51 protein-coding genes (2 of these 51 running past the window's edge) are annotated in these 56,138 nt (G+C 64.9%); 23 read left to right on the top strand and 28 right to left on the bottom strand.

What is annotated here, in order from left to right:
• The 5 genes from AC1RMG_RS05585 to AC1RMG_RS05565 all read right to left on the bottom strand — a co-directional run.
• Positions 1–1,380 carry the 5' portion of a mannitol dehydrogenase family protein gene (locus AC1RMG_RS05585; RefSeq protein ID WP_019093973.1) on the bottom strand. Its footprint begins 102 nt before the window's first position, so 1,380 of the gene's 1,482 nt are visible here — the first part of the coding sequence; the start codon lies at positions 1,378–1,380; the stop codon falls past the left edge of the window.
• 16 nt (positions 1,381–1,396) lie between these two features.
• A complete protein-coding gene (locus tag AC1RMG_RS05580; protein ID WP_493168634.1) occupies positions 1,397–2,500 on the bottom strand; it encodes an ABC transporter ATP-binding protein in 1,104 nt (367 codons plus the stop codon).
• A 23-nt stretch (positions 2,501–2,523) separates the two neighbouring features.
• On the bottom strand, positions 2,524–3,354 hold the full coding sequence (locus tag AC1RMG_RS05575) for a carbohydrate ABC transporter permease (RefSeq protein ID WP_011061359.1): 831 nt from the start codon (positions 3,352–3,354) through the stop codon (positions 2,524–2,526).
• A gap of 10 nt (positions 3,355–3,364) precedes the next feature.
• Entirely contained in the window at positions 3,365–4,291 is a 927-nt protein-coding gene (locus AC1RMG_RS05570) for a carbohydrate ABC transporter permease (protein WP_011061358.1), read from the bottom strand.
• 157 nt (positions 4,292–4,448) lie between these two features.
• Entirely contained in the window at positions 4,449–5,720 is a 1,272-nt protein-coding gene (locus AC1RMG_RS05565; RefSeq protein WP_493168772.1) for an ABC transporter substrate-binding protein, read from the bottom strand.
• 93 nt (positions 5,721–5,813) lie between these two features.
• On the opposite strand from AC1RMG_RS05565, the gene AC1RMG_RS05560 reads away from it, so the two are divergent.
• The gene (locus AC1RMG_RS05560) at positions 5,814–6,101 is read left to right on the top strand and encodes a hypothetical protein (RefSeq protein WP_015635661.1); all 288 of its coding nucleotides are present in this window, start codon (positions 5,814–5,816) and stop codon (positions 6,099–6,101) included.
• Here AC1RMG_RS05560 and AC1RMG_RS05555 read toward each other — a convergent pair.
• Positions 6,089–8,299: a TonB-dependent receptor gene (locus AC1RMG_RS05555; protein WP_493168632.1), complete on the bottom strand. Its 2,211-nt coding sequence runs from the start codon at positions 8,297–8,299 to the stop codon at positions 6,089–6,091. The genes AC1RMG_RS05560 and AC1RMG_RS05555 overlap by 13 nt on opposite strands.
• Before the next feature lie 339 nt (positions 8,300–8,638).
• On the opposite strand from AC1RMG_RS05555, the gene AC1RMG_RS05550 reads away from it, so the two are divergent.
• The 6 genes from AC1RMG_RS05550 to AC1RMG_RS05525 all read left to right on the top strand — a co-directional run bounded on the left by AC1RMG_RS05550 (position 8,639) and on the right by AC1RMG_RS05525 (position 15,691).
• Complete coding sequence (locus AC1RMG_RS05550; RefSeq protein WP_041120647.1) at positions 8,639–9,661, top strand: AraC family transcriptional regulator; 1,023 nt, start codon at positions 8,639–8,641, stop codon at positions 9,659–9,661.
• 452 nt (positions 9,662–10,113) lie between these two features.
• Positions 10,114–11,778: an AMP-binding protein gene (locus AC1RMG_RS05545; protein WP_493168630.1), complete on the top strand. Its 1,665-nt coding sequence runs from the start codon at positions 10,114–10,116 to the stop codon at positions 11,776–11,778.
• A 14-nt stretch (positions 11,779–11,792) separates the two neighbouring features.
• The gene (locus tag AC1RMG_RS05540; protein ID WP_011061354.1) at positions 11,793–12,554 is read left to right on the top strand and encodes an SDR family NAD(P)-dependent oxidoreductase; all 762 of its coding nucleotides are present in this window, start codon (positions 11,793–11,795) and stop codon (positions 12,552–12,554) included.
• A gap of 12 nt (positions 12,555–12,566) precedes the next feature.
• Complete coding sequence (locus AC1RMG_RS05535) at positions 12,567–13,757, top strand: acetyl-CoA C-acyltransferase (protein WP_011061353.1); 1,191 nt, start codon at positions 12,567–12,569, stop codon at positions 13,755–13,757.
• 12 nt (positions 13,758–13,769) lie between these two features.
• A complete protein-coding gene (locus tag AC1RMG_RS05530) occupies positions 13,770–14,897 on the top strand; it encodes an acyl-CoA dehydrogenase (protein ID WP_011061352.1) in 1,128 nt (375 codons plus the stop codon).
• Positions 14,898–14,917: 20 nt separating this feature from the next.
• Complete coding sequence (locus tag AC1RMG_RS05525; protein WP_011061351.1) at positions 14,918–15,691, top strand: enoyl-CoA hydratase; 774 nt, start codon at positions 14,918–14,920, stop codon at positions 15,689–15,691.
• 162 nt (positions 15,692–15,853) lie between these two features.
• On the opposite strand, the gene AC1RMG_RS05520 is transcribed toward AC1RMG_RS05525, so the two are convergent.
• Complete coding sequence (locus AC1RMG_RS05520; RefSeq protein WP_011061350.1) at positions 15,854–17,005, bottom strand: acyl-CoA dehydrogenase family protein; 1,152 nt, start codon at positions 17,003–17,005, stop codon at positions 15,854–15,856.
• Between the two features lie 4 nt (positions 17,006–17,009).
• Positions 17,010–18,116 (bottom strand): enoyl-CoA hydratase/isomerase family protein, encoded by a 1,107-nt coding sequence (locus AC1RMG_RS05515; protein WP_015635654.1) that lies wholly within the window; start codon positions 18,114–18,116, stop codon positions 17,010–17,012.
• A gap of 460 nt (positions 18,117–18,576) precedes the next feature.
• On the opposite strand from AC1RMG_RS05515, the gene AC1RMG_RS05510 reads away from it, so the two are divergent.
• From AC1RMG_RS05510 to AC1RMG_RS05475, 8 genes are all read left to right on the top strand, one after another.
• Complete coding sequence (locus tag AC1RMG_RS05510; RefSeq protein WP_262214412.1) at positions 18,577–19,356, top strand: transporter substrate-binding domain-containing protein; 780 nt, start codon at positions 18,577–18,579, stop codon at positions 19,354–19,356.
• A gap of 72 nt (positions 19,357–19,428) precedes the next feature.
• Entirely contained in the window at positions 19,429–20,154 is a 726-nt protein-coding gene (locus tag AC1RMG_RS05505; RefSeq protein WP_011061347.1) for an ABC transporter permease, read from the top strand.
• Complete coding sequence (locus tag AC1RMG_RS05500) at positions 20,151–20,861, top strand: ABC transporter permease (RefSeq protein ID WP_011061346.1); 711 nt, start codon at positions 20,151–20,153, stop codon at positions 20,859–20,861. The genes AC1RMG_RS05505 and AC1RMG_RS05500 overlap by 4 nt, the downstream gene beginning before the upstream one ends.
• A gap of 64 nt (positions 20,862–20,925) precedes the next feature.
• On the top strand, positions 20,926–21,687 hold the full coding sequence (locus AC1RMG_RS05495) for an ABC transporter ATP-binding protein (protein ID WP_493168627.1): 762 nt from the start codon (positions 20,926–20,928) through the stop codon (positions 21,685–21,687).
• 12 nt (positions 21,688–21,699) lie between these two features.
• Positions 21,700–22,179, top strand: a complete 480-nt coding sequence (locus AC1RMG_RS05490; RefSeq protein ID WP_011061344.1) for an Lrp/AsnC family transcriptional regulator — start codon at positions 21,700–21,702, stop codon at positions 22,177–22,179.
• Between the two features lie 257 nt (positions 22,180–22,436).
• Positions 22,437–23,375: a citrulline utilization hydrolase CtlX gene (ctlX, locus tag AC1RMG_RS05485; protein WP_011061343.1), complete on the top strand. Its 939-nt coding sequence runs from the start codon at positions 22,437–22,439 to the stop codon at positions 23,373–23,375.
• Positions 23,372–24,406, top strand: coding sequence for an arginine N-succinyltransferase (gene astA, locus AC1RMG_RS05480; RefSeq protein WP_015635649.1), 1,035 nt, complete (start codon positions 23,372–23,374; stop codon positions 24,404–24,406). The genes ctlX and astA overlap by 4 nt, the downstream gene beginning before the upstream one ends.
• Positions 24,407–24,465: 59 nt before the next feature.
• A complete protein-coding gene (locus AC1RMG_RS05475) occupies positions 24,466–25,329 on the top strand; it encodes a LysR family transcriptional regulator (RefSeq protein WP_015635648.1) in 864 nt (287 codons plus the stop codon).
• 91 nt (positions 25,330–25,420) lie between these two features.
• Here the strand turns inward: AC1RMG_RS05475 and AC1RMG_RS05470 are convergent, their stop codons facing one another.
• The 11 genes from AC1RMG_RS05470 to arnB all read right to left on the bottom strand — a co-directional run bounded on the left by AC1RMG_RS05470 (position 25,421) and on the right by arnB (position 37,407).
• Positions 25,421–26,125 carry an HPP family protein gene (locus tag AC1RMG_RS05470; RefSeq protein WP_015635647.1) on the bottom strand — a complete coding sequence of 235 codons (705 nt, stop codon included), beginning with the start codon at positions 26,123–26,125 and terminating at the stop codon, positions 25,421–25,423.
• Positions 26,126–26,414: 289 nt separating this feature from the next.
• Entirely contained in the window at positions 26,415–26,930 is a 516-nt protein-coding gene (locus tag AC1RMG_RS05465) for a GNAT family N-acetyltransferase (RefSeq protein WP_401332678.1), read from the bottom strand.
• 41 nt (positions 26,931–26,971) lie between these two features.
• Positions 26,972–28,597: an ArnT family glycosyltransferase gene (locus AC1RMG_RS05460; RefSeq protein WP_493168625.1), complete on the bottom strand. Its 1,626-nt coding sequence runs from the start codon at positions 28,595–28,597 to the stop codon at positions 26,972–26,974.
• Entirely contained in the window at positions 28,598–29,962 is a 1,365-nt protein-coding gene (locus AC1RMG_RS05455) for a UDP-glucose dehydrogenase family protein (RefSeq protein ID WP_011061338.1), read from the bottom strand.
• The gene (gene arnF / locus AC1RMG_RS05450; RefSeq protein WP_015635644.1) at positions 29,959–30,372 is read right to left on the bottom strand and encodes a 4-amino-4-deoxy-L-arabinose-phosphoundecaprenol flippase subunit ArnF; all 414 of its coding nucleotides are present in this window, start codon (positions 30,370–30,372) and stop codon (positions 29,959–29,961) included. Before arnF ends, AC1RMG_RS05455 begins: the two co-directional genes overlap by 4 nt.
• On the bottom strand, positions 30,369–30,713 hold the full coding sequence (gene arnE, locus AC1RMG_RS05445) for a 4-amino-4-deoxy-L-arabinose-phosphoundecaprenol flippase subunit ArnE (protein WP_011061336.1): 345 nt from the start codon (positions 30,711–30,713) through the stop codon (positions 30,369–30,371). Before arnE ends, arnF begins: the two co-directional genes overlap by 4 nt.
• A complete protein-coding gene (arnT, locus tag AC1RMG_RS05440) occupies positions 30,710–32,359 on the bottom strand; it encodes a lipid IV(A) 4-amino-4-deoxy-L-arabinosyltransferase (RefSeq protein ID WP_019095579.1) in 1,650 nt (549 codons plus the stop codon). The genes arnE and arnT overlap by 4 nt, the downstream gene beginning before the upstream one ends.
• A complete protein-coding gene (gene arnD, locus AC1RMG_RS05435) occupies positions 32,356–33,240 on the bottom strand; it encodes a 4-deoxy-4-formamido-L-arabinose-phosphoundecaprenol deformylase (protein ID WP_123430762.1) in 885 nt (294 codons plus the stop codon). Before arnD ends, arnT begins: the two co-directional genes overlap by 4 nt.
• Positions 33,240–35,246, bottom strand: coding sequence for a bifunctional UDP-4-amino-4-deoxy-L-arabinose formyltransferase/UDP-glucuronic acid oxidase ArnA (gene arnA, locus AC1RMG_RS05430; RefSeq protein ID WP_011061333.1), 2,007 nt, complete (start codon positions 35,244–35,246; stop codon positions 33,240–33,242). Before arnA ends, arnD begins: the two co-directional genes overlap by 1 nt.
• Positions 35,243–36,262, bottom strand: coding sequence for an undecaprenyl-phosphate 4-deoxy-4-formamido-L-arabinose transferase (gene arnC / locus AC1RMG_RS05425; RefSeq protein ID WP_053158563.1), 1,020 nt, complete (start codon positions 36,260–36,262; stop codon positions 35,243–35,245). Before arnC ends, arnA begins: the two co-directional genes overlap by 4 nt.
• Before the next feature lie 5 nt (positions 36,263–36,267).
• Positions 36,268–37,407 carry a UDP-4-amino-4-deoxy-L-arabinose aminotransferase gene (gene arnB, locus AC1RMG_RS05420; protein WP_011061331.1) on the bottom strand — a complete coding sequence of 380 codons (1,140 nt, stop codon included), beginning with the start codon at positions 37,405–37,407 and terminating at the stop codon, positions 36,268–36,270.
• A 462-nt stretch (positions 37,408–37,869) separates the two neighbouring features.
• Between arnB and AC1RMG_RS05415 the strand changes: the two genes are divergently transcribed.
• Positions 37,870–38,811 (top strand): site-specific integrase, encoded by a 942-nt coding sequence (locus AC1RMG_RS05415; RefSeq protein ID WP_410037251.1) that lies wholly within the window; start codon positions 37,870–37,872, stop codon positions 38,809–38,811.
• Positions 38,812–38,823: 12 nt separating this feature from the next.
• On the opposite strand, the gene AC1RMG_RS05410 is transcribed toward AC1RMG_RS05415, so the two are convergent.
• Positions 38,824–39,036 carry a FecR/PupR family sigma factor regulator gene (locus AC1RMG_RS05410; RefSeq protein WP_065364077.1) on the bottom strand — a complete coding sequence of 71 codons (213 nt, stop codon included), beginning with the start codon at positions 39,034–39,036 and terminating at the stop codon, positions 38,824–38,826.
• On the opposite strand from AC1RMG_RS05410, the gene AC1RMG_RS05405 reads away from it, so the two are divergent.
• From AC1RMG_RS05405 to AC1RMG_RS05395, 3 genes are all read left to right on the top strand, one after another.
• On the top strand, positions 39,035–39,277 hold the full coding sequence (locus AC1RMG_RS05405; protein WP_368994946.1) for a hypothetical protein: 243 nt from the start codon (positions 39,035–39,037) through the stop codon (positions 39,275–39,277). The two genes, AC1RMG_RS05410 and AC1RMG_RS05405, sit on opposite strands and share 2 nt — an antisense overlap.
• 142 nt (positions 39,278–39,419) lie before the next feature.
• Positions 39,420–39,875: a glucosaminidase domain-containing protein gene (locus AC1RMG_RS05400; protein ID WP_015635634.1), complete on the top strand. Its 456-nt coding sequence runs from the start codon at positions 39,420–39,422 to the stop codon at positions 39,873–39,875.
• Complete coding sequence (locus AC1RMG_RS05395; protein ID WP_236203726.1) at positions 39,869–40,339, top strand: hypothetical protein; 471 nt, start codon at positions 39,869–39,871, stop codon at positions 40,337–40,339. Before AC1RMG_RS05400 ends, AC1RMG_RS05395 begins: the two co-directional genes overlap by 7 nt.
• Before the next feature lie 44 nt (positions 40,340–40,383).
• Here the strand turns inward: AC1RMG_RS05395 and AC1RMG_RS05390 are convergent, their stop codons facing one another.
• The 4 genes from AC1RMG_RS05390 to AC1RMG_RS05375 form a co-directional block, all read right to left on the bottom strand.
• Positions 40,384–41,874, bottom strand: coding sequence for an aldehyde dehydrogenase family protein (locus AC1RMG_RS05390; protein WP_493168620.1), 1,491 nt, complete (start codon positions 41,872–41,874; stop codon positions 40,384–40,386).
• Positions 41,875–42,011: 137 nt separating this feature from the next.
• Complete coding sequence (locus tag AC1RMG_RS05385; RefSeq protein ID WP_227454061.1) at positions 42,012–42,521, bottom strand: sn-glycerol-3-phosphate transporter; 510 nt, start codon at positions 42,519–42,521, stop codon at positions 42,012–42,014.
• 102 nt (positions 42,522–42,623) lie between these two features.
• Entirely contained in the window at positions 42,624–44,096 is a 1,473-nt protein-coding gene (locus tag AC1RMG_RS05380) for an alpha/beta hydrolase (protein ID WP_228102344.1), read from the bottom strand.
• A complete protein-coding gene (locus AC1RMG_RS05375; RefSeq protein WP_401154355.1) occupies positions 44,096–44,872 on the bottom strand; it encodes a helix-turn-helix transcriptional regulator in 777 nt (258 codons plus the stop codon). Before AC1RMG_RS05375 ends, AC1RMG_RS05380 begins: the two co-directional genes overlap by 1 nt.
• A gap of 108 nt (positions 44,873–44,980) precedes the next feature.
• Between AC1RMG_RS05375 and AC1RMG_RS05370 the strand changes: the two genes are divergently transcribed.
• Together AC1RMG_RS05370 and AC1RMG_RS05365 are read left to right on the top strand one after the other, a co-directional pair.
• Positions 44,981–46,396 carry an MFS transporter gene (locus tag AC1RMG_RS05370; protein WP_011061319.1) on the top strand — a complete coding sequence of 472 codons (1,416 nt, stop codon included), beginning with the start codon at positions 44,981–44,983 and terminating at the stop codon, positions 46,394–46,396.
• A 48-nt stretch (positions 46,397–46,444) separates the two neighbouring features.
• The gene (locus tag AC1RMG_RS05365) at positions 46,445–47,761 is read left to right on the top strand and encodes a DUF6687 family protein (protein ID WP_493168617.1); all 1,317 of its coding nucleotides are present in this window, start codon (positions 46,445–46,447) and stop codon (positions 47,759–47,761) included.
• 33 nt (positions 47,762–47,794) lie between these two features.
• Here the strand turns inward: AC1RMG_RS05365 and AC1RMG_RS05360 are convergent, their stop codons facing one another.
• Complete coding sequence (locus AC1RMG_RS05360) at positions 47,795–51,067, bottom strand: acetyl-CoA carboxylase family protein (RefSeq protein WP_493168615.1); 3,273 nt, start codon at positions 51,065–51,067, stop codon at positions 47,795–47,797.
• 31 nt (positions 51,068–51,098) lie between these two features.
• On the bottom strand, positions 51,099–52,790 hold the full coding sequence (locus tag AC1RMG_RS05355; protein ID WP_123430767.1) for an AMP-binding protein: 1,692 nt from the start codon (positions 52,788–52,790) through the stop codon (positions 51,099–51,101).
• A gap of 162 nt (positions 52,791–52,952) precedes the next feature.
• Between AC1RMG_RS05355 and AC1RMG_RS05350 the strand changes: the two genes are divergently transcribed.
• Together AC1RMG_RS05350 and AC1RMG_RS05345 are read left to right on the top strand one after the other, a co-directional pair.
• On the top strand, positions 52,953–53,870 hold the full coding sequence (locus tag AC1RMG_RS05350) for a LysR family transcriptional regulator (protein ID WP_011061315.1): 918 nt from the start codon (positions 52,953–52,955) through the stop codon (positions 53,868–53,870).
• Between the two features lie 37 nt (positions 53,871–53,907).
• Positions 53,908–54,468, top strand: a complete 561-nt coding sequence (locus AC1RMG_RS05345) for a class I SAM-dependent methyltransferase (protein ID WP_493168770.1) — start codon at positions 53,908–53,910, stop codon at positions 54,466–54,468.
• Positions 54,469–54,471: 3 nt separating this feature from the next.
• Here the strand turns inward: AC1RMG_RS05345 and AC1RMG_RS05340 are convergent, their stop codons facing one another.
• Together AC1RMG_RS05340 and AC1RMG_RS05335 are read right to left on the bottom strand one after the other, a co-directional pair.
• On the bottom strand, positions 54,472–55,416 hold the full coding sequence (locus AC1RMG_RS05340) for a hypothetical protein (protein WP_493168613.1): 945 nt from the start codon (positions 55,414–55,416) through the stop codon (positions 54,472–54,474).
• Positions 55,403–56,138: the 3' end of an OLD family protein gene (locus AC1RMG_RS05335; RefSeq protein WP_493168611.1), read on the bottom strand. Its footprint extends 890 nt past the window's final position; 736 of the gene's 1,626 nt are visible here — the last part of the coding sequence; its start codon lies off the right edge, out of view; it ends in the stop codon at positions 55,403–55,405. The genes AC1RMG_RS05340 and AC1RMG_RS05335 overlap by 14 nt, the downstream gene beginning before the upstream one ends.

Genomic DNA, 56,138 nt, shown 5'->3' with positions numbered 1-56,138 from the left:
GGGAATCGCCGAGCCGAAGATTTCTTCCACCGCCAGCAAACGCTGGGTCAGCAAGGTATCGTCGGCCACCAGGGCCTGGCAGAACTCGGCCCGCGGATCGGGAACCCGGTAGCTCAGGCCATTCTCGTCCACGCCCTTGAGGTACAGGGCCCAGGCCGCCACCACCAGGGCCGCACGCTCAGTATCACGGCCATCGGCGATCAGCCGGTTGATGGTAGGTACGGTGAACTTGGGAAACTTCGACGAACCGTCGCTGCACACCCGCTCCAGTTGATCGGCGATCGCCTGGTTGGAGAAGCGCTGGACCAGGGTGTCCTTGTAGGCCGCCAGGTCGATGCCCGGTACCGGCGCCAGTTGCGGGGTTACGTCCAGGTCCATGTAGGCGCGCATGTAGGCGACGAACAGCGGGTCGTTCATGGTTTCGTGGACGAAGCGGTAGCCCTTGAGAAAGCCCAGGTAGGTCAGGGCCAGGTGGCTGCCGTTGAGCAGCTTGATCTTCATCTCTTCATAGGGCGTGACGTCGTCGGTGAACTGCACGCCGACCTGTTCCCAGGCCGGCCGGCCATTGCAGAACTTGTCTTCCAGGACCCACTGCACAAAGGGCTCGCAGACGACCGGCCAGGCATCGTCGATGCCGTGCTCATCGTGCAGTTGCAGGCGGTGGGCGGTGCTGGTCATGGGAGTGATGCGGTCGACCATGGCGTTGGGAAAGCTCACGTGGCGCTCGATCCAGTCATGCAGGTCGGCGTCGCGGCGGGCGGCGAAGGCCAGCAGCGCCTTGCGGGTCACCGCGCCGTTGTGGGGCAGGTTGTCACAGGACATCAGGGTAAAGGCCGGGATCCCCGCGGCCCGGCGCAGGGCCAGGGCCGCGCAGAGAAAGCCGAATACCGTGCGCGGCTGTTGCGGATGGGCCAGGTCGTGCTGGATCTGCGGCAGGTGCAGCATGAACTCGCCCGTGCTGTCGTCGATGCAGTAGCCGCCCTCGGTGATGGTCAGGGAGACGATGCGGATCTCCGGGCTGGCCAGCTTGTCGATCAGCGCCTGGGCGTCGTCCTCGGCCAGCAGCATCTGGCTGATGGCGCCGATCACCCGCACCTCGTGGTCGTCGCCATCGCCCAGCTCGTACAGGGTGTAGAGGTAGTCCTGGCCGGCCAGATCGTCCCGCGCGCGGCGGTCTTCGGAGCGCAGGCCGACCCCGCAGATGCTCCAGTCCAGGCCCTGGCCCAGGTTCATCAGGGCATCGGTGTAATAGGCCTGGTGGGCCCGGTGAAAGCCGCCGACGCCAATGTGCGCGATGCCCTGGCGGGTGGCGGTGACGGTGTAGGCGGGTACCCGCACCTGGGGCGGCAGTTGGCTGAGGTTCAAGCGTTTGAGTTTCATGCAGGGCTCTCTGGGATCAGGCGGCGGCGCGCAGGGGGCGGGACACGGCGACCCCCAGGGCATCGAATAGATGGCAGTGCTGGGGGGCCAGGTGCAGGTGCAGCTGTTCGCCGTAGCGGCTCGCCAGGTCACCGCGGATACGCAGGGTCAGGGCTTCACCGCAACTGCTGCGGACATGGCAGAAGGTGTCGCTGCCCAGGCGCTCGGCCACGTCGCTGGTGACTGCCAGGCTGCCCGGGCCGGGCTCGCCCAGCTCCAGATGCTCGGGGCGGATGCCCAGGGTCACCTCGCTGCCCGGGCTCAGTTGCGCACCGCTCTGCTCCAGGCGCAGGCGTGCCCCGGCATCCAGCTGGACCTCGCAGCCCTGACCGTCGACGTGGCTGATACGGCCCTTGAGAAAGCCCATCTTCGGCGTGCCGAGAAAGCCTGCGACAAACAGGTTGGCCGGGCGATGGTAGAGCTCCAGGGGCGAGCCCACCTGTTCCACCCGGCCACCATTGAGCACCACCACCTTGTCTGCCAGGGTCATGGCTTCCACCTGGTCGTGGGTCACGTAGATCATGGTGGCCTGCAGTTCCTTGTGCAGGCGCGCCAGTTCCAGGCGCATCTGTACCCGCAGGGCGGCATCGAGGTTGGACAGCGGCTCGTCGAACAGGAAGATCTTCGGGTTGCGCACAATGGCCCGGCCAATGGCCACGCGCTGGCGCTGGCCGCCGGACAGTTGCTTGGGCTTGCGTTCGAGCATCGGCCCCAGTTCCAGGATGCGCGCCGCTTCGTCGACCTTTTGCTGCACCAGGGCCTTATCGACCCCCGCCAGGTCCAGGGCGAAGGACATGTTCTTGCGCACGCTCATGTGCGGGTACAGGGCGTAGGTCTGGAACACCATGGCCAGGTCGCGCTTGGCCGGGCTGACTTCGGTGATGTCGCGACCGTCCAGCTCGATGCTGCCGCCGCTGACTTCCTCCAGCCCGGCGATCAGCCGCAGCAGGGTGGACTTGCCGCAGCCCGAGGGGCCGACGAAGACCACGAACTCCTTGTCGTTCACCTCAAGGTCGATGCCCTTGATGATGTCGAAGCCTTCGAAGCCTTTTTGCAGGTTGTTGATTTTCAGGTGAGCCATGGGATGTCTCCGCAATTTCAGAGTTACTTCACCGCGCCAAAGGACAGGCCGCGCACCAACTGCTTCTGGCTGATCCAGCCGAAGATCAGGATCGGCGCGCAGGCCAGGGTCGAGACCGCCGAGAGCTTGGCCCAGAACAGCCCTTCGGGGCTGGAGTAGGAGGCGATCAGCGCGGTCAGCGGGGCGGCGTTGGAAGAGGTCAGGTTCAGCGACCAGAAGGCCTCGTTCCAGCACAGGATCAGCGATAGCAGTGCAGTGGAGGCCAGGCCACCCTTGGCGATGGGCATCAGCACCCGCAGCATTTCCTGGGCCAGTGTGGCGCCGTCCAGGCGGGCGGCCTCGAGGATGTCCCGGGGGATGTCCTTGAAGTAGGTGTAAACCATCCACACCACGATCGGCAGGTTGATCAGGGTGTAGATCACGATCAGCGCGATGCGCGTATCCAGCAGGCCGAAACTCTTGGCCAGCAGGTAGATGGGCATCAGCACGCCCACCGGCGGCAGCATCTTGGTGGAGAGCATCCACAGCAGGGTGCGCTTGGTGTTGCGGGTTTCAAAGAAGGCCATGGAGTAGGCCGCCGGCACCGCGATCAGCAGGCACAGGGCGGTCGCGCTGAAGGAAATCACCACCGAGTTCCAGGCGAAGGCCAGGTAGTTGCTGCGCTCGTTGATGTGCAGGTAGTTCTCGAGCGTTGGCGTGAAGATGAATTGCGGCGGCGTGGCAAAGGCGTCGATCTCGCTCTTGAAGCTGGTCAGCACCATCCAGAAGATCGGGAAGAAGATCAGGATCGCGATGGCCCAGGCCAGGGTGCCCAGTAGCAGGCTTTGCAGGCGTCGGGATTGTTGCAGGGTCATGGCGGCCACCTCAGCTCTGGTCAGTCAGGTTTTTGCCGATCATCCGCACCAGGATGATCGCGGCGATGTTGGCGATGACCACGGCGATCAGCCCGCCGGCCGAAGCCATGCCGACGTCGAATTGCACCAGGGCCTGGTTGTAGATCAGGTACGCCAGGTTGGTGGAGGCGTAGCCCGGGCCACCGTTGGTGGTGGTGAAGATCTCGGCGAACACTGACAGCAGGAAGATGGTCTCGATCATCACCACCACGGCAATCGGCCGGGCCAGGTGCGGCAGGGTCAGGTGCCAGAAGATGGCGATGGGCCCGGCACCATCGAGGCGCGCGGCTTCCTTTTGTTCCTGGTCCAGGGACTGCATGGCAGTCATCAGGATCAGGATGGCGAACGGCAGCCACTGCCAGGAAACGATGACGATGATCGACAGCAGCGGGTAGTGCGCCAGCCAGTCCACCGGCTGGGCGCCGAACAGTTTCCACAGCGCGGCGAGGATCCCCGACACCGGGTGGAAGATCAGGTTCTTCCAGATCAGCGCGCCCACCGTGGGCATGATGAAGAACGGCGAGATCAGCAGCACCCGGACGATGCCCCGGCCGAGGAACTCGCTGGCCTCCAGCAGGGCGCTGATCAGTACCCCGAACACCACGCTGATCAGCAGTACGCTGCCCACCAGCAACAGGGTATTGGTGGCCCCGGGCACAAAGCCCGAATCACTGAGGAAGTAGCTGAAGTTCTCCAGGCCGACGAACTGGTTCTCGCCGGGGTACAGCAGGTTGTAGCGGATCACTGAAAAGTACAGGGTCATGCCCAGGGGCACGATCATCCACAGCAGCAACAGCGCCACCGAGGGGCTGACCAGGAACCAGCCGGGGTTGGCCAGGCGGCTTTTGCGAGGCGCCGCCTGCGGTTGCACATGCAGCTTGGCAGTCGAGGTATTCATAAGGGTCACAACCAGTTGGGTACAAGGGGGCGCGACACGGCGCTGGCACGGCCGGGCTGCCCGTAGGTGCTGGCTTGCCAGCGAAGGCGCCCTTGAACACTGCGCAAGACTCAAGGGCCTCTTCGCCGGCAAGCCGGCTCCTACAGGGAGAGCCGGGTTATTTCGGGTAGCCGGCGCGTTTCATTTCCCGTTCGGTGCTCTGCTGCGCGGCCGCCAGGGCCTGGTCCACCGTGGTCTGGCCGATCAGGGCGGCGGAAAACAACTTGCCGACCTGGGTGCCAATGGCCTGGAACTCGGGGATGGTCACCAGTTGGATGCCGACGTAGGGCACCGGCTTGAGGGTGGGCTTGCTCGGGTCGGCGACCTTCAGCGATTCCAGGGTGACCCTGGCGAACGGCGCGGCCTGCATGTAGGCCTCGCTGTAGGTGGAGGCGCGGGTGCCCGGCGGCACATTGGCGATGCCATCCTTCTCGGCCACCAACGCGGCGTACTGCTTGGAAGTGGCCCAGGCACTGAAGGTCTTGGCGGCGTCCTTGGCCTTGGAACTGGCGGGGATCGCCAGGGACCATGAGTACAGCCAGGCGCTGCCCTTGTCAGTGACCTGGTGCGGCGCGTAGGTGAAGCCCACATGGTCGGCGACCTTGCTCTGGCTCTTGTCGGTGACGAAAGAGCCGGCCACGCTGGCGTCGACCCAGATCGCGCACTTGCCGCTGTTGAACAGCGCCAGGTTTTCGTTGAAACCGTTGCTCGAAGCCCCGGGCGGGCCGGACTTCTTCATGTTGTCGACATAGAAGGTCAGGGCGTTCTTCCATTCCGGCCCGGTGAACTCCGGCTGCCACTTCTCATCGAACCAGCGCGCCCCGTAGCTGTTGGCCAGGGTAGTGATCAGCGCCATGTTTTCGCCCCAGCCGGCCTTGCCCCGCAGGCACAGACCGTATTGCTCCTGGTCGGGCTTGTTGAGCTTGGCGGCGAATTCGCCGATCTGCTCCCAGGTCGGCCGCTCGGGCATGCTCAGGCCGGCCTCCTTGAACAGGTCGGTGCGGTAGTAGGTCATGGAGCTTTCGGCGTAGAACGGCAGGGCGTAGAGAGTGCCCTTGATCGACAGGCCCTCGCGCACCGAAGGGAAGACATCGTCCAGCTCATAGCTGGCCGGCAGGTCCTGCATCGGTTGCAACCAGCCCTTGGCGCCCCAGAGTGCGGCTTCGTACATGCCGATGGTGAGCACGTCGAATTGCCCGCCCTGGGTGGCGATGTCGGTGGTCAGGCGCTGGCGCAGCACGTTCTCTTCCAGCACCACCCAGTTCAGCTTGATGTCCGGGTGCTCGGCCTCGAAGGTCTTGGACAGGCGTTGCATGCGGATCATGTCGCTGTTGTTGACGGTGGCGATGGTCAGGGTCTGGGCGCCAAGGGTGACGCTGCTGAGGGTCATGCAGGTGGTGAGGAGCAGGGCTTTGCTGCAGGGTTTCATCGTTCACTCCTGTCCTGCGCCGGTGAGGGCTGCAGAAGGACGGTTATTGTTGTTATGTCTTCCTCTGCCGAGGAAGAAGGTGGGCTGATTACAGCCCTCAACGACCGCTCTGACAAATCATCCATAACACTGAAACCGATACTTTTTTGCACTGCACTGAAAACGTTCGGCCGGCGCCAGCCGCCATTGGGCAAGGATTTGTCCGGCCTTGCCGGAAAAAATCGAGAAAATTGCGTATTGGTTTGCTGCGTGGTCGGGCTTGCCGGGCGAAAAACCGCGCAGAACGGCGGCGAGGCCCTGGCCAAAAGGGCTTCGCCTGGAGGGGTGGGTCAGAACGAATAGCTGGCTGTCATGATCGCCGAGCGTGCATCGCCGTATTCGATGGCCGAGGAGCGGGCGGTTGAGCCACTCTGCTGGCGTACTCGTTCCACGTAGTCCTTGTCGAACAGGTTATTGACGTTCAGTTGCAGGTCGAGATTGCGGTTGACCTTGTAGCTGAGCATGGCGTTGTGTACCCAGTAGGCGTCCAGCTTGGCCTGGGTGCTGGAGGTGACGTTGCGTTCGCTGACATAACGAGTGCCGTAACCCAGGGTCCAGCCAGCCGGCCATTCGTAGGTGGTCCAGAGGTTGAACGAGCGCGGTGGGGTGTTGCCCAGGGCTTGGCCCTTGCGGGCGATCCCGGAAGCGGTGTCCGCGGCCTTCAGGGTCTCGCTGTTGAGGAAGGTGTAGTTGGCGAACAGGTTCCAATGCTCGGTCACACGCCCCGTGAGGCCCAGCTCGACGCCCTGTACCCGCTTCTTGCCGGCCAGTTGGGTGGAACCGTCGGACATGGTTTCCCGGGCATTGCTCTTCTCCACGCGAAACAGCGCGGCGTCCAGCTCCAGGCGCTTGTCCAGCAGTTCCCACTTGGTGCCCAGCTCCCAGGTTTCGTTCTTCTCCGGCGCCAGCTCCTCGGTATTGGCGTTGAGGCCGCTGCCGGTCGAGGCGAGGTTCTCGGCGGAGGGGTTGAAGGAGTTGCCCCAGGCGGCATAGATCCGCCCGTTCTCGGTTGGCTTGAACACCAGGCCCGTGCGGGCGCTGGCCTTGGCGTCATCGGAGGCGCGCTTCGAGGTTTTCACATGGGCCCCGGAGTAGCTGTCGGCCTTGCCGCGGATCTTGTCATAGCGCAGGCCCAGGTTGAGGTCCCATTGTTCATGCAGGGCGATGTTGTCGAACAGGTACAGCGCCTGGTCCGTCAGGCGAGTCTCGGTGTAGCCGCCGGTGGTCTTGCTGATCGGACCATTCCAGCGTCCGGGTGGATGGCCCAGGTCATAGCCGAGGGCCGGGTAGAGGGTGCTGCCCAGGCCGTGACTGTAGGTCTTCAGGTCCAGGGTTTCGTGAGACAGCTCCAGGCCCACCGTCAGATCATGGCGCATCCCGGCGAGCTCGAAATCGCCGATGAGGTTGCTCTGGTTGATCCACATCTCGGTGGTAGCGTCGCGCCCATAGGCCTGGGGGCCCGCCGGCAGGTAGCGACCCGGCGGGACACGGCTGGTGTTGGTATGGGACGCGGAGACAATGGTGTCGCGTGCGGTGTGGCTGTAGCGCGTCAAGTTCTGCAGGCGCAGGTAGTTGTTGAACTCATGCTCGAAGTTGGCGGTGAAGGCGCTCTGCTCGATCTGTTCCTTGTCGAGGTTCTTCCAGCCGAAGTAGGCATCGCGCTTGACGCCGGCCAGCCTCTTGCCGTCGCGCGCCGGCACGCCGTAGTCGGGAAGGTTGTCGTCGCTTTGGTGGAAAGCGCTGAGAGTCAGGCGGGTGGTGTCGTTGAAACCCAGCCGCAGTGACGGAGCAATGCCCCAGCGCTGGCGGTCGATCTTCTCGCGGTCGGGCACATCGTTCTGATGCCCCATGAGGTTGATGCGCAGCGCACTGTTGGTGCCGACGCCTTCCAGCGGCTGGTTGCCGTCCAGGGTCAACCGGTAGTAGTTGTCGCTGCCAATACTGCCGCCCAGACGGGTGAAAGCCTGGTCCTTGGGCTGCTTGCTGGCCACGTTGATGCTGCCGCCAGTGGTGCCGGCACCGCCGAATACCGAGTTGGGGCCCTTGATGACCTCGACCTGTTCGACGTTGAACGTGTCGGAACGGTTGCTTTGCGCGCTGTCGCGCAGGCCGTCGATCTGTAGGTTGCTGTTGGCCGAAAAGCCGCGGATGTTGATGCTGTCTCCCGAGCCGCCGCCACCTTCGCCGGCGTTGAAGGTGATGCCGGAGACGTTGGATAGCACTTGGCGCAGGTTCAGCGCCTGCTGCTCCTGGATCACCTGGGAGGGGATCGTGGTAATGGTTTGCGGGGTATCCAGAAGAGGCGCGACGTATTTGGCGGAGGACGAGCGCTCGACCTTGTAGCCGCGATGCTCTTCGGTCTCGATCTTGATGCTGTCCAGCTGCAGCGGTTTCTGCTGTTCTGCGGCGCCGCCAACGCCTGGTACAGAGGCGATCGCGAAGCCGATGGTGGAGGCCAGGAAGTGGCGTGGCGGCAAGGCAGGTGGGGATTTTTTATTCATTGGAATCACTCGTTTGCTTGATGAGATCAAATCGCAAACGAGACTAATTCCTAATAGCTGCGCATTCAATGATGCTTATGCAGACCTGGCTACATTCAGTCTTTTCCTAGCAACTCTTGGGATAAATCACTTCCTTATGGGTATTTATCTTGTCCTGGTGGCGACCATTTCAGCGTGGTCTCGGGTTTACTTCTGAACATCGGACGCAGTCCGCTGCTACCGGGCCCTGGCTGGCGGAGAGTGGCAAAGGGCATGCAGGGGGGGGACCAAAGCCCACTGGCTTTTTCCCGGTCACTGCCTAAGATGGCCATCCCAGGATTGAGTAAACCGTTGGCCGCGATGTCGGAAAAAGACACCATCTCCATGCAACTGGTGCGCGAGGCACTGCTGCAAAGCTGCGCCCCGGGCGCCGCCACCGATGAAGTGCTGCACAAGGTCGGCATCGACCCGGCGGGCCTGCAGCAGGGCACGGCGCGGGTACCGGCCAGTGCCTATGCACGGCTCTGGCGCCTGCTGGCGCGGCGCCTGGACGATGAGTTCTTCGGCATGGACCCGCGCCGCCTGAAGTCCGGCAGCCTGGCCTTTCTCTGCCGCTCGGCCATGGCCCAGCCGACCCTGGCCAGCGGGCTGGACTCGGTGCTGGGCTTTCTGACGCTGATGTTCGAGCGCATGCCGGCGCAGCTGGTGCACCAGCAGAGCCTGGCGGAAATCGTCCTGCTGGAGGATGAACACGAGCCGCGGCGGGCCTTTACCTACTTCACCTACTGGATGATTGTCCACGGCGTGGCCTGCTGGCTGGCGGGCCGGCGCATTCCGATCCTGGCCATCGAGCTGCGCGGCCCGCAGCCGGATTTCTGCGACGACTACCGGGTGATGTTCTCCGACAACCTGCGTTTCGAGCGGCCACGCACACGGATGATCATCGCCGCCGACTGCCTGGACCTGCCGATCAAGCGCAGCGAGGAAGAGCTCAAGCGCTTCCTGGCCCATGCCCCGGCCAACATCCTGGTCAAGTACCGCGACCCCGAGAGCCTGGCCAGCCGCATCAAGCAGCAGTTGCGGCAACTGCCAGGGGAGCAGTGGCCCGAGAGCGAAAGCCTGGCCCAGAGCCTGTGCATGTCCGCCTCGACCCTGCGCCGGCGCCTGGCCGAAGAAGGCCAGAGCTACCAGGCGCTCAAGGACAGCGTGCGCAAGGAACTGGCGATTGTCTGGCTGGCCGAGCCGCAGATCAGCTTTGCCGAGATTGCCGGGCGCCTGGGGTTTGCCGACACTAGCTCGTTCTACAAGGCCTTTCGCAAATGGTCCGGTTCCAACCCCGGGCATTACCGCAGCCTGATCCTCAACGACCCGCACCTCTCGTAGGAGCCGGCTTGCCGGCGAAGAGGCCCGCAAGCCTTGTACCGCCCGGGCCGACGCCTTCGCTGGCAAGCCAGCGCCTACACAGGCGGTAACCCCATCCCCCCGTAGGAGCCGGCTTGCCGGCGAAGAGGCTCGCAAGTCTTGCACCGCCCGGGCCGACGCCTTCGCTGGCAAGCCAGCTCCTACACAGACGGTAACCCTCATCCCCCGTAGGAGCCGGCTTGCCGGCGAAAGGGCCCGCAAGCCTTGCACCGCCCGGGCCGATGCCTTCGCTGGCAAGCCAGCTTCTACGGCAATTTCAGGTGCCGCCGCCAACCGTGGCGGGGCGTGCTCTTGGCCAAACCGGTCACGCAACTTGATAGCTTTGACCATTGTTCCGCGAGGGCTCTGGCGCCAGTATTTCCCTGATTTTCATGAGGTTCCCATCCTAATAAGAACAGTGAGGGATTCTGGCAATGCGCAACTACCTGTCTGCTATCAAGGAATTCGATTATCAGCACACCATGGAGTCGGCCCTGGCGGGCTCGCTCTCAGCCCTCAATGCCTGTGTCGAGTGCTGCGACCGGCATGCCTTGCCCGGGCGCATCGCGCTGTTCTGGGAAGGCCGGGACGGCAGCAGCGCCAGCTACACCTTCACTGAACTGCAGGACAAGGCCGGGCGCCTGGCCAACTTCTTCCTGGCCCAGGGGGTCGGCAAGGGCGACAAGGTCGCCGGGCTGCTGCCACGCAATGTCGAACTCTTGATCACGGTGCTGGCCACCTGGCGCATTGGCGCGGTGTACCAGCCGCTGTTCACCGCCTTCGGCCCCAAGGCCATCGAGCACCGCCTCAACAGCTCCAAGGCCAAGCTGGTGGTCAGCGACGCGGTGAACCGGCCCAAGCTGGCGGAAGTCGCCGAGTGCCCGACCATCGTCACGGTCGCAGGCGCCAAGGGCCAGGGCATCGTGCGCGGTGACTTCAGCTTCTGGGCCGAGTTGGAACAGTACCCGGCCCAGTGCGAGCCCGTGCTGCTGACCGGCGAAGACCCATTCCTGCTGATGTTCACCTCGGGCACCACCGGCCCCTCGAAAGCCCTGGAAGTGCCGCTCAAGGCCATAATCGCGTTCCAGGCCTACACCCGCGACGCCGTGGACCTGCGCCCGGAAGACGCCTTCTGGAACGTCGCCGACCCGGGCTGGGCCTACGGCATCTACTTCGGCGTCACCGGGCCCCTGGGCCTGGGCCACCCGATCACCTTCTACGATGGCCCCTTCACCCTGGAAAGCACCTGCCGGGTGATCAACAAGTACGGCATCACCAACCTCACCGGTTCGCCCACTGCCTACCGCCTGCTGATCGCTGGCGGCGACCAGTTCACCCGTTCGATCAAGGGCCGCCTGCGTATCGTCAGCAGCGCCGGCGAGCCGCTCAACCCTGAAGTCATCCGCTGGTTCGCCGAACAGCTGGGCGTGGTGATCCACGACCACTACGGCCAGACCGAGCTGGGCATGGTGCTGTGCAACCACCACGGCCTGGAGCACCCGGTGCATGTCGGCGCCGCCGGTTTCGCCTCGCCGGGCCACCGCATCGTGGTGCTCGATGAGCACTACCAGGAACTGGGCGTCGGCCAGCCGGGGATTCTGGCCATCGACCGCAGCCAGTCGCCCATGTGCTGGTTCGCCGGTTACGCCGGGGTGCCGACCAAGGCCTTTGTCGGCAACTACTACTTAAGCGGCGACACCGTGGAGTTGAACCAGGACGGCAGCATCAGCTTCGTGGGCCGCAGCGACGATGTGATCACCACCTCCGGCTACCGGGTCGGCCCGTTCGACGTGGAAAGCGCACTGATCGAACACCCGGCCGTGGTGGAAGCGGCGGTGGTGGGCAAGCCCGATCCGGAGCGCACCGAACTGGTCAAGGCCTTCGTGGTGCTCAGCGAGCAGTACCGCGCCACCGATGAGCTGGCAGAGGAGTTGCGCCAGCACGTGCGCAAGCGCCTGGCGGCTCATTCCTACCCCCGTGAAATCGAATTTGTCAGCGAATTGCCGAAGACCCCAAGCGGCAAATTGCAGCGCTTTATCTTGCGCAACCAGGAAATCGCCAAGGCTCAAGAGGCCGCGGCGTCAACAGCTACCGCATGAACAGGATTTGAATGATGGACATTGCAAACCAGGTGTTTCTCGTCAGTGGCGGCGCTTCCGGCCTGGGAGCCGCCAGCGCCGAAATGCTGGTCGCCGCCGGCGCCAGGGTGATGCTGGTGGACCTCAATGCCGAGGCCGTGGCGGCCAAGGCCCAGCAACTGGGCTGCCAGAGCGTGGTGGCCGACATCAGCCAGGAAGCCGCGGCCGAAGCGGCGGTGCAGGCCACGGTCAAGGCCTTTGGCGGGCTCAACGGCCTGGTCAACTGCGCCGGCATCGTGCGTGGCGAGAAAATCCTCGGCAAGAACGGCCCCCACGCCCTGGCCAGCTTCAGCCAGGTGATCAACGTCAACCTGATCGGCAGCTTCAACCTGCTGCGCCTGGCAGCAGCAGCCATTGCCGAAAGCCCGGCCAATGCCGACGGCGAGCGCGGGGTGATCATCAACACGGCGTCCATCGCCGCCTTCGACGGGCAGATCGGCCAGGCGGCCTACGCCGCCTCCAAGGGCGCCATCGCCAGCCTGACCCTGCCGGTGGCCCGGGAGCTGGCACGCTTCGGCATCCGGGTGATGACCATCGCCCCGGGTATTTTCGAAACCCCGATGATGGCCGGCATGAGCGACGAAGTGCGGGCCGGCCTGGCCGCCGGCGTGCCATTCCCGCCACGCCTGGGCAAGCCCGCCGAGTACGCCGCGCTGGTGCGGCACATCATTGAAAACAGCATGCTCAACGGCGAGGTGATCCGTCTCGACGGCGCCTTGCGCATGGCCGCCAAGTAAGGAGGATTCATCATGTCCATTGCCCAAGATCCGATTGTCATCGTCAGCGCCGTCCGTACCCCCATGGGCGGTTTCCAGGGGGACCTCAAAGGCCTCAGCGCGCCGCAACTGGGGAGCGAAGCCATTCGCGCCGCAGTCCAGCGCGCCGGCATTGCACCGCAGGCGGTCGAAGAAGTGCTGTTCGGCTGCGTGCTGTCCGCCGGCCTCGGCCAGGCCCCGGCCCGTCAGGCCGCCCTGGGCGCCGGCCTGGACAAGGGCACCCGCTGCACCACCCTGAACAAGATGTGCGGTTCCGGCATGGAGGCCACCATCCTGGCCCACGACATGCTGTTGGCCGGCAGTGCCGAGGTGGTGATCGCCGGTGGCATGGAAAGCATGTCCAACGCCCCGTACCTGCTGGACCGCGCTCGCAGCGGCTACCGCATGGGCCACGGCAAGGTGCTGGACCACATGTTCCTCGACGGCCTGGAAGACGCCTACGACAAGGGCCGCCTGATGGGCACCTTCGCCGAGGATTGCGCCGAGGCCAACGGCTTTACCCGCCAGGCCCAGGACGATTTCGCCGTGGCTTCCCTGACCCGTGCCCAGCAGGCGATCAAGGACGGCCTGTTCAAGGACGAGATCGTTCCCCTGCAGGTGATGGTCGGCAAGGAGTCGAAGCTGATCAGCGACGACGAGCAGCCGCCCAAGGCCAAGCTGGACAAGATCCCCACCTTGAAACCGGCGTTCCGCGACGGTGGCACCGTGACTGCGGCCAACTCCAGCTCGATCTCCGACGGCGCCGCGGCCCTGGTGCTGATGCGCCGCTCCGAAGCTGACAAGCGCGGCCTCAAGCCCCTGGCAGTGATCCACGGCCACGCGGCCTTCGCCGATACCCCCGGGCTGTTCCCGGTGGCCCCGGTGGGTGCCATCGAGCGGCTGATGAAGAAGACCGGCTGGTCGTTGAACGAGGTCGACCTGTTCGAGATCAACGAAGCCTTCGCCGTGGTCAGCCTGGTCACCATGAGCAAGCTGGAAATCCCCCACGCCAAGGTCAACGTGCACGGCGGCGCTTGCGCCCTGGGCCACCCGATCGGCGCTTCCGGTGCGCGGATCCTGGTGACCCTGCTGTCGGCCCTGCGCCAGAAAGGCCTCAAGCGTGGCGTGGCCGCGATCTGCATCGGCGGTGGTGAAGCCACGGCCATGGCCGTTGAATGCCTGTAACGAGGAATCCCGATGTTGCCCAATGACGAACAACTGCAGATCAGCGACGCGGCCCGGCAATTCGCCCAGGAGCGCCTCAAGCCTTTCGCCGCCGACTGGGACCGCGAGCACCGCTTTCCCAAGGAAGCCATTGCCGAGATGGCCGAGCTGGGTTTCTTCGGCATGCTGGTGCCCGAGCAGTGGGGCGGGTGCGACACCGGCTACCTGGCCTATGTCATGGCCCTGGAGGAAGTCGCCGCCGGTGATGGCGCCTGTTCCACCATCATGAGCGTGCACAACTCGGTGGGCTGCGTGCCGATCCTCAAGTTCGGCAACGATGACCAGAAGGAACGCTTCCTCAAGCCCCTGGCCAGTGGCGCCATGCTCGGCGCCTTCGCCCTGACCGAACCCCAGGCCGGCTCCGATGCCAGCAGCCTGAAGACCCGGGCCCGCCGCGACGGCGACCACTATGTGCTCAACGGCTGCAAGCAGTTCATCACCTCCGGACAGAACGCCGGGGTGGTGATCGTGTTCGCGGTCACCGACCCGGCGGCCGGCAAGCGCGGCATCAGTGCCTTTATCGTGCCCACCGACTCGCCGGGCTATAAGGTCGCGCGCATCGAGGACAAGCTCGGCCAGCACGCCTCCGACACCTGCCAGATCCTCTTCGAGGATGTGAAGGTGCCGCTGGCCAACCGCCTGGGCGAGGAGGGCGAGGGCTACAAGATCGCCCTGGCCAACCTTGAAGGCGGGCGCGTGGGCATTGCCTCGCAATCGGTGGGCATGGCCCGGGCCGCATTCGAAGCGGCACGGGATTACGCCCGCGAGCGCGAAACCTTCGGCAAGCCGATCATCGAGCACCAGGCCGTGGCCTTCCGCCTGGCGGACATGGCCACCCAGATCGCCGTGGCGCGGCAGATGGTGCACTACGCCGCGGCCCTGCGCGACAGCGGCAAGCCGGCGCTGGTGGAGGCCTCGATGGCCAAGCTGTTCGCTTCGGAAATGGCCGAGAAGGTCTGTTCCGCGGCCTTGCAAACCCTGGGTGGCTATGGCTATTTGAGCGACTTCCCGGTGGAGCGGATCTACCGCGATGTGCGCATCTGCCAGATCTACGAAGGCACCAGCGACATTCAGCGCATGGTCATTTCGCGCAATCTCTGACTTTTAGCAGGAGCTGATTCATGAGCTACGAAACCATTCTGTTGGACATCAAGGGCCGGGTCGGCCTGATCACTCTCAACCGCCCCCAGGCGCTGAACGCCCTCAATGCACAGATCGTCGGCGAGGTGAACCAGGCCCTGGATCGCCTGGAAGCCGACCCGCAGATCGGCTGCATCGTCATCACCGGTTCCAAGAAAGCCTTCGCCGCCGGTGCCGACATCAAGGAAATGGCCGAGCTGAGCTACCCGCAGATCTACCTCGACGACCTCTTCAGCGACAGCGACCGCGTGGCCAACCGGCGCAAGCCGATCATCGCCGCGGTCAACGGCTTCGCCCTGGGCGGCGGTTGCGAACTGGCGCTGATGTGCGACTTCATCCTGGCCGGCGACAACGCCAAGTTCGGCCAACCGGAAATCAACCTCGGCGTGTTGCCGGGCATGGGCGGCACCCAGCGCCTGACCCGCGCGGTAGGCAAGGCCAAGGCCATGGAAATGTGCCTGACCGGGCGTTTTATCGACGCCGTGGAAGCCGAGCGCTGCGGCATCGTCGCACGCATCGTGCCGGCCGATGAACTGGTGGAAGAAGCCCTGAAAGTGGCGGCGGTGATTGCCGGCAAATCGATCCCGGTGAGCATGATGATCAAGGAAAGCGTGAACCGCGCCTTTGAAGTCAGCCTGTCCGAGGGCGTACGCTTCGAGCGCCGGGTATTCCACGCCGCCTTCGCCACCCAGGACCAGAAAGAAGGCATGGCCGCCTTCATCGCCAAGCGTGACCCGCAGTTCAAGGACCAGTAACCGCAGCGTCCTAGCCACGTAGGAGCTGGCTTGCCAGCGAAGGCGTCCCCGAGGGCAGCGCATGACTCATGGGGCCTGTTCGCCGGCAAGCCGGCTCCTACGAGGGAACAGCCAAAAAAAATCGCAGCCCCGGCTGCGATTTTTTGTTTTCGGCGTCAATGCCTACAGCTGGTAATGCTTCAACTCGCGAGCGATCAGCAGGCGCTGGATCTCGCTGGAGCCTTCGTAGATCTGGGTAATTCGCGCGTCGCGGTAGTAGCGTTCCACCGGATAGTCTTCCAGGTAGCCGTAGCCGCCATGGATCTGCATGGCCGAGGAGCAGACCTTCTCGGCCATTTCCGAGGCGAACAGCTTGGCCTGGGAAGCCTCCGACAGGCACGGCTGGCCCGCGCTGCGCAGGCGCGCGGCGTGGAGGATCAGCAGGCGGGCGGCATTCAGGCGGGTGTGCATGTCGGCCAGCAGGTTGGCGATGCTCTGGTGTTCGATGATCGGCTTGTCGAACTGCACCCGCTCCCGGGCGTAGGCCAGGGCGGCTTCAAAGGCGGCGCGGGCGATGCCCAGGGCCTGGGCCGCGATGCCGATGCGCCCGCCTTCGAGGTTGGACAGGGCGATGGCCAGGCCCTTGCCCCGTTCACCCAGCAGGTTGGCCTCGGGGATGGTGCATTGGTTGAGGGTCACGGCGCAGGTGTCGGAGGCGCGGATGCCCATCTTGTGTTCGGTGCGGTCGACGATGAAGCCCGGGGTGTCGGTGGGCACCAGGAACGCCGACAGGCCTTTCTTGCCCAGTTCCGGGTCGGTCACTGCAAAAACGATGGCTAGCTGGGCGCGCTTGCCGTTGCTGACGAACTGCTTGGCGCCGTTGATTACCCACTGGCCGTCCCGCAGTTCGGCGCGGGTGCGCAGGTTGTGGGCTTCGGAGCCGGCCTGGGGTTCGGTCAGGCAGAAGCAGCCGATGGCTTCGCCAGCGGCCAGGCGCGGCAGCCATTGCTGCTTTTGTTCCTGGCTGCCGTAGTTGAGGATCGGCCCGCAGCCCACCGAGTTGTGGATGCTCATCAGGGCACCGGTGGCGCCGTCGCCGGCGGCGATTTCTTCCACTGCCAGGGCATAGGCCACGTAGTCCAGGTAGCTGCCGCCCCATTCCTCGGGAACCACCATGCCCAGCAGGCCCAGTTCGCCCATCTTGCGCACCAGGCCATCGTCGATCCAGCCGGCCTTTTCCCAGGCCTGGGCATGGGGGGCGATCTCACCTCGGGCGAAGTCCCGGGCCATGTCGCGGATCATCACTTGCTCTTCGGTCAGTTCAATGTCGTGCATGAGTTCAGCTCCCGCTGCCGTCAAAACCACTGAAGAAGCTCGCCACCCGATCGGCGTCGAGGGCCGCCAGGGTGGGCGGATTCCAGTGCGGAGTCTTGTCTTTGTCGATGATCAGGGCGCGTACGCCTTCCATCAGGTCGCCACGCTCGAACCACTGCCGGTCCAGGTGCAGTTCCAGGGCGAAGCATTGTTCCAGGCTCAACTGGCGGCCGTGGCGCAGCATTTCCAGGGTCACGGCCATGGCCAGGGGAGAGCGGGTTTCCAGCAGGTCGGCGGTGCTGCGCGCCCATTCATGGCTGTCGGCAATGGTGACGGTACGCAGTTGCTCGACGATGCTGGGTACGTCCGCCTGGGCGAAGAAGTGATCGATGACCGGGCGCAAGGCTTGCAGGGGCGCATCGGGCAGGGCCTGCACCGCGAGCCTGGCCAGCAGGCCTTGCAGGTCCTTGAGGGGCGAGTCGCTCCAGTGCAGGCGGTCCAGGCGCTGGTTCAGCAGGTCCAGCTTGCTGCTGTCCAGGTGCCAGTCGGCCAGGCCGCAGTACAGGGCATCGGCGGCGCGGATCTGCACGCCGCTGACTCCGAGATAGATCCCCAGCTCACCGGGTATGCGCGACAGGAAGTAACTGCCGCCAACATCCGGGAAGTAACCGATGGCCACCTCCGGCATCGCCAGGCGGCTGCGCTCGGTGACTACCCGCAGGTCGGCGCCTTGCACCAGGCCCATGCCGCCACCCAGGACAAAACCGTCCATCAGCGCCAGCACCGGCTTGCGGTAGTGGTGGATGGTCAGGTCAAGGGCATATTCCTCGACGAAGAAGTCTTGGTGCAGGCTGTCGCCGCTGTGGTAGCTGTCGTACAGCGAGCGGATATCGCCGCCGGCGCAGAAAGCCTTGTCCCCCGCGCCACGCAGGACGACGGCGTGGATCAACGGATCCTGGGCCCAGTGGTCCAGGTGCTGCTGCAAGGTGCGGACCATCGACAGGGTGATGGCGTTGAGGCCGGCGGGGCGGTTTAGGGTCAGGTAGCCGATGTGGTTGCGCACCTCGACCAACACTTCGTCCGGGGTGGCGTCGCAGGCCCGGCTCGCTTGGGATGAAACCTGAGCAGTCATCACTAACTCCCTGCTTTTATTGTTTTTTATATGAGGCTCGCGCGCGAGCATCGGCGGATCGTAGCAGTGCAAATTTGCCAATTACAACCCGGAAAGCTGCAGGTCGACTGTGCATTTTTGCATGACAAGAAAACACGCCCTGGCCTTGCGCAACCGCTCTGGACCAAGGTGTAGAGCCTTGACGACAGAATCGGCTGTGAAATAGCCGTGATCAGCCGATCCCGGCTGTTTCAGGCGCCCCTTACGACACCTGGGCCACTTCGGCAGTTGGCATTCTGGCGCTCCGTTGCAGCGTAGACCGCGGCAACCAGGAACGGGTTCGGCTCTGCGCGCCAAACCCGGCCAATAACAACAAGAACCCGACTGCGGCGACCCCGCATCCACTCTCTGCCCCTGTCACAAGTGGGGCCTGGCATTGCTGCCGGGCCGCTATAAATCCAAATAATCCGGGACTCTGAAGATGACTAAACACTGGCTGGCTGTGCCGTTACTGGCAATTGCGTGCGTTTCCATGGGCGCCAGCGCCAAGGAATGGAAAGAACTGCGCTTTGGCGTCAACCCGAGCTATCCGCCCTTTGAATCCACCACGGCAGGCGGCGGCGTGCAGGGCTTCGGTGTCGACCTGGGCAACGCCATCTGCGCCGAGCTCAAGCTCAAGTGCGTGTGGGTCAGCAACGACTTCGACGGCCTGATCCCGGCACTCAAGGCCGGCAAGTTCGACGCCATCGAGTCCTCCATGACCGTTACCGATGCGCGGCGCAAGCAGATCGACTTCAGCGACCGGCTGTACGCCGGCCCCACGGCCATCGTCACGCGCAAGGGCTCGGGCCTCGAACCCACCGGTGAATCGCTGAAGGGCAAGACCCTGGGCTACATGCAGGGCACCGTCCAGGAAACCTACGCCAGGGCCAAGCTGGGCCCGGCGGGGGTCAAGCTGCGGGCCTACCAGAACCAGGACCAGGTCTATGCCGACCTGGTCTACGGCCGGCTGGACGCCTCGATCCAGGACAAGCTGCAAGCGCAGATGAGCTTCCTCGCATCACCCCAGGGCGCCGACTTCGAGAACAGCGTCGGCATCAGCGACCCTCTGGTGCCGTCGGAGATCGCCATTGGCCTGCGCAAGGACCAGGACGAGCTCAAGGCCATGCTCAATGGCGCCATCCGGGCGCTGCATGAGAAGGGCATCTACGCCCAGATCCAGCGCAAGTACTTCGGCGACCTCGACCTCTACAACAACTGATCGCCCACGGCGGGCCCCGGGACTGATACCCAGTATCCCGGGCCCGGCCGTGGCCCGAGCAAGGTGATTGGCGTGAATACCTTTCTGACTCTGTTGGGCCTGGACCTCGAGGTCCTGCAAGGCTATGGGCCGCTGTTGCTGCACGGCGCCTGGATGACCCTGAAACTCTCCGCCCTGGCGCTGCTGGTGAGCATGCTCCTGGGGTTGCTGGGGGCGGCGGCCAAGCTTTCGCCGCTGCGCCTGCTGCAGATCCCGGCGACCTGCTACACCACCTTGATCCGCGGCGTACCGGACCTGGTGCTGATGCTGCTGATCTTCTACAGCCTGCAGGGCTGGCTCACGGCCCTGACCGAACTGCTGGACTGGCCCTATATGGAGATCGACCCCTTCGTGGCCGGGATCGTGACCCTGGGCTTCATCTACGGCGCCTATTTCACCGAGACCTTTCGCGGGGCAATCCTCAGCGTGCCCCGGGGCCAGCAGGAAGCCGCGGCGGCCTTCGGCCTGAGCCGCATGCAGCGCTTTCGCCACGTGGTGTTCCCGCAGATGATGCGCTTCGCCTTGCCGAGCCTGGGCAATAACTGGCTGGTGCTGCTCAAGGCTACGGCGCTGGTGTCGATCATCGGCCTCACCGACCTGGTCAAGGTGGCCCAGGAAGCTGGCAAGAGCACCTTCAACATGCTGGATTTCCTGCTCCTGGCGGCGGCCCTGTACCTGCTGATCACCAGCGCTTCGAACCAGCTGCTGCGGCGCCTGGAACGGCACTACAACCAGGGCGTGCGAGGGCTGTCGCGATGATCGAACTGATCCAGGAATACTGGCGGCCGTTTCTGTTCACTGACGGCGAGAGCCTTACCGGGCTGGCCATGACCCTGTGGCTGCTGGTGGCCAGCCTGGCCATGGGGTTTGTCCTGTCGCTGCCCCTGGCCATTCTGCGCACCTCGCACTGGGCGCTGCTGCGCTGGCCGGTGCAGTTGTTCACCTATGTGTTTCGCGGCACGCCTTTGTACATCCAGCTGCTGATCTGCTACAGCGGCCTGTACGGCATTGCCGCGATACGCCAGCAGCCGTTGCTCGAAGCCTTCTTCCGCGATGCCATGAACTGCACCTTGCTGGCCTTCACCCTGAACACCTGCGCCTACACCGTGGAGATCTTCGCCGGGGCCATCCGCAGCATTCCCTATGGCGAGATCGAGGCAGCCCACGCCTATGGCCTGAGCGGCTGGCGCCTGTACTGGCGGCTGATCCTGCCTTCGGCCCTGCGCCGGGCGCTGCCGTACTACAGCAACGAGGTGATCCTCATGCTGCACGCCACCTCGGTGGCCTTCACCGCCACCATCCCGGACATCCTCAAGGTGGCCCGGGACGCCAATGCCGCCACCTTCATGACCTTCCAGGCCTTCGGCATCGCCGGCCTGTTGTACCTGGGGCTGTCCTTCGGCCTGGTGGCGGCCTTCCGCCTGGCGGAGCGGCGCTGGCTGAGCTTCCTCGGCCCGGCTCACTGACGTTCCTTTCCTCTTTTTCCTATCCAGAACCTTGCTGCCAGCGGCGGGGTTCCAGGAGTCTGCGATGTACAAATTGACCGTTGAAAATCTCTACAAGCGTTTTGGTGACAACGAAGTGCTCAAGGGCGTCTCGTTGAAGGCCCGGGCCGGAGACGTGGTGAGCATGATCGGCGCCAGTGGCTCGGGCAAGAGCACCATGCTGCGCTGCATCAACTTCCTGGAGCGGGCCGATGCCGGGGCCATTGCCCTGGACGGCGAGGCGATTGTCACCCGCGAGGCCCCTGGCGGCATGCAGGTGGCCAGCCCGGCCCAGTTGCAGCGCCTGCGCACGCGCCTGGCCATGGTGTTCCAGCACTTCAACCTGTGGAGCCACCTCAGCGTGCTGGAGAACATCATGCTGGCGCCGTGCCGGGTGCTGTGCATTGGCCGCAAGGAGGCCGAAGCCAGTGCCCGGGCCTACCTGGACAAGGTGGGCTTGGCGCAACGGGTGGCCGAGCAGTACCCGGCGTTCCTGTCCGGTGGCCAGCAACAGCGGGTGGCGATCGCCCGGGCCCTGGCGGTGGAGCCGCAGATCCTGCTGTTCGACGAGCCGACCTCGGCGCTGGACCCGGAACTGGTGGGGGAGGTGCTGAAGGTGATCCAGGCCCTGGCCGAAGAGGGGCGGACCATGCTCATGGTCACCCATGAAATGAGCTTTGCCCGACAAGTGTCGAGCCAGGTGTTGTTCTTGCATCAAGGGCGGGTCGAGGAGCAGGGTAGCCCGGCGATTCTCGACCAGCCGCAGAGTGAACGTTTGCAGCAGTTTCTATCCGGCCGTTTGAAGTGAGGGAAGACATCCATGGCGGACATCCGCGACCTGTCGATCGTGCTTGATCGAATCGACCAGGCGATCATCGAGGTTCTGCGCCACGAAGGGCGCATCACCTACCAGAAACTCTCCGAGCGCGTGCACCTGACCCCCAGGCCGTGCCTGGAACGGGTGCGCAAGCTGGAGCAGCTCGGGGTCATCCGTGGCTACGGGGCCATCCTCGACGAAAAGAAACTCACCCCGGGGCTGTCGCTGCTGGTGCTGGTGGCCTTGTCCAACCAGAGCGGGCGGGCGGCGCAGAAAGCCTTCGAGGCCAAGGTCCGGGCCTGCCCCCAGGTGCTGGAATGCCGGCTGATCAGCGGCGCCTTCGACTACAGCCTGCGCATGCGCTGCCGGGACATGGAGCACTACCGGGTGCTGACTGAAGTCTGGTTCGACGACCCGGATCTGCACATCGACAAACTGGTCAGCCACCCTGAGCTGGCGATGGTCAAGACCGGCATGGAATAACCCCCTGTACGCCCCCCGCCGCAGGAGCCGGCTTGCCGGCGAACAGGCCCGCAAGCCTTGCACCGCTCGCAAGATCGCCTTCGCTGGCAAGCCTGCTCCTGCAGGTCGCATGTCGATGTTTTCAGGAGGTGCGAAATCGGCTGGGGCAACCCGTGCTTTCAGCCATTTCCTGCCGTGCAGGCCCGCCGTTCAGCCGGGTTTTGTCCCGACAAAAAAACACAATGGGCCCCTCTGATACCTCATTGATTGCGTGCCCCATGCAGACTACCCATAGCGTTTTGATGATTCGCCCCACGCGTTTTTCGTTCAACCAGGACACTGCCGGCAACAACCATTTCCAGCGCCCGCCCGGTGCCGCCGAAGACGTGCAGGCCAAGGCCCTGCAGGAGTTCGACGGCTACGTCGCGACGCTGCGCGAGCATGGGGTCCGGGTGCTGGTCCATGAAGACGGCGCCGCACCCCATACCCCGGATTCGATCTTTCCCAACAACTGCTGGAGCAGCCACCCCGACGGCACCCTGGTGCTGTACCCGATGCAGGGCCGCAACCGCCGCCTGGAGCGCTACAAGGGGGTACTGGCGCACCTGCACGAGCAGTACCAGGTGAACCGCACCCTGGATCTCACCTCCCTGGAGCAGGAGGAACTGTTTCTCGAAGGCACCGGCAGCATGGTCCTGGATCGCCAGCAGCGCATCTGCTACGCCGGCTACTCGACCCGCACCCACGCCCGGGCCCTGGATCAGCTGGTGGCGCACCTGGGTTACGAGCTGTGTGCCTTTCATGCCCGGGACCGCCAGGGTGAGCCGATCTATCACACCAACGTGATGATGAGCGTCGGCAGCCAGCTGGCGGTGGCCTGCCTGCTGGCCCTGGACGATGCACAGGAGCGGGCGGCCCTGCGCCAGCGCCTGGAAAGCAGCGGCAAACAGCTGCTGCCCTTGACCTGGGCCCAGCTGGAATCCTTCGCCGGCAATATGCTGGAAGTCCACAACAGTGCCGGCGAGCCGCTGCTGGTGATGTCCCGCAGTGCCTGGCGCTCCCTGGATGCCGAGCAGCGCCGGCTGATCGAGCGCCATGTGCAGCCGGTGCCGGTGAACATCGACACCATTGAACGCATCGGCGGCGGCAGCGCCCGCTGCATGCTGGCGGAAATCTACCTGCCCGAACGTCAACCTCAGCTGGAGCTCTCGCGATGATCGTCCGTCCCGCCACCCTGGCCGATTTGCCGGCGCTGCTGGCCCTGGCCCACAGTGCCGGTGCAGGCCTGACCACCTTGCCCGCCGACGCTGGGCGCCTGCGGTCACGCCTGCAATGGGCCGAGCAGACCTTCGCCGGCCAGGCCTCGCGGGCCGATGCCGACTACCTGTTCGTGCTGCAAAGCGCGCAGGGCGAAGTGGTCGGCATCTGCGCCCTGGCCGGCGCCGTGGGCCTGCGCGAGCCCTGGTACAACTATCGGGTCGGGCTGTTTGTCGCGGCCTCGAAAAACCTGGGGATCAACCAGCAACTGCCGACCCTGTTCCTGGGCAACGACATGACCGGCCATTCGGAACTGTGCTCGCTGTTCCTGCATGCCGACCACCGCCAGGGGCTCAACGGGCGCCTGCTGTCCAAGGCGCGCTTCCTGTTCCTGGCCGAGTTCCGCGAGCTTTTCGGCGACAAGGTGATCGCCGAGATGCGTGGCTATTCCGACGAGCAGGGTGTGTCGCCGTTCTGGGAAGGCCTGGGCCGGCACTTTTTCAAGATGGATTTCGCCGACGCCGACTACCTCACCGGCCTTGGCAACAAGACCTTCATCGCCGAGCTGATGCCCAAGTTTCCCTTGCCCACCTGCCTGCTGCCGGAGCCGGCACGGGCAGTGATCGGCCGGGTGCACCCCAATACCGAACCGGCCCTGGGCATGCTCAAGGCCGAAGGTTTTGCCTTCAAGGACTACATCGACATCTTCGACGGCGGGCCCCTGATCGAATGCGCCACCGGCGACATCCGCGCAGTGCGCGACAGCCAGGTGCTGCAACTGAGCATCGGCACCCCGGGGGAGCAGGCCCAGCCCTACCTGGTCCACAACCGTCAGTTCGCCGACTGCCGGATCAGCGTGGCGGCGGCGCGGGTCGCCGCCGGCACCCTGATTGTCAGCCGTGACAGCGCCCGGGCCCTGGGGTTGCCGGCCGGGGCCTCGGTGCGGGCGGTGAGCCTGGCGGTGCCGGCGCGGCAAATGTCCGCAGCCTAGAAGCGTCGTGGCGCGAGCGCCGCTACAATGGCGCTCGAATTTTCTGCCGGCGAGGCACCATGGACATCGATCTGGCCCGCACCTTCCTGGAAATCGTCCGCAGCGGCAGCCTGATCGCTGCTGCCGAGCGCCTGCACCTGACCCAGACCGCCATCAGCGCCAGGGTGCAGAACCTGGAAGGCCAGCTCAACTGCAAGCTGCTGGTGCGCAACCGCGCCGGCGCCCGGCCCACCGCCGACGGCGAGGCCTTCATCAGCTACGCCAACCAACTGGTGCAGACCTGGGAAGCAGCCCAGCGCGACCTGCCGCTGCTGGCCGGCTACCGCAATGTGCTGCACATCGGCGGCGAGCTGAGCCTGTGCAACCCGCTGATGCTCAACTGGGTGCGGCGCCTGCGCCAGGCGTTGCCCAACCACGCCGTGCGCACTCAGATCGGCGAAGGCGCCAGCTTGCAGCGGCAACTGGAGCTGGGCGTGCTGGACGCCGCGCTGGTGTTCCAGCCGCTGTACTCGCCGGGCTTGCAGGTGGAGCAGTTACTGGAGGAAAAACTGATCCAGGTGCGCTTGGCCGGGCGCCCCGAGCCCTATGTGTACATCGATTGGGGCGAGGACTTTCGCCGCCAGCACGACGCCGCGCTACCTGCGCAGGCCAAGGCGGCAGTGGGCTTCAACCTCGGGCCGCTGGCCCTGCAGTTCATCCTCGATGCCGGTGGCAGCGGCTATTTCCGCACACGGGTGGTGCAGAGCTACCTGGACAGCGGTGTGCTGGAGCGGGTGGAAAAAGCCCCGGAGTTCAACTTCCCCACCTACCTGCTGTACGCCCGCGAGCGCGATACCCCAGAGCTGCAACAGGCGTTCGCGGTACTGCGGGAAGTGATAGAAAGCGACACCGACTGGTCCCAGCGCTGGTCGCCGATGGTCTGAAACCCGGCAACCTGGCAGGCGAGGAGGCCCTTGAGTGATGGGTTGTCCTTGAGGGCGCCTTGGCGGGCAAGCCGGCTCCTGGCGCTGGCTGTCAGCGGCGTGAGGCGAGCACCTGGCCGATGCTGCGGCGCCGGGCGTGGGCCTCGCTGGCATGAATCAGCTGTTCGAGGTCTTCGGGGGTGACGTCGAAGAACTCCTCCATCTCCGCCAGGGCCAGTTTCAGGTCCTGGGCCGTGATCGCCAGGCTGTCGCTGGCAGCGGTTGCTGGCAGGAGCGCCGGAGCTTCGCTGGGGCCCTTGGGGTAACGGGTGCGCGTCAGGTTGTTGTAGGCCAGGGCGCTGAGCAACAGGCTGGCGGCGGCCAGCATCACCGGCCCCAGCTCGTACCAGTCCAGGGCCACGCTGGCCGGGTCCGCCAGTACCAGGGTCAGGGCCAGGGCGCCGGCCGGCGGGTGCAGGCAGCGCAACCAGCACATCAGCACCAGGGCCATGCCCGCCGCCAGGCAGGCACTGCCCAAGGTACGGCCCAGTACATGGGCCACCGCCAAGGCCATGACGGCGGCACAGAGGTAGCCGCCAAGAATCGACCAGGGCTGGGCCAGGGCGCCTGAAGACACCGCGAACAGCAGCACCGCCGACGCGCCCAGAGGGCCGATCAGGTGCAGGGCCACCGGCATGCCGAAGACCTGGGCACAGAGCCAGACACTGAACAGGGTGCCCAGGGCCATGCCGATGGCGGCGCGGCTCCATTCCAGTGGGCGGGTATTGATGGCGGCGGGTTTCCAGCGGGCGAACATCGGTAAACGCTTTCCAATCCAGAACGACAGGCAAAAAGAAGGGCTTGCCTGGATGACCAGAAAGCCCTTGAACGTTCCAACATTTGGGGGAGGAACCGGCACAGTGTGCCGAGGAATCTTGCGCCTGACAAATTCATAATAATGCTGCTTCAGTGCATTTATTTTGCACTTAAATACGACAGCCCCTGTAGGAGCCGGCTTGCCGGCGAAGAGGCCCTTGAGTGTGGTGTAGCCCTGGCGGACGCCTTCGCTGGGAAGCCAGCGAAGACAGCCCATTCCTCACCGGTTTCTACAGCGCCAGGCGCATGGCGCAGCGGCGCGCCGCGGGCAGGCCGTACCGGGCTTCATCGGCCAGCACCTGGCATAGCCGTGGGCCCAGTTGCGCCTGTTCGAGGGTGACAAAGCCCTGGCGCTGGTAGAAGGGTTCGTTCCAGGGCAGTTCGCGGAAGGTGCTCAGGGTCAGGGCTTCAAGCTGCTGCTCCTGAGCGTATTGCTGCGCCGCCTGCAACAGGCGCTTGCCGATGCCCTGGCCCTGGTGGCCGCGGGCGACGGAAATCTCCCACACATGCAGTTCCCGGTCGCAGGCTTCGGCGTTGAGAAAGGCGCAAGGGGTGTCATCCGCCGTCACCGCCACCCAGACCGGGTGGCGCTGGATATTGGCGCGGTGGCTCGGTGCGTCGGCCACTGCGGCGTCTGCCAGCCAGGCCAGTTGCGCATCGGAGCGAAACAGTTCGGCAGCGCAGGTTTCAATGGCGGGAAGAAAGTCGGCGTCGGTCACCCGCGCCCGGCGGATCTCAATAGTCATGGGCGCGAGTGTAGGCAGCGGGCAGGGGCCGTGCAACGCTTTCAGGGTTGCGCGGCGGTTGGCCCGGTCAGGTGCAGGAGGACGAAGTCGTTCTTGTCGAAACGCCCGCTCAACACCGGCTTCAGGTGGGCCAGCGGCGTATTCTGCAAGCTGGCCAGGTCACTCTGATCGAGGATGACCCAGGCCGGGCCGGGTACCTGAGCCAGGGTGTCTGGGCTTTCGGTGAACTGCGGTTGCAGATCCCGGTCCAGGTTGACCATGAACTTGATGGCCTTGGCGTCCTTGCCCATGCGGTGCAGGACCACCGGTGCCGGGTCGGCCTCGATCAGTTGCATGGCGCTGTGGCTGAAGGTGCGCGTGTCATAGAGACGGTGCTCCACAGGTTCGAAGACTCCGATGTAGCAGGCCCAGACTGCCAGCACTGCGCTGTAGGCCAGGCCCACGGCGCGCCACTGGCGCTTGAACAGCAGCCCCAGGGACAACAGCTGCAATAGGCCGAGCACCAGCAGCATCGGCGTCAACGAGTCTAGCTGCTCGGGGAATTTGCGCCGTAGCACCAGCAAGCCGATGATCAGCAACCCCGGCAGCAGCAGCCACAGGCCCTGGATCGCCCCGCGCAGCCAGGCCAGCAGCCGCCCGCGGCCGGCCTGGAACGGATAGGCGGCAATGATCGCCGCCATGGGCAGCATCGGCAGCAGGTAGCGGGCCTTTTTCGCCTGGGGAATCGACAGGCCGATCATCACGATCAACCCGGCCGCGGTGCACAGGCGCAACAGTTTCAGGCCCGGGCCCTGTTCCGTGGCGCGGGTCAGCAGCACGGCCAGCCACGCCAGGATCGCCAGGGGGTAGGCCAGGGCGTAGTTGCCCAGGGAACTGGTGAAGTAATAGAAGACATCGCTGGAGCCTTCGCTGCCGTCCATGCGCCCCATGAACTGCATGCGGATGACATCGTCGACGAAGGCCTGGCCGCCACTGAGCTTGGCCAGCCACAGCAGCAGGCCGACGCAGGCCACCAGCAGCGCCAGGGCGCTGAAACCGACGCTGAACAGCCGCCGCCACTGGCCATTGAGCAGGTAGTAGCTGCACAGCATGCCGGTGGGAATCACCAGGCCGATGGGCCCGCGAATGGCAAAGCCCAGCACCAGCAGGAGGAAGATCCAGCCCAGGCGCCGGTGGGTACCGAAATGGTCATGGGCGTAGCCCAGGTAGAACACGGCCAGGGACACCGCAGCCAGCATCTGGTCCAGGGACACGGCGCGGGTTTCACTGATAAAGGTGTTGCTGAGCAACAGCAGGGCAACGCTAAGCAGGGCCCAGGTGCGGGAATAGGGCGCCAACAGGCGATAGATCAGGCTGACGATCAAGGCCGAGGCGATGGCCGTGGGCAACCAGGCGGTGAGGCTGGTGACTTGCCCCCCTGGCAGGGAGAACAGCCAGACCAGCAGGGTCGAGGCGCTGGAGTAGTCGGCGTAGGGCTGGCCGTAGGTGGTGGGGAAGAACCCCGGCCCGTGGCGCAGCATTTCCTTGGCAAACAGCACGAAGCGCGAATCGAAGCCGATCGCCGACTGGTGGTCGGCGCCGACGCAGAACAGCAGCAGGGCCAGCAACCCCAGCCCCAACGATTGCCAAAGAAGAGTGTTCGAAGGGGAGGAGTGACTGGTGTTCATTCAGGCCTCAGCAGACCACTGCTGGTGGGGGATCGGCAGGTTGCGCGATTCACCGCGGCCAATCGGGAAGTAGGTGAAGCCGTTGCGCGCCAGGCGCTCGGCGTCGTACAGGTTGCGCCCGTCGAAGATCACCGGCGCCTTGAGACGCTGCTGGATCAGGTCGAAATCCGGTGCCTTGAACTGCTGCCACTCGGTGCAGATGACCAGGGCGTCGGCGCCCACCAGTACCGATTCCGGGGTGCCCATGAGCATCAGGCGCGACTCGTCCGGGTACAGGCGCTGGGTTTCCTGCATGGCTTCCGGGTCGAAGGCCCGCACCTGGGCACCGGCGGCGAACAGCGCATCGAGCAGTACCCGGCTCGGGGCGTCGCGCATGTCGTCGGTGTTGGGCTTGAATGCCAGGCCCCACAGGGCAAAGGTCTTGCCTTTGAGGTCGCCCTTGTAGAACGCCTTGATGCGTTCGAACAGCTTGTGCTTCTGCCGCTCGTTGATGGCTTCCACCGCTTGCAAAAGGTCGCTGGAGCAGTGGGCTTGCTGGGCACTGTGGATCAGCGCGCGCATGTCCTTGGGGAAGCACGAACCGCCGTAGCCGCAGCCCGGATAGATGAAGTGGTAGCCAATGCGGGTGTCGGCGCCGATGCCCAGGCGCACCGCTTCGATGTCGGCCCCCAGGTGCTCGGCCAGTTCGGCGATCTGATTGATGAAGCTGATCTTGGTCGCCAGCATGCAGTTGGCGGCGTACTTGGTCAGCTCGGCGCTGCGCAGGTCCATGAACATGATGCGGTCATGGTTGCGGTTGAACGGTGCGTACAGGTCGCGCATCACATCGCGCACTTCTTCGCGCTCGCAGCCGATGATGATCCGGTCCGGCCGGCGGCAGTCGGTGACCGCCGAGCCTTCCTTGAGGAATTCCGGGTTGGAGACGATATCGAATTGCAGCGCACGGCCATCCAGGACCTTCTCGATGTGGGCCTTCAAGGTGTCGCCCGTGCCCACCGGTACGGTGGATTTTTCCACCAGGATTACCGGCTGCTCACGGTGGCGGGCCACCGCGTCGCCCACTGACAGCACGTAGCGCAGGTCCGCCGAACCGTCTTCGCTGGAGGGCGTGCCCACGGCGATGAACAGCACCTGGCCATGCTGCACCGCGAGTTTTTCATCGTGGGTGAAGTGCAGGCGCTTGGCTTCGAGGTTTTCCTTGACCAGGCTGGCCAGCCCCGGCTCGAAGATGCTCACGTGTCCCTGTTGCAGCTGTTTGACCTTTTGCTCGTCGATGTCCATGCAGATGACATCGTGGCCGACTTCAGCCAACACGGCAGCCTGTACGAGGCCGACGTAACCACTTCCAAATACACTGATTTTCATGGGGTATTCCTGGGACTTGTCGCGGGTGCAGATCGAGAGTTGATGGTGATGACCCCGAGGATGACCAGGGCCACCCCGAGGGTTTTGGAAAGCGTGAAGGGTTCGTTGAACAACGGCAGGCTGGCGGCCAGCAGGTAGACCAGGGCGTAGCTGATGCTGAGCAGCGAATAGGCCCGGCCCAGCGGCAGGTCGCGCAAGGCCAGCAGCCAGCAGAGCATCGACAGCGCATAGGCGGCGATGGCCGCTGCCACCACCGCCAGGGCGGCCAGGTCGACGCTGCCGGCACTCAACGCCGGCAACCACTGATCCGGAGCGGGCAGGCGGGTCATGCTCCAGCGCATGCCCAGCTGGGCGCCGCTGACCAGGGCCACGCTGCCCAGGGCGAAGGCAAACCCCTTGGCCCGGCTCATGCGTGGCGACTCAACAGCAGCACGCCGCCGATCACCAGGGCCACGCCGAACCAGTGGCGCCGGTCGATGTGCTCACGGAATACGAAGTGGGCAATCAGGGTGATGAAGACGAAGTTCAGGCTGAGCATCGGGTAGGCCACGCCCACCTCCATGCGTTGCAGCACCAGGAGCCACACCAGCAGGCCCAGGCCGAGGCTGAACAGAGCCAGCCACAGCCAGCCCGAGCGCAGTTTCTGCAGGGCGCTGGAAGGCTGGCCGCGCCAGCTTTCCACGGCGAACTTCTGCGCCACCTGGCCCAGGCAGGTCAGCCCGCAGGCCAGCAACAAAAGCAGCAGGCTCATGGCTGGCCCTGGGGAATGATGAAGATCACGATATTGCCTTGCTCGTAGCGCTTGGCATCCTTGGGCAGCAGCTCGACTTCATGTTCCTCGTCGCTGCTCTTGACCCGCATCACCACGCCGATCGAGCCCTGCTTGCGGGCCTCGGCGATCCACGGCTGGACCTGATTGAGGTCGACCTTGCGCGCGGCAGTGTCTTCGTAGCCCAGGCCGTATTTCACTTCGCCTTCGGTGTTGTACAGGGTCACGTCGGGGCGCCGCAGGCGCCAGGCCAGGGCGGAGGCAGCTCCCAGGTCGTTGCTCAGCAGGGCCTTGGCCTGGCCCAGCTCGGCCACGTGATCGATGATGAACTGGTCGGGGATCTTGTTGTAGACCACCGAGTTGGGCAGCGCTGCCGGGGCCAGGGCCACCAGCAGGAAGCTGCCCAGGGCCGGCGCCGCCCACAGGGCCAGGGGGCGCATGGCTTGCAGCAGGTTGCTGAGGATCCAGCCCAGCAGCAACACATACACCAGCACCAGGTGCTGCGGCTCGTCCACATACACCGGCTTTTTCATCTGGAAGTACACCAGGGCCAGCAGCCCCAGCAGGCCGGCCACCAGGTTGAGCACGCCGTTGAATGCCAGCAGCCGGGTCTTGCCGGCAGCCAGGCGGTCCACCAGGGTGTTGCCCATCAACAACGCCAGGGGCAACAGGCACGGCAGGATATAGGCCGGCAGCTTGCCCTTGCTCAGGCTGAAGAAGGCCAGGGGCAGCACCAGCCACAGCAGCAGGAAGCCGCTGCTGTTCTGGCGCCGCTGTTGCCAGGCCTGCTTCAGGCCGGCCGGCAGCAGCAGCACCCAGGGCACGCTGAACCCCACCAGCAACGGCAGGTAGTACCACCAGGGCGAGGCGTGCTGGGCATCATCACCGGCAAAACGGCGGATGTGCTCGTGCCAGAAGAAGAAACGCCAGTAGTCCGGTTCCTGGGAGTGCACCGCCAGGGCCCAGGGCAGGCTGATGAGAATGGCCACCAGCACACCGATGCCGCCATAGATCAGCAGCGAGCGCAGGCGCTTCTGCCAGATGGCGTAGGGCAGGGCCACCAGCACCGGCAGCAGCCAGGCCAGAAAGCCCTTGGTCATGAAGCCCATGCCGCAGGCCAGGCCCAGCGCCACCCAGGCCAGCACCTGGCCGCGGGTTGTCCGGCAGTCGAAGGTGAACCACAGCGCCACCAGGCTCAGGTTGACCCAGAAGGTGAATTGCGGATCGAGGTTGGCGTAGCCGGCCTGCAGCGCGACCACGGTAAAGCTCATGTAGAGCAGGGCGCTGGCCAGGCTCTTGCGCGGATCGTTCCACAGGCGCCGGGCCAGCAGGTAGGCCAGGACCACGCTCAGGCCGGTGCTCAGGGCCGAGGCCACGCGCACGCCGAACAGGTTGTCGCCAAACAGCGCCTGGCCGATGGCGATCATCCAGTAGCCGGCCACCGGTTTCTCAAAATAGCGGATGCCCATGAAGTGCGGCGACGCCCATTTGCCGGTCAGGAGCATTTCCTGGCTGATCTGCGCGTAGCGGGTTTCATCGGGAATCCACAGGCCGTGGGTGGCCAGGGGCAGCAGGTAGAACAGGCCGAACGCGATCAGCAGCAGCGGCAGAGCCCAACGTCTGGTCATGCGCCTTGCACTCCCAGCCAGCCTTCACGGCCTTCCAGCGCACCGCGCACCACCTTGCCCGCGGGCAGGCTGGCCAGATCCGCCGGGAGCATGTCGCCCAGGGGTTGGAAGTGGATGTCGCGCTGCCTGGCGCTGGCCAGCAGCTGGCGAAAATCGTTGGCCATGAGAATCCCTTCTACTTCTGCATGCACGGTATAGACGTTGAGTTTGTCCGGGCTGAACCGGTCGAGGATGTAACTGTTGAAATCCTTGGCGGCCACCACCGGCCCGACCACTTCGTCGAAGGTCGGCAGGTCCACCGGAATCTGTGGTGCGCCCAGGCTGCCGTCCGCCAGGCGTGGCAGGAACAGGCTCTGGCCGCGGCAGTCGCTGTTGTAGCGAAAGCCGAATTGCTGTTTGGCTTCGATGACGCGTTCGTCGGCGCGCCAACCGGCGGACGCCGAGCAGCTCACCGCTTGCCCGAGAATATCGTTGAGGCTGTCGACGCCACGGCGGATCTGTTCGATCAGCTGTGCCTGGCTCCAGCGCCCGGTATTGGCCTGCCAGCCGTGGTGATCCCAGGCGTGCAGGCCGACTTCATGACCGGCGGCCAGGGTCTGGCGCATCAAGTGCCCCAGGTCCCGGCCAATGGGTTTACCCGGCCAGGCCGTGCCGGCCAGGAGGATGTCCCAGCCGTACAGGCCCGCGGCATTGGACCGCAGCATTTTCCAGAGGAACTGCGGACGGATCAGGCGCCACAGGTGGCGCCCCATGTTGTCCGGCCCGACGCTGAAGAAGAAGGTGGCCTTGACCCCGGCTTCATCCAGCGATTCGAGCAGCCGTGGCACCCCCTCCCGGGTGCCGCGGTAGGTATCGACATCAATGCGCAGACCTGCCTGCATCAGCGTGCTTCTTGCTTGGCGCGGTCGGCGATTTCCAGCATCGCTTCACGCAGGAAGAAGTCCAGGGTATTGCCGATGGTTTCGCTCATTTCCACGGTCGGCTCCCAGTTCAGCAGGCGCTTGGCGTTGTCGATGCTTGGCTTGCGGTGTTCCACGTCCTGGTAGCCGGCACCGTAGAACGCCTTGCTCTCCACATCGCGGAAACCGGCGAACGGCGGGAAGTTGCCGCGCAGCGGGTGAGCTTCGAACTGGCGCAGCAGCTCTTCGCCCAGCTGACGGATGCTGGCTTCGTTGTCCGGGTTGCCGATGTTGATGATCTGGCCGTTGCAGCAGTCGTTTTCGTTGTCGACGATGCGTGCCAGGGCTTCGATGCCGTCGGCGATGTCGGTGAAGCAGCGCTTCTGCTCGCCACCGTCGAACAGACGGATCGGGGTGCCTTCCACCAGGTTGAGGATCAACTGGGTGATGGCCCGGGAGCTGCCGATGCGTGCCGAGTCCAGGCGGTCCAGGCGCGGGCCCATCCAGTTGAAGGGACGGAACAGGGTGAAGTTCAGGCCCTTGGCGCCGTAGGCCCAGATCACCCGGTCCAGCAGCTGCTTGGAGACCGAGTAGATCCAGCGCTGCTTGTTGATCGGGCCGACGATCAGGTTGGAGGTGTCTTCGTCGAAGTTCTTGTCCTGGCACATGCCATAGACTTCCGAAGTCGACGGGAAGATCACGCGCTTGTTGTACTTGACGCAGTAGCGAACCAGCTTGAGGTTCTCTTCGAAGTCCAGCTCGAACACGCGCAGCGGGTTGCGGGTGTACTCGATCGGGGTGGCGATGGCCACCAGTGGCAGGACCACGTCGCACTTCTTGATGTGATATTCGATCCACTCGGAGTGAATGCTGATATCGCCTTCGACGAAGTGGAAGTTCGGATGGCTGCGCAGGCGCTCGATGGCGTCGGAGCCGATGTCCAGGCCATAGACGTCGTACTTGTCGTCACGCAACAGGCGCTCGGACAGGTGGTTACCGATAAAGCCGTTGACGCCCAGGATCAGTACGCGGGTGCGACGTGGCTTGCGCCCCGACTCGGCGCCGCGCAGCAGGGAACCGTCCACCAGGCCCAGTTCGTTGGCCAGTTGCGGGCCACCCAGGAACAGGCCGTTGGCGTTGCGCTGGCCGGAGGTGATCACCAGGGAGTCCTGGCCACAGGCAATGCGCAGCGGGTCGACGCTGATGACCCGGCCCGGGGCCTGGCCTTCGTTGCCCTTGGCGACTTCGGCGCTCCAGACGATCAGCTTGTGCTCGCCCACGGCGCAGAAGGCGCCCGGGTAGGGTTGAGTCACGGCGCGCACCAGGTTGAACAGCTCTTCGGCCGGGCGCTGCCAGTCGATCTTGCCGTCCGCCGCGGTGCGACGACCGAAGTAGCTGGCCTTGGACTCGTCCTGGGCGGTTTCGGTGATCTTGCCCTGGGCCAGTGCCGGCAGGGTGTCGCGCAGCAGGCTGGCGGCGGCGTCACGCAGTTTGTGGTGCAGGCTCAGCGCGGTGTCGCTGCGCTCGATGGCCACACGCTCCTGGGCAATGATGGCGCCGGCATCGGCACGCTTGACCATGCGGTGCAGGGTCACGCCGGTTTCGGTTTCGCCCTTGACCAGCACCCAGTTGGCCGGTGCGCGGCCACGGTAGCGCGGCAGCAGCGAGCCGTGCAGGTTGAACGCGCCCTTGCTGGCAGTGGCCAGCAGCGGCTCGCTCAGCAGGTTGCGGTAATAGAAGGAGAACAGGTAGTCGGGGTTGAGCTTGGCGATGCGCTCGATCCACAGCGGGTGGTTGGCATCTTCCGGGGCATGCACGGCAATGCCCTTGCGGGCGCAGAGCTGGGCCACCGAGCCGTAGAAGGTGTTTTCCTTGGGGTCATCGGCGTGGGTGAACACGGCGGCGATCTCGTAACCTGCGTTGAGCAGGGCTTCGATGCCAGCACAGCCAATATCGTGGTAGGCGAAGACAACAGCTTTATTGCTCATGGCGAAACCTGATCAGTATGAGTGGAAGTTAAACCGTCGACAGTCACAGCAGGGGCCGGGGCCGCAGGCTGGCTGCGCAAGACTTTTTCGATGAAGAAACGCGGGCGGGCCCGCACGTCGCTGTACATGCGTCCCAGGTATTCACCCAAAAGACCCATGCCGATGAACTGGCCACCGGTGAACACGAACAGCACCGCGAACAGCACGAAGGTGCCGTCGCCGGCCCAGGTGGCGCCGAAGATCAGGCGCAGCACGATCAGCATCAGGGCAAACAGCGCGCCGAGGCCGGCCATGCCGAAACCGATGATGCTCAACAGCCGCAGGGGCGTGGTGGTCATGCAGGTGATCAAGTCGAACATCAGGTTGATCAGGCGCATCGGGCTGTACTTGGAGTCGCCGTGCTCGCGCTCGGCGTGCTCCACCAGCACCTCGGTGGTGTGCCGGGCAAAGCTGTTGGCCAGGATCGGGATGAAGGTGCTGCGCTCGGTGCAGGCCAGCATCGCGTCGATGATGGTGCGGCGATAGGCCCGCAGCATGCAGCCGTAGTCGCTCATGGCAACCCCGGTGGAACGCTGCACGGCCAGGTTGATCAGCTTCGAGGGCCAGCGGCGGAACGCCGAGTCCTGCCGGTTGTTGCGCACGGTGCCGACCACGTCGTAGCCCAGTTCGGCCTGAGCCACCAGGCGCGGGATTTCCTCGGGCGGGTTCTGCAGGTCGGCGTCGAGGGTGATCACCACATCGCCGCGGCACTGCTCGAAGCCGGCCATGATCGCCGCATGCTGGCCGTAGTTGCGGTTGAGGATCACCGCCACTACCGGGCTGCCTTCGCGCTCGGCGGCAGCTTGCAGGATGTTCGCCGACTCGTCGCGGCTGCCGTCGTCCACCAGGACGATTTCAAACTCGTGCTTGAGCTGGCGGCAGGCCGCTTCGGTGCGCCGCAACAGCTCGGGGAGGCTCTGTTCTTCGTTGTAGACCGGGATCACGATCGACACGAACTGAATCGGATAAGGTTTCAAAGGCTTCAGTCCAAAAGGTTTGCAATGGCACCGGTCACCCGCTCGACATCGTCGAGGGTCATGTCCGGAAACAGTGGAATCGAGCATAGCCGCGCCGAATTCCATTCGGTATGGGGCAGCTGCACTTCAGGGAAGCGCTGTCGGTAATAGGTATGCAGGTGCGTCGCAATGAAGTGGATACCGGTGCCGATATTCTGTTCCTGCAGGCCTTTCATGAAGGCTTCGCGGTCCAGGCCGCAGCGTTCGGCGTCGATGCGCAGGATGAACAGGTGCCAGGCATGCTGCTGCGGGTACTGGGGCAGGAGCAGGGGCTGTACCGGCAAGCCTTCCAGACGCTGCAGGTAGGCCTTGGCCAGCACTTCACGCTTGGCGTTGATCTCGTCCAGGCGTTGCAGTTGCACCAGGGCAATGGCCGCGTTCATGTCCGCCAGGTTGTACTTGAAGCCGGGCTCGATGACCTGGGCCTGTGGCTTGCGGCCATGGGTCAGGCGGTCGTAGGCGTCCACTCCCAGGCCGTGGAACTTGAGCATGCGCACGCGGTTGGCCAGGGCTTCGTCATCACTGACGAACATCGCGCCTTCGGCGCACGTCATGTTCTTGATCGCGTGGAAGGAAAAGATCGCCGTGCCCCGGGCGCCGATGGCGCGGCCGCGGTAGGTGGTACCGGCGGCGTGGGCGGCGTCTTCGATCACCGCGATGCCGTGCTTGTCGGCCAGGGCATAGAGCGGGTCGAGGTCGAAGGCTGCGCCGGCGTAGTGCACCGGGATGATCGCCTTGGTCCGCGGGGTGATGGCGGCTTCGATGGTGGCGGCGTCGCTCATCAGGGTGTCGGGGTCGACATCGACGAACACCGGGGTGGCGCCCAGCAGGCAGATCATGTTGGCGGTGGAGACCCAGGTCTGCGACGGGGTGATCACTTCATCCCCGGGGCCGATGCCCAGGGCCAGCAGGGTGATGTGCATGGCGCCGGTGGCGGAGGACAGTGCCACGGCGTGGCGGGCGCCGACGCGTTCGGCGAACTGCTGTTCCAGTTCCTGGTTTTTCGGGCCGGTGGTGATCCAGCCGGAGCGCAGAACCTGCTCCACTGCAGCAATCTCTTCTTCGCCAATACTCGGGCGCGAGAAAGGAAGGAAAGCCTGGTTCATGGTTACCTCGGGTTTACACAATGCGAATTACTGGAATACGGGTTGCTGCGGGTGAACGGACAGTTCATGGAAAGCGGGGAGGTCTTGCAGTCATCAAGGCGCATCCAGTTATTGAGCCAACAGGGCATTCCATGCAGCAAATCAGTAAAGACTGGGTTTGTGAAAAGTAAAGGTGGATCAAGGTGTTATCTTTATAACCTGAGAACAAACTGCACTCGGATGGTTGTCTGTCGGGGGCTGAGATTAAGCCGAAAATTGTGAAACGAATATGAAAAATAAGGTAAAAGTCCGTTTTTCTGCGAGCCAGACAGCTAGTGTTCAGTTTGTTTCCAAAGTTATCGAAGTGCGCAGGCCTGGCGGCTTTTGTAACCAGTTTTCAATGGGCATTGAAGGGGCCTGCGGGAGTGTTTTTTTCACCTCGCCAAGGTGCTACCCGGTACAACCTTGCCCAGCGGAGCATCCATGAACCCGCCGGGCCATGACCGCGCCGCCGGCCTTGACGCGCCCAACCCCTTGAGCCTGTACCTGAAGCGCCTGGCCCCCTCCAGCCAGTCGACCCTGCGTTATGTGCTGCAGGACGCCGCCGACCGCCTGGGCTACGCCGAGCAGAACCTGGAGGAAATCCCCTGGCACCTGCTGCAACCCGAGCATGTCACGGCCCTGGTGGCCACCTTGCGCGAGGACGGCTATGCGCCCAATACCTCATCGCTGTACGTCAACGCCCTGCGCGGGGTGATGAACGAGGCGTGGCGGGCCAGCCTGATCAGCCAGGACCACCTGCTGAAGATGCGTTCGGTCAAGGCCATCAGCGGCACGCGCCTGTCCCGCGGGCGCAACCTCAAGCGCGGCCTGATCCATGAACTGATGGCTGTGTGCGCTTCCGACCCGCGCCCCCAGGGCGTGCGCGATGCAGCGCTGATTGCGCTGCTCTATGGCTCGGGCATGCGCAAGTCCGAGTCGGTCAACCTGGACCTGGCCCAGGTGGATTTCAGCGAGCGCAGCCTGCAGGTGCTGGCCAAGGGCAATCGTCAGTTGATCAAGTACGCACCCACCTGGGCTTTCGACAAGCTGCAGGCCTGGCTGGAGCTGCGTCGCCGGCATCTGCCCGCGGGCCTGGTAGACGACCCGTTCCTGTTCAACCGCATCCGCCGGGGCGGGCACATCACTCGCGAGCGCATCACCAAGCACGCCATCTACTACATTGCCCGGCAACGCGGGGCCCAGGTGGGCGTGCGGATCATGCCCCACGATTTCCGACGCTCGTTCATCACCCGGGTGATCGAGGAACACGACCTGTCGCTGGCGCAGAAACTGGCTCACCACAGCAACATCCAGACCACCGCCAGCTATGACCTGCGCGATGACAACGAGCGGCGCCGGGCCATCGACCGCTTCGATCTGTAGGCCGTGGCAGGGTCAGAGCGAGGGCAGGGTGGGCGACAACTGCCCGGTGAGGTCCCAGGCTTCCAGCATCTTCGCGTACTCGAAGGCATGGCTCGGGTCGCTCTGCAGCCAGTCCTCGAATGCCCGGCGCTCGGCCAGGCTGCAATCGGCCTCGCGCAGGCGTATGCACCAGTGCGCGGCCTGCATCATCAGGTATTCCTCTGCTTGGCTGGCAGAATCAGTCATGGTTCATTCCTTGTTCAAGGTGGAGCCGGTAGCCACGCTGTACAGCGGCATGGCTGAAGTATCGGAGCGATTGCCGCGCGTGACCATGATCAAGGGCAGCATCCTTCTTTGGATGCATCAAGCCGGAAGAATCGAGCCGTCGGGCAGCTCGAACAATAGGAATCATTTGCAAATGAAAACTGCGCGCAATGTAGAGCGGCAAACAAGAAAAAATCGTCAAATTTATGGTGAATTCCCGTGATGCCCGGAGGTTCTCGCGGTAGCCGGTCACGCGTCTGCCTTGAGGCTGTGACGCACTCGACAGCGTGGGCCCCGGGTTGCTTTATAATCACGCGGCGAAAACCGCAGTAAATGGAATTGACCGGTCAACCGAGGGAACAAACGTGAGCGCCAGACTCTGCAACAACATCAGTGCCGTGACCTTTGTCAGCAAGTACAAGGCGGTGTGCCAGCCGATTGCCGACCAGCTGGACCTGCCGGTGGAAAACCTGCTGGGCCTGGCCGCCCAGGAAAGCCAGTACGGCACCGGGCGCATTGCCCGGGAACTGAACAACTACTTTTCCATGCACGCACCGGCCCCCCTGCAGATCGGCGCCGAGGCGCCCCTGGGCAACGCCAGCATCAAGGTGGCCAAGTTCGACTCCTTCCAGAAGTCCGCCCAGTCCTTTGCTTCGAGCTTTGGCACGGCAGTACGTGGCCAGCGTGACCCCATGGCATTCGCCCAGGCGCTGGTACGCAGCGGCTACAACACCGGCAACGCCAAGACCGGCGGCCGGGATGGCTTCGCCCGCTACCTGGCGGACATCATCATCGCGGTCAGAGGGCGCATGGCGTGCTGAAACTCAAGAGTCCTTCCTGGGTGCTTGGCCTGTTCCTGGCCTGCACCACACTGGTGGCCTGCGCCACCGATAGCCTGCAGCCGGCGCGGATCAAGGACAGCGGCCTGACCCGCGAACAGGCGGAGCAGGTCCTGCGGGTGGCCCTCAAGCACCAGGACTATCAGTTGCAGCGCCCCGGGGTGTTCATCGACGGCGACCTGCAGGACGAAAACGGCAAACCGCCCCATCCCGGGTACTACGACTTCAGCCTCGGCTACAACGATCCCAAGGCCGGGGCCACCGAGTACTGGGGCCTGTTCTCGGTCAGCCTGAACACGGGCGATACCTGGGAAATCAACAGCTGCAAGCGCCTTGATGGCGCCGAGCTGCGAGCCTTGCAGCGGCGGGTGATGGCCCGCACCGGCAAGAGCCTGGCGGATGAAAAAAGCCAGCGCGAGGGCCTGGGCTGCGAAGACCAACAATAAGCCTAGGAGCACCGTCGCCGCGTGCTCTTCCAACCTCTGGCTCATCACTCGGGCAGCCCTGCGGCAAAGGCTTGCACCGGCGCCTGCTGCATGGCCGGGGCCGCTGCAGCACCGAGCAATAGGCGCTTGGGCCGCCGGAAAGCATCCAGGGCCCTGGGAGACAGGTCGCCGGCCAATTGCGACAGGGTCCAGTGGTGCTCGCTGTCGGGGTGGTTCGGCACGGGCGGCGGGTTGATCCGCACCCGGGCGCTCAGCAAGCGTTGGGCCAACTGCACCGCGTGCGCCGGATCTTTGCTGAACAGGGTCACCTCAAAGCTTGCCGGGCAATCGTTGGCCAGTTGCGCGGCTGCGCCAAGGTCACTCACCCGTCGGATGACCGCCACCGGGCCCAGGCACTCTTCCTGGGTGATGACCATGTCGTCGTCGATCTCGGTGAGGATCACCGGCGGTTGCAGGCTGCCGGGCAGCGGGTTTTCGAGTGCCTGTTCTCCGGCCAGCAGTGCGGCGCCCTTGGCCAGGGCGTCACGCACCAGCCGCCGGACTTTGTGCCGTGCGGCCTGGCTGATCAGCGGCCGCACCGCGCTGCTGGAGTCGTGGCCCGGGTGGCGGGTGTGCTCGATGAAGTGCCGGACGAACAGGTCATGGACCTGCGCCTCGACGAAAAAATGCTGGATCGACAGGCAACTCTGGCCACCGCGGCTGAAGGCGGCGCGAGCTCCGTAGGCGGCGGCGAGCGCGACGTCGGCGTCCTGGGCAACGATCATCGCGCCGCGGCCGGTGCTCTCGATCGCACAGGGCTTGAGCAGTTCGGCGCAGGTCACCGCCACCGCGCTGGCAGCGCCGACACTGCCGGTGAAGGCCACGGCATGGGTGCCGCTGGACTGCAGCAGCCATTGTGCGGTGGCGGCGTCCCCGGGAATGCACGAGACCAGCCCCGCCGGCAGGCCAGCGAAGTGCTGCATGAAGGCCAGGGTGGACAGGCTGGCGTTCTGCGCCGGCTTGACCAGGCAACTGTTACCGGCCGCCAGGGCTGCGGCCAACGTGCGCCCCAGCAGGGCAATGCCCAGGGCGAACGGCAGGATATGCACGCTGACGCCGTAGGGCTCGTACCGTAGCCGGCACTGCGCTGCACCGCTTGGGCTCGGGGCCGGGACATCGCCATCGGCCAGTGCCCCGTAATAGCGGAACACGGCTGCGCAGTGATCCAGCTCGGCCCGGGCTTCGGCCACGCAAAGCGCCAGTTCCCGAGTCATCTGCCGGATGATCTGCCGGTTCAGTTCGCTGTCGGCGGCCATGCTGTCCGCCAGTTGCAGCAACAGCGCCTGACGCTGATCCGTATCCAGCAGGCGCCACAGGGTGTGGGCAACGTTGGCCGCCGCCACCGCGGTGTGCACATCGTCCTTGGTACAGCTGGGGTTGAGCCCGATGAGCTCGCGGGTGTCCGGGTTGAACACCTGGTGCGGGGCATCGCCGGAAGCCGGCAGGTACAGCGGGTTGATATAGAACTGCGGGTTCCAGGGTTGAAAACCGTGCATTGGAAGATCCCTTTCCAAGTGTGCCGGGACTGGCAACGATGGCAACGCCGGGCCACCGCGGCGCGGTGGTCATTCAGCGGGGAGTCTAGGAAGGGGAGTGCAGAGGCGTCTTGTACGATTGTGCGAGGGCCGGGTGCTCAGAGGCGGTAGCCGACGTTGACCATCACCGCCGCGGCCCCCAGCACCACCAGCTCTGCGCCCACCGGGCCGTAATGGGTGCCGATGGCCGGGATCAGCACTGGCGCCACGCCAAAGTGGTTCAGCGGGATCTTGTCCTTGTAGTCGCCCTTGTAGCCCTGGATCAGGCCGCCACTGAGCTTGGCATAAACCGGCCAGTCGGCATTTTCCCAGGCCTTGCCGACATAGGCGTAGTAGGAACGCTGGGAGAAGGAGTTGCGAAAGGTGCTCACGCCCCACAGTTCACCGTCGGCGTAGTTGCGCTCCAGGCCGATCAGGTCCTGGTGGTTGTTGTGGTCGGGGTCGTTGCTCCAGTGGTTGGTGTACACGCTGGTCTGTACGTACCAGAAGTCCTGTTGCTGGTCGGCCTGGGCGCTGGCGGCCGCGCCCAGCAACAGCAGGGCTGCAGCGGCGGCTTTCAGGGTGCGGTGCTTGGGCGTTGGCAGGCGCAGTGCCGGAGATTGAAGCATGGAGATCATGGTCTTTCCCTGCCATGGCGGCAGTTGCGCCCCCTCGGAAATCAAGGAGGGTAGGGGGCGGCGAAACTACCACTCGGGCATTCACGGGATCAATCAATGAACTGTTGCTTTATCTATCTGCGCCTCGATGCGCTGGATCAGGTAGGGGTAGAACGGGTTCGCGCTCAGGCGCATCAGCTCATCCATGGGCACCACCAGCACACCCCGTTCGCCACGGGCGGCAATGGTGCCCAGGTGCACGCCAAAATCCTCATCGGGGCTGGGCTGGGTGCCGTACAGGCCGTCATCGACGGGGAAGGGCAATGCCACATGGGACAGGGAAAACACCCCCGGCGGGTAGGCCAGGCCAAGGGGCCGCCGGCTGCTGTCCGGGCTCAGGGCGGGGGTGCTCACTTCTTCCAGTGTCGCGCTGCCCGTGCCTTCGTTGCTGAGGATGCGGGTGGTGTAGTTGCGTGGCGCGGGCGGTAGCAGGCTGGCCAGGGAGGTGACGCTGGCCGGGTCCAGCAGCCCTTCGAAATCACGCTCGCGGTTGAGGTCGAAGATCACCAGTTCACTGCCGTTGGCCGGCAGTTGCCGGTACAGCCCACTGACCAGGGCCGGGGTGCTGACGGTGGCGTCGGTCAACGACTGGAAGCTGAGGATAGGTGGCAACCGGGCCAGCCGTGGATCGCCCACCAGGGCCAGCAGCTGCTTTTGCAGGGTGTCGGTCAGCAGCCAGGACTGGCGCGCGGCATTGGCTGGAAACGAGTTGTACTTGAACGGGTTGTATTCGGGCCGCAGGTTGAGCCACGCCGCCTTGCTGAAGGCCGGGAACACCGCAGGCAAGGCGGCCAGCCCGGCAAAACGGGCGGACGAGGCGACGCCGATCATCGGGGAAATCAGTACCAGGCGCTGGGCCTGGGGCAACTGCGGGTCGCTCAAGGCATCCAGGGTGTACTTGACCGCCAGTGCGGCGCCGTTGGAGTAGCCCACCAGGTGCAGCGGAGCCGGCGCCGGCACTTCGGCCCGGGCGGTACGCAGGGCCAGGCGGGTGGCGGCCAGCCAGTCCTGCCACTGGGCATCGGTCAGCCCCGCCGGCACCGTGCCATGGCCGGGCAGGCGCAAGCCGATGGCCAGGTAGCCGTGCTCGACGTAGCGCTGGGCGACATGCCGCAGGCTGTAGGGCGAATCGGTCAGGCCGTGCAGCAGCACCACCACGCCCCGGGGCGTACCCGCCGGGCGCAACAGGTAGGAACGGTTCCAGTTCGTGGCAAAGCGTGGCGGGTAGGCCCGGCTGTCCTGGCGGTAGCGGTTGAAGGGCGGTACCTGCCCGGGGTCCAGGCGCTCGCTGACCTGCTGCCGGACCTCGGTGAATACCCGGTCCTCGGCCTGCAGCCAGGCGCCCCAGTCGGCGTGGTCCAACTGCTCCACGCTCAGTTCATGGGGCACCTTCAGGTGCCAGGGCTGCAGCGCCGGGCCGCGCTCGCTGTCGTAAGCCCGCCAGGCCAGCAGGGTCAGGGTGGCGACGCCGAGGATCAGCGCGCCCTGTTTGAGCAGGCGGGACAGGACTGGCAGGGGCACGGGCATCAACTCACTGGGGTGGCACGGATGCGATAGACGCAGCGTCGATCGCCGGTAATCAGGTGTTCCACGCGCTGTACCTGGCCCAACTCGCCGATGGCGGCCTGGAACACTTGCAACTCGGAACGGCAGAAGCCCTGGCACTGCTGGGCCGCGACGCAGATCGGGCAATGGCTCTCGATCAGCAGCCAGGCATCGCCGTCGGCTTCGACACTGGCCATGTAGCCGGCCACTTCACGGATCTGCGCCAGGGCCCGGACCCGCTGCTCCAGGGTCGGCAACGGCGCGCAGACGCTGAGGTACTCGGCGCTGTTGGCCCGCTCCATATCGCTGACGATGCGCTCCACGCCGTCGGTGCCATACACCGCGCGGATCGAATCGATCAACTGCAGGGTCAGGTTGGCGTGGGTGTCGGGAAAGCGCGCCTGTGCCAGCTCGGTGAGCACCCATTTCTGTGAGGGCCGCCCGGCGCCCTGGGCCGGCATCAGTTGGCCGACGATCAGTTCGCTGTCCACCAGCTTCTGCAATTGCTGGCGCGCGGCTTCCTGGGACACCTTGAGCAGCGGCGCCAGGTCGGCGGTTTTCAACGGGCCGCGGGTTTTCAGCAGAAACAGGATCCGCTCGGCGGTAGCCCCGGGGCTTTTCTTCTCGGTGGAGGGGGAAATCGAAGACATCTGGGCCATTAACCAATGCACAGGTGGGGTATCAGGAGCGTCCATGACGCCGGCAACCACGCAAGCATAACAGGCTCGGGCGCAGGGGCTCGCAGCTTGTCGATCCATTGCCTGCTGCTGGGGGGAACTGCGGGAACGGCTGGAAAAAACAATTATCAAAGTATTTGCTTGTGTATTACATTCGCCCAACAGCGAACAACACACATGGAGAACGGCATGGCATCGACAAGCGGATGGTCGGCACTGTTACTGGGCAAGAACGGGCTGCGTTCTGCGGCCCTGGCCGGTGGCGTGGCCCTGCATGCAATCAACGTCTACCTGGTAACCACCCTGTTGCCTTCGGTGGTCAAGGACATTGGCGGCCTGGACTACTACGCCTGGAACACCACCTTGTTCGTGGTGGCCTCGATCATCGGCTCGGTGCTCTCCACCCGGGCCCTGGCGCTCCTGGGGCCCAAAGCCGCGTACGGCCTGGCGGGCCTGGTGTTCATGCTCGGTTGCAGCCTGTGCGCCCTGGCGGCGGACATGGGCGGGCTGATCCTCGGGCGCAGCGTCCAGGGGCTGGGGGGCGGCCTGCTGTTCGCCTTGCCCTACGCCATGATCCGCCTGGTGTTCGACGAGCCGCTGTGGCCCCGGGCGATGGCGTTGATTTCCGCCATGTGGGGCGCAGCGACCCTGATCGGCCCGGCGGTCGGCGGAATTTTCGCCGAACATGGGGCCTGGCGCGCGGCGTTCTGGGTGCTGCTGCCTTGCACCTTGCTGTTCATGCTGCTGGCCGTTGCACTGTTGCCGGGCAAGAGTCGGGAAAGCGCGCCCCGTAGCCCGATTCCCGCCCTGCAACTGCTGTTGCTGACCGCCGTGGTACTGGCCATTTCCATCGGCAGCATCACCCCATCGCCGCTGTACAACGCCCTGGGGCTGGGAGCCGGGCTGGTTTTGCTGGTGCCGGTATTCGCTCTGGAGAACCGCGACGGCGCGCGCTTGTTGCCGCGCAATAGCCTGAAGGCCGGGAGTGCCTTGCTGGCGCTGTACATTTCCATGGCCCTGCTGGTGGTGGGCATGACCAGCGAGGTCTTCGTACCGTTGTTTCTGCAGGTGCTGCATCAGCAGACGCCGTTGCTGGCAGGTTATATCGCCGCACTGATGGCCGCCGGCTGGACCCTGGGGGCGATCTTCAGCTCAGGCCTTGGCCCGCGGGGCGCGGCCCGGGCGATTGCCATCGGACCGTTCCTGGTGGTGGCCGGGCTGCTCCTGGCCTGCCTGTTCATGCCTGCCACCGCCACCCCGGCCCTGAGCCTGGGGGCGGTGTGCCTGGCCATGCTGCTGGTGGGCGTCGGTATCGGCCTGGCCTGGCCGCACCTGCTGTCCCGGGTTCTGGAACAGGCCCCGCAGGATCAGAAGGAACTGGCCGGCGCCTCGATTACCACGGTGCAACTGGTGGCCACTGCCCTGGGGGCGGCGCTGGCGGGAATGATCGTCAACCTGGCAGGCCTGACCTCCACGGGCGGGACTGCTGGCGCGGCCCAGGCTGCGGCCTGGCTGTTCGGCCTGTACGCCGGGCTGTCGGCGCTGCTGTTTGTCTCGGTACGCCAGGTACGGCGCAACGGTTCACCGCACCTGGCCCAAGCCTGAACCCTGTCGGGCGTGCGCCTGGCGTCATTGACCTGTAAGGAAACCACGATGAACAGCCTTGCCACTGATGCGCCGCAACCGGCCTTGATCCTCGATCCGGGGCTGGCCCCGCATTTGCACCACCTGCAGCTCAGGCAGCTGGGGGGAAGGGTGATCGGCATTGCCGACAACCGCTTCACTGACTTGCTCAGCGTTGTCGGCGGGCCCGGCTGCGCGGTGCGCAACGGCAACCCCTGGGACCTGCGCCGGGAGAATATCTGCCAGCTCGGCTATCGCCTGGGCGGGCAGGGCGAATTGACCCGTGCAACCGCGCCTGCGCCGGCGGCGCCCCCATGGCCGGTGGCAACGCCGGCCCCGCCCCTGGAGCTGGATTTGCCAGCCCTGCGCCTGGGCCGGCAAAGCCGCTATGGCTTCCTGCCCCTGGGCCAGAGCACACACCGCGAGAACATTTCCCTGGATTCCATCGATACCCCGGCGACCCTGCTGACCCTGTCCCATTGGCCGGCGAACAAGACGCCTGTCGAGCACAAGGCCAATCTCTCCACCACCAGTGCCCTGGGCTTTCTCCAGCAGGGGTTGACGGTGGACCGGGCGCAGGTGATCACCAGCGATCATTTCGACCTCGACGGGCTGGCCTCGGTGTATGCCTTCCTGGCGCCGGAGCATGCCCTGGGGCACCGCCAGTTGCTGATCGACATTGCCCGCCTCGGTGATTTCTCCCGGGGCACTTCGGCCCAGGCCCTGCACTGCGCCTTTGCCCTGCATGCCCTGGCGGCCCGGGTGCGCGTCGACCCACAGGCCAGCAACGACCGGCAATTGCTGACACGCTTCGCCGCGCTGCTGCCGCAGATGGCCGATGTACTCGACAACACCTGGCGCTATGCGCCCCTGTACGCTCCGGCCATGCTCGCGCTGCAACGCAGCGAGGCGCTGCTGGCCGATCCGGGCACGGTGATCGAGGAGTACCCGGGCATTGATCTGGCGGTGTTTGTCCTGCCCGAGCAGGGCTGGGACGGTTTGGGCGAGTATTGCGGCCTGTCGCCGGTGGCGGTGCATAACCGCAGCCGTTGCGGGGTGCTGGCCATGGTCCGTCAGGGGCGGGTGGAGATCCGCCAGCGCTACGAGAGCTGGGTCGAGCGCATCAGCGGCATTGCCCGGCCCCGGCGCGACCTGGCGATCTTCGCCCGGGCCCTGCAGGAAGCCGAACGCACCCCGGGGCAATGGCACTACGACGGCGTGCAGGAAATCATGCCGGCCCTGAGGTTTGACGCCAGCCGGCCCAGCAGCCACGCCAGCAGCACCCTGCTGGCCGAGCTGCGCCAGTTCCTCGAACAAGCCCCTGTCGCCTGGGATGCCAACGCCTGAGCAGCGGCCCGCTCCTACGATGGAGGGGCAGGGCTACCAGGTATCGACAAAACCCTGGGCGCGCTCGGCCCAGGGCACCGGGCGCGGTGCGGCCTGCAGGCCACGCAGCAGCCACGCTCGGCTTTCCAGGGGGTCGATCACCGCGTCGATCTCCAGGTAGCTGGCCATGTTCAGCGCCTTGCCCCGGGCGTAGGCCTTGGCCACCAGTTTGTCGAACAGCGCCTGTTGCGACTGCGGGTCGGGCTGGGCCGCCAGTTCCTTGGAGAAGCCCAGGCGCACCGCACCTTCCAGGCCCATGGCGCCGAACTCGGCGCTGGGCCAGGCGACGGTGAACAACGGGCTGTGAAAACTGCCCGCCGCCATGGCCTGCGCGCCCAGGCCGTAGCCCTTGCGCAGCACCAGGGTGAAGAACGGCACCGTGAGGCTGGCGGCACTGACAAACATCCGTGACACATGGCGCACCGTGGCCTGCTGCTCCGACTCCGGCCCCACCATGAACCCCGGGGTGTCGCACAGGGACACCAGCGGCAGGCCGAAGGCTTCGCACAGGCGCATGAAACGTGCGGCCTTGTCCCCGGCCGCGGCGTCGATGGCGCCGCCCAGCACCGCCGGGTTGTTGGCCAGCAGGCCGAAGGCCCGGCCTTCGACGCGGATCAGCGCGGTAATCAGCCCCGGGGCGAATTGCCGGCGCAACTCCAGCACGCTGTCGCGGTCGGCCAGGGTCTCGATGACCCGGCGGATGTCGTAGACCCGCAGGCGGTTTTCCGGAATCAAATGCCGCAGCTCACGCTGGTCGGCGCAGTGCCAGTCCTTGAGCGGCCCCTGGAAATAGCTCAGGTACTGCTTGGCCACCTGCACGGCCTCGGCTTCGTCGGCCACCAGCACGTCGATCACTCCGTTGGGGCCTTGTACCGACACCGGGCCCACCTGTTCCGGGGTGAAGCTGCCCAGGCCGCCGCCTTCGATCATCGCCGGGCCGGCCATGCCGATGCTGGCGTTCCGGGTGGCGATGATCAGGTTGCAGCAGCCGAGCAGGGCGGCATTGCCGGCAAAGCAGCGCCCCGAGGCGATGCCCACCGTGGGCACCCAGCCGGACAGCCGGGCCATGGCGGCGAAGGTATGGCAATCCAGGCCGGCGACCCCGACAAAGTCGCTGTCGCCGGGTCGGCCACCGCCGCCTTCGGCAAACAGCACCACCGGCAGCCGCCACTCCTGGGCCAGGCTCAGCAGGCGGTCGGTCTTCTTGTGGTTCATCACCCCCTGGGTGCCGGCGAACACCGTGTAGTCGTAGGCCAGGGCCAGGCAACGGGCGTCCTGGCCGTCGAACAGCCCGGCATTCACCGTACCTATGCCTCCCACCAGCCCATCAGCCGGGCTCAGGGCCTGCAACTCCTCGACGCTGCGCCGACGCCTTTGGGCGGCCAGGGCCATGGCGCCGTACTCCATGAAACTGCCCGGGTCCAGCAGGTGCTCGAGGTTCTCCCGGGCGGTGCGCTGGCCGTTGCGGCGACGCTTGGCCAGCGCCTCCGGACGCTGGGCATCCTCCAGCAAGGCATGGCGTTCGCGGACTTCGGCCAGGTCGGCGCGAATCAGTGCCAGGTCCAGTTGCTCTTCGCTGTGCTGGCCCTGGTCGGCAAACTCCGCCGGCTCCAGAAACAGCAGGGGCTGGCCTTCGCCCAGTGCCTCGCCAACCTGGACGGCCAAGGCCCGGACGATACCGCTGCTCTGCGCCTTGACCTCGAACTCCATCTTCATCGCTTCCAGCACCGCAACCCGCTGACCAATCCGCAACTCATCACCCACGGCCACTTCCAGGCTCACCAGCACCCCGGTGCTCGGGGCGTTCAGCGCCGCCGTGCCCGGGGGCGCCTGGACTTCGCTGCGAGTGCTCTGCGCAGTGGCGGCCTGCCGGGCAAAGAACATCGGCCGGTGTTGCCCGGCGCAATCTTGCAGCAACTGGGCCCAATGGGCTTCGACGAACCTGGTGTCCACCTGATAGTCCAGCACCGCCGGCTGGCGCAACAGGTTCAACAACAGCCCCAGGTTGCTCGGCACGCCCTCCAGGCGAAACTCGCAAAGCCCCCGATAGGCCCGCCCCAGGGCCGCGGGAAAATCCGCACCCTGGGCGATCAGCTTGGCCAGCAGCGAGTCATAGCCGGGGTTCACCGGGTAACCGGCATAGCCGTAGCCGTCGACCCGCAGCCCGGGCCCGCTGGGGGCTTCATAGGCACTGAGGGTGCCGGCCACCGGCCCCATGCCGCCATCGGCCAGGGGCTGTTCCAGGTTGATCCGCGCCTGCACGGCAAAGCCTTGGGGCTCTGGTGGCCGGCTCAGGCCCAGGCTGGCCAGGGAGGCGCCCGCGCCAAGGCGCAGTTGGGTGTGCAGCAGGTCGACGCCGGTGATGGCCTCGGTCACCGTGTGCTCCACCTGGATCCTTGGGTTGGCCTCCATGAAATAGAAGCGCCCCGGGTGTTCCTGGTCGAGAAGGAATTCGAAGGTACCAATGCCCTGGTAACGCACTCGCGCGGCCAGGGCCAGGGCGGCGTCGATCAACTGCTGGCGCAACGGCGGGGCAAGGTCCGGGCTGGGGGCGATTTCCACCAGCTTCTGGTGCCGGCGCTGCAGGCTGCAATCGCGCTCCCACAAGTGGCTGACCGCGCCGCTGCCGTCTCCCAGCACCTGGATCTCGATGTGCCGCGCCCGCTGCAGCAGTTGTTCGACATACAGCGCGCCATTGCCGAAGGCCGCCTGGGCTTCGGACTGGCAACGGATGAACGCCTGCTGCAGTTGCCCGGCCTCGGTGACCGCGCGCATGCCCCGGCCACCGCCACCGGCCAGGGCCTTGAGCATCACCGCGCCATGGCGTTCGAGAAAGGCTGCGGCCTGTTCCAGGCTGACTGCTCGGTTGATGCCCTCCAGCAAGGGCACCCCACAATCTTCGGCCAGGGCACGGGCCGCGGCCTTGTCGCCAAACAGTTGCAGCACCTCGGGGCCGGGGCCGATCAGGGTCAGCCCGGCTTCCAGGCAGCCCCGGGCAAAGTCGGGGTTTTCCGCGAGAAAGCCGTAGCCCGGGTGAATCGCCTGGCAGCCCTGTTGCAGGGCCAGGGCGATCAGTTGCTGGCGGTCGAGGTAGGCCGCCACCCCGCGGCCCTTGAGGGGCAGGGCCAGATCGGCCTTGCGCGTGTGCAGGCTGGCGGCGTCGTCCTCGGCGAATACCGCGACGCTGCGAACGCCCAGGTCGGCGCAGGCCCGGGCGATACGGATGGCGATCTCGCCGCGATTGGCGATCAACAGACTCTGGAACATGGCAATTCTCGCAATGCTGAAAAGGAAGGGCTCAGAGCTGTTGTTCCAGCTCGTTCTTCTTGACCTTGCCGGTGGCGGTCATGGGCAGGCTGGCCACCAGGCGGATCTGCGGCACCTTGTAGGCGGCCATCACCTCCTGGCACCAGGCTGCCAGGGCATGCGGGTCCTGGGGCGCATCGGGCTTGAGCACAACGAAGGCCACCGGCTGCTGGCCCCGACGTTCATCGGCGCGGCCGATCACTGCGCTGGCCAGCACCTGCGGGTGCTGGCCGAACAGCGCCTCCAGCTCGCTGGGAAACACGCTCATGCCATTGACCTTGAGCATTTCCTTGCGCCGGCCCAGGTAGCGGATAAACCCTTGTCCGGTGATCTGCCCCAGGTCACCGGTGTGCAGCCAGCCGTCGCGCAGGGCCGCCGCGGACGCCTCCGGGCGCTGCCAGTAACCCTGCAGCAGGGAAGGGCTGCGCACGCACAACTCGCCCTCGGAGCCCAGGGGCAGCAGGGCGCCGCTGTCGAAGTCGCAGACCTTGAACTCGGTACCCGGCACCGGCAGGCCAACGAAGGTTGGCGCGCTTTTGAGGTCGAAGTCGTCGGTCTGCAGGCCGGCGGTAAAGGTGTCGCAGGTGTGGGTTTCGGTCATGCCGAAGCTGAACTCGAACAGAGTGCAGCCGGTTTGCGCGCGCCAGCGCTGGCGATAGTCCGGGGTGAGCTTCTTGACGAAGGAGATGCAGCCGGTGGCCTTCAGGGAGCTCAGGTCGTAGTCGGCGACGCTTGGGTGCTCCAGCACTTCGGCGGCGCTGTCCACCAGCAGCCCGCAATGGCTGACCCGGTAGTGCGCCACCGCCGCCATGAAACCCAGGGCGTCCCAGCGCGCCAGCAGCACCAGGCGGCAGCCGGCGTAGATGGGAAACAGCAGGCCGGCGTTTTCCCCGGCGATCCAGAACTCGGGAAGGAAATTGAGCAGCACGCTGTCCTGCCTCAGGCCCAAGGCCACCGGCACGAAGCTGGCGCAGGTGTAGAGCATGTCGCCGTGGCTATGAATGCAGCCCTTGGGCATGCCGGTGGTGCCACCGGTGTAGTTCAGTGCGGCCATATCGCCCAGGGCAGGACGGTGGGCCGGGGTGGCGGCGCGACAGGCCTCCAGGGCGGGGAAAAAGTCGGTCACCCCCGGGGCCAGGCGCTTGGGCGTCCGCAGCAGGTCCGGCAGGGGAATGCTCGGGGTGGCCGGGCACAACTCGCTGAGGCTGGTGGCCAGGATCGCGCTCAACTCGCAGGCGTCGCTGACCGCCTGCACCACATCCAGCAGTTGGTCGAAGCACAGGATCACCCGGGCGCCGCTGTCCTTGAGCTGATACTCCAGCTCCAGGGTGCGCGCCAGGGGGCTGACCGGCGCGTACACGGCGCCGCACTTGAGAATGCCCCAGAAGCCGATATGCAGTTGCGGGCAGTTGGGCAGGTACACCGCCACCCGGTCCCCGGGGCCGATTCCCTGCTCGCCGAGCAAGGCGGCGCACCGGTCGGACAGCCGGTCCAGCTCGGCAAAGCTCAACTGATAGCCATAGAAGTCCAGGGCCACGGCACTGGCTTGCGACTGCGCCCAGGCCCGCAGGTATTCGGTAAGGGGCTGCTGGCCCAGGGGGTACTGCGGGGTACGCGGCGCGCCTTCGGGCCAGGCGGCCTGCTGCAGGGCGTGAAGGTGCTGCTGATAGGCCGCAAGGTCCATGGTGCCTCCTGAATTGTTGTTATCGGCACGGCCATCTTAGGCAGCGCCCGGGGCACCACAGAACCGACGGTTATTCATCGAGATTCATGAATGCGCTACATGGTTCTGCCGGCGCCGGCCCGCTGCTAGCCTGCTGCGGGTCGAGACTGCGAGGGCACAACCATGAACTCACCGCATGAATGGTCAGGGCTGAGCCGCCTGGACCTGAACCTGTTCCGGGTCTTCGAGGTGGTGTATCAGGAGCGCAACCTGACCCGCGCCGCCTCGGTGCTGCACCTCAGCCAGTCGGCCATCAGCCACGCCCTGGCGCGCCTGCGCGCCCAGCTGGACGACCCGCTGTTCGTCCGCGAAGGCTATGGAGTGGCCCCCACGCCGCTGGCCAAGCAACTGGCCCCGGGGATCCAGGACGCCCTCAGCGGTCTGCGCCGCAGCCTCAACCCGGCCCAGGCCTTCGACCCGTTGCGGGACCGTCGGCGTTTCACCCTGAACATGCCGGAGCAACTGGAGCCGGTGATCCTGCCCTTGATCCTGGCGCACCTGAACCGTGTTGCCCCGCACCTGGAAGTGCGCAGCACCAGCGTGCACTGGGCCGACCTGAAGCTGGAGATGATTGCCGGGCGCATTGACCTGGCCATCGAACTGTCGCGGCTCACCGACCCGCAACTGCAACAGCAACTGCTGCTGCAGGACTCCTTCTGCGTGATGGCCGGCCCCGGCTTCAGCGGCGAACTGACGGTGGAACGCTACCTGGCGGCCGAGCATGTGGCGGTGACCTCCAGGCGCCGGGGCATCTGCGTCGAAGACCTGGCCCTGGGGCACCTGGGGGTGGTACGGCGCATCCGCCAGCACTGCCAGCACTTTCTCACCGCCGCGCAACTGGTGGCCCAGGGCGATGGCCTGCTGACCCTGACCCGCAACAATGCGCAGTTGATCAACGCCGGGCTGGGCAACCGGATTCTCGACATGCCCCTGACCCTGCCCGAGGTCTGCCTCAACCTGTACTGGAGCAAGCAAGTGCAGAACGAGTCGGCCAACCGCTGGCTGCGCGGGCAGTTGCTGGAGCTGGCAGGGCGCAGTTGAACGGTTTGACGCCCGGCCCAAGCGCCGTTGTGCTGTAATTTGCGGCCACACACGCACACCCGAGGCCTTCGAGGGAGAGCAGGCATGGCTGGAGCGCTTTCGCCGGGTCATGGGGCAGGGCGGCCAGGTGCTGGACCTGGGTTGCGGAGGTGGCGAGCCGATTGCGCGCAACCTGATCGAACACCAATGTGCAGTCACCGGCGTCGACAGCTCTGCCACCTTGCTGGACCAGTGCCGCCAGCGCTTTGCCGGGCAGCAATGGATCCACGCTGACATGCGCAGCCTCGCCCTGGACCAGGATTTTGCCGGCATCCTCGCCTGGAACAGCCTGTTTCACCTGAGCCCGGACGATCAGCGCGCCATGTTCGCCGTTTTCGAACGTCACGCCGGCCCGGGCTGCGCCCTGATGTTCACCAGCGGCCCCGAGGCAGGGGAGGCCATCGGCGAATTCGAGGGCCAAGACCTGTACCACGCCAGCCTCTCCCCGGGGGAATACTGCACCTTGCTCGACACCCATGGTTTCGAGGTGGTGCAGCACATCAGCGAAGACCCGGACTGCTGTGGGTTCACCGTTTGGCTGGCGCGGGCGATAGATTGAGGCTCAGAGCACCTTCAGGTTTTTGGCGATGTCCCGCAGGCAGATGCCCAGGGCGCGCTTTTCAACGTTGTGTGGGGCGAAACCGAGGATAAACATCGGGCGTATCGTCAGACTTTTAAGGACATCATCACTTTCATCCAGGGTCTGGATGCGCTTGAGCATGTCGTTCACTTCGCAGCGATGCCATTGATAACGTTCTTGCAGGCGAAAGAAATCGGCGAAATTCTGCCAGGCGCCATCGCCGGTGACACTCACTCGGAGCTCTTCATCAGTGAGCCCGAATATTCCCAGTACGGAGCCCTCCACCTTGAAACTCATCCCGAGAGCTGAATCATCGAATGGGTGCGGAATCGTCTGTTTGGGGTCCTTGGCGCCCTTGATCGTTGTGGAGTTGCAGCGTTCACAACAGGGGATGAGGTTGTACAGCGAAACGGCCAGGTACGGGTAGATCGATTGAGGCAGGAAATGATCCAGAGGTGGGCGCAGCTCCAGCTCCCCTGAGTTCTTTGCCTGTTGTTCGTGGTAGTTCACATGGTTCATATGGCAATAAGGGCAGATACGGAGAGCGTGCTGAGCTACCAGCTTGTAGGCATTCCAGCCGTCATCCTTATTGTCAAATTTCGCATAGTTGAATAGTTCATTGAGCTTATTAAGCAGAAGCTCCATTTGCGGATGATCTTTCCTTTTCTTGCCTCGAGGACGCTTTAATAAGTACTTCGATAGTTCTGGCGCAATGCTTTCGACGTCAGTAATCACACTTCGGAGTTTTTGCACGCCGCCTACGAGAATATCCTCGCGCCTGTCTTTCAACGTTTTGCGCAATTTAGCGGCACAGGTCGGGTAGTCGTCGAGCTCCGTCCAGCGATTGAGCACGTCGTCGAAACGTTTTCCCAGGGTTCTCAAGTGCAGGTCTACGACCTCGGAGGAGAGGGCCTTAAACTTGAGCATCTGATTTCATCCCCAGCACCAACAGTTGATCCATGACATGGGATTGCAGCGTTTCACTGGCCAGGGTTTTGGCGATACTCACGGCCCTGTTCATTTGCTGGGAGTCAAGCCTGCCCATGTTGAGCAGCCTGGACAATTCGCTCAGTCGCTGGGCGTTGCAGTAACCGGTGAAGCTGTCGACCTTAAACACTTTCGTCAGGGTCTGCTTGGCGGTGTACCCGAACGCATTGTCCAATCGCTTGCAGTCTAGGTTGAAGAGCCGATTGGCGGGAGTGTCCGCTACAACCATCAACGAGTGGGTTGAAATGAACAGGTGGGTGCGTTTGGCAACGCTTGGGAACTGCTGAATGAATTCCAGCAAATCGTGAATGTACAGGCTCTGCCATTTCGGGTGCATGAACAACTCGGCTTCATCCAGGCACAACACCAGACTGCTGGCTACAGACTGGAGCCCGAACTCACCGATGGCCTTGGCGACCGAACAGTAGAGGAACATCATACTGGCCTGACCGGAGCTCAGTGTCTCAAAGGAGAGCTCCAGCAGGCCGAGTGCCGCGACTTCAGAAAGCAGACTTTCATGCTGGCGGATCTGCTGACCAATCTGTCGATTCAGGTATGACAAGCTTGCGCTGCGGTTCCAGTGGCGAAGACCGTCAAAGAGTCTTGCGACCACCTCCAGTGCCCGTTGCGCCTCGAGTAACAGTTCCATCAGCAATGGGTCG

Source organism: Pseudomonas sp. GW822-FHT04H02 (assembly GCF_058800645.1).
Note: the sequence above shows the minus strand (reverse complement) of the source record. Positions and strands in the feature narration are given on the sequence as shown.

Excerpts from the sequence above, each read along its gene's own strand:
- AC1RMG_RS05340 (WP_493168613.1), bottom strand. The coding sequence starts at position 55,416 with ATGCTCAAGTTTAAGGCCCTCTCCTCCGAGGTCGTAGACCTGCACTTG.
- arnE (WP_011061336.1), bottom strand. The coding sequence starts at position 30,713 with ATGAGCCTGCTGCTTTTGTTGCTGGCCTGCGGGCTGACCTGCCTGGGC.
- AC1RMG_RS05415 (WP_410037251.1), top strand. The coding sequence starts at position 37,870 with ATGAACCCGCCGGGCCATGACCGCGCCGCCGGCCTTGACGCGCCCAAC.
- AC1RMG_RS05490 (WP_011061344.1), top strand. The coding sequence starts at position 21,700 with ATGGCGGACATCCGCGACCTGTCGATCGTGCTTGATCGAATCGACCAG.
- AC1RMG_RS05515 (WP_015635654.1), bottom strand. The coding sequence starts at position 18,116 with ATGACTGCTCAGGTTTCATCCCAAGCGAGCCGGGCCTGCGACGCCACC.
- AC1RMG_RS05455 (WP_011061338.1), bottom strand. The coding sequence starts at position 29,962 with ATGAAAATCAGTGTATTTGGAAGTGGTTACGTCGGCCTCGTACAGGCT.
- AC1RMG_RS05535 (WP_011061353.1), top strand. The coding sequence starts at position 12,567 with ATGTCCATTGCCCAAGATCCGATTGTCATCGTCAGCGCCGTCCGTACC.
- AC1RMG_RS05375 (WP_401154355.1), bottom strand. The coding sequence starts at position 44,872 with ATGGATCGACAAGCTGCGAGCCCCTGCGCCCGAGCCTGTTATGCTTGC.
- AC1RMG_RS05380 (WP_228102344.1), bottom strand. The coding sequence starts at position 44,096 with ATGCCCGTGCCCCTGCCAGTCCTGTCCCGCCTGCTCAAACAGGGCGCG.
- AC1RMG_RS05475 (WP_015635648.1), top strand. The coding sequence starts at position 24,466 with ATGGACATCGATCTGGCCCGCACCTTCCTGGAAATCGTCCGCAGCGGC.
- AC1RMG_RS05545 (WP_493168630.1), top strand. The coding sequence starts at position 10,114 with ATGCGCAACTACCTGTCTGCTATCAAGGAATTCGATTATCAGCACACC.
- AC1RMG_RS05555 (WP_493168632.1), bottom strand. The coding sequence starts at position 8,299 with ATGAATAAAAAATCCCCACCTGCCTTGCCGCCACGCCACTTCCTGGCC.
- AC1RMG_RS05370 (WP_011061319.1), top strand. The coding sequence starts at position 44,981 with ATGGCATCGACAAGCGGATGGTCGGCACTGTTACTGGGCAAGAACGGG.
- astA (WP_015635649.1), top strand. The coding sequence starts at position 23,372 with ATGATCGTCCGTCCCGCCACCCTGGCCGATTTGCCGGCGCTGCTGGCC.
- arnF (WP_015635644.1), bottom strand. The coding sequence starts at position 30,372 with ATGAGCCGGGCCAAGGGGTTTGCCTTCGCCCTGGGCAGCGTGGCCCTG.
- AC1RMG_RS05525 (WP_011061351.1), top strand. The coding sequence starts at position 14,918 with ATGAGCTACGAAACCATTCTGTTGGACATCAAGGGCCGGGTCGGCCTG.
- AC1RMG_RS05540 (WP_011061354.1), top strand. The coding sequence starts at position 11,793 with ATGGACATTGCAAACCAGGTGTTTCTCGTCAGTGGCGGCGCTTCCGGC.
- AC1RMG_RS05460 (WP_493168625.1), bottom strand. The coding sequence starts at position 28,597 with ATGAACACCAGTCACTCCTCCCCTTCGAACACTCTTCTTTGGCAATCG.
- AC1RMG_RS05560 (WP_015635661.1), top strand. The coding sequence starts at position 5,814 with ATGTCTTCCTCTGCCGAGGAAGAAGGTGGGCTGATTACAGCCCTCAAC.
- AC1RMG_RS05510 (WP_262214412.1), top strand. The coding sequence starts at position 18,577 with ATGACTAAACACTGGCTGGCTGTGCCGTTACTGGCAATTGCGTGCGTT.
- AC1RMG_RS05500 (WP_011061346.1), top strand. The coding sequence starts at position 20,151 with ATGATCGAACTGATCCAGGAATACTGGCGGCCGTTTCTGTTCACTGAC.
- AC1RMG_RS05530 (WP_011061352.1), top strand. The coding sequence starts at position 13,770 with ATGTTGCCCAATGACGAACAACTGCAGATCAGCGACGCGGCCCGGCAA.
- AC1RMG_RS05385 (WP_227454061.1), bottom strand. The coding sequence starts at position 42,521 with ATGCTTCAATCTCCGGCACTGCGCCTGCCAACGCCCAAGCACCGCACC.
- AC1RMG_RS05470 (WP_015635647.1), bottom strand. The coding sequence starts at position 26,125 with ATGTTCGCCCGCTGGAAACCCGCCGCCATCAATACCCGCCCACTGGAA.
- AC1RMG_RS05520 (WP_011061350.1), bottom strand. The coding sequence starts at position 17,005 with ATGCACGACATTGAACTGACCGAAGAGCAAGTGATGATCCGCGACATG.
- AC1RMG_RS05365 (WP_493168617.1), top strand. The coding sequence starts at position 46,445 with ATGAACAGCCTTGCCACTGATGCGCCGCAACCGGCCTTGATCCTCGAT.
- AC1RMG_RS05580 (WP_493168634.1), bottom strand. The coding sequence starts at position 2,500 with ATGGCTCACCTGAAAATCAACAACCTGCAAAAAGGCTTCGAAGGCTTC.
- AC1RMG_RS05390 (WP_493168620.1), bottom strand. The coding sequence starts at position 41,874 with ATGCACGGTTTTCAACCCTGGAACCCGCAGTTCTATATCAACCCGCTG.
- arnD (WP_123430762.1), bottom strand. The coding sequence starts at position 33,240 with ATGCAGGCAGGTCTGCGCATTGATGTCGATACCTACCGCGGCACCCGG.
- AC1RMG_RS05355 (WP_123430767.1), bottom strand. The coding sequence starts at position 52,790 with ATGGACCTTGCGGCCTATCAGCAGCACCTTCACGCCCTGCAGCAGGCC.
- AC1RMG_RS05575 (WP_011061359.1), bottom strand. The coding sequence starts at position 3,354 with ATGACCCTGCAACAATCCCGACGCCTGCAAAGCCTGCTACTGGGCACC.
- AC1RMG_RS05360 (WP_493168615.1), bottom strand. The coding sequence starts at position 51,067 with ATGTTCCAGAGTCTGTTGATCGCCAATCGCGGCGAGATCGCCATCCGT.
- arnA (WP_011061333.1), bottom strand. The coding sequence starts at position 35,246 with ATGAGCAATAAAGCTGTTGTCTTCGCCTACCACGATATTGGCTGTGCT.
- AC1RMG_RS05570 (WP_011061358.1), bottom strand. The coding sequence starts at position 4,291 with ATGAATACCTCGACTGCCAAGCTGCATGTGCAACCGCAGGCGGCGCCT.
- ctlX (WP_011061343.1), top strand. The coding sequence starts at position 22,437 with ATGCAGACTACCCATAGCGTTTTGATGATTCGCCCCACGCGTTTTTCG.
- AC1RMG_RS05465 (WP_401332678.1), bottom strand. The coding sequence starts at position 26,930 with ATGACTATTGAGATCCGCCGGGCGCGGGTGACCGACGCCGACTTTCTT.
- AC1RMG_RS05565 (WP_493168772.1), bottom strand. The coding sequence starts at position 5,720 with ATGACCCTCAGCAGCGTCACCCTTGGCGCCCAGACCCTGACCATCGCC.
- arnT (WP_019095579.1), bottom strand. The coding sequence starts at position 32,359 with ATGACCAGACGTTGGGCTCTGCCGCTGCTGCTGATCGCGTTCGGCCTG.
- AC1RMG_RS05350 (WP_011061315.1), top strand. The coding sequence starts at position 52,953 with ATGAACTCACCGCATGAATGGTCAGGGCTGAGCCGCCTGGACCTGAAC.
- AC1RMG_RS05410 (WP_065364077.1), bottom strand. The coding sequence starts at position 39,036 with ATGACTGATTCTGCCAGCCAAGCAGAGGAATACCTGATGATGCAGGCC.
- arnB (WP_011061331.1), bottom strand. The coding sequence starts at position 37,407 with ATGAACCAGGCTTTCCTTCCTTTCTCGCGCCCGAGTATTGGCGAAGAA.
- AC1RMG_RS05495 (WP_493168627.1), top strand. The coding sequence starts at position 20,926 with ATGTACAAATTGACCGTTGAAAATCTCTACAAGCGTTTTGGTGACAAC.
- AC1RMG_RS05405 (WP_368994946.1), top strand. The coding sequence starts at position 39,035 with ATGGTTCATTCCTTGTTCAAGGTGGAGCCGGTAGCCACGCTGTACAGC.
- AC1RMG_RS05550 (WP_041120647.1), top strand. The coding sequence starts at position 8,639 with ATGTCGGAAAAAGACACCATCTCCATGCAACTGGTGCGCGAGGCACTG.